The sequence below is a fragment of the Nonomuraea sp. NPDC049486 genome (assembly GCF_040676925.1).
Classification (GTDB): Bacteria; Actinomycetota; Actinomycetes; order Streptosporangiales; family Streptosporangiaceae; genus Nonomuraea; species Nonomuraea ferruginea.
On the sequence record NZ_JBFAPV010000026.1, the window covers coordinates 1 to 56,482 of the forward strand.

A 56,482-nucleotide genomic window follows, 5' to 3' on the forward strand; every position below is an offset into this window, starting at 1 on the left:
CAAGAAACGGACGCGTACACCCCGGCAAGACCCGACCAGCGGCCCCCGCCGAAGAGGCGTTCATTTCGTCTTTGTGTTACCAATCTTCGCAGCCCTCCAAGTTCGTGTCAAATTGACGCGAACCCCATCGAGCTTCAAAAGTCGGCAACCACCCCGTTTCCGAGGCAACCCCTCTACCCTACCGGCCGATCCGGACAGATGCGAACCATCCGGACGATCAGTGTGGAGTGGGACTCGCCGGGCTTCTCCGGGACTCTGGTGAGTCCCTGGCCGCCCGTGCCTGAGCAACTGTAGCAGCCTCCAAGACCATCTCGGGCCCACAGAGGTAATCCTCAGGTCCTTCCCTTCCCAGGGGACACCCAAACCTCACTGGTCCGGGAGGGCCCAGGGCAAGCGAACAGCAAGTGGTCCGCAATGCCCCGGCGGTACGAATTGCCACGAGCAGTCCCGCGCTCTCGGAGGTGTCCGGCATGACCCGCTCGGAATACGACGACATCCGTGCTTTCCTCGCCGACCCGGCGACCCAGGCGGGTGACCTGCTGGACGTGGCGAGGACCCTGGTGGAGGACCTGGAGCAGGCCCGCATGCGCGAGGCGATGCTGCGGACGCACTACCTGCGGCTGCTGACCGCCGCTCGCGCGACCGTGGCCGCCGAGCACGCCGGCGCGCCGGACCCGATGACGTTCGTCAGGCACGAGCTCGACGAGCGGGGGCAGCTTCCGCAGCCCGGAGAGGCCGTGCAGCGCATCCTGTCGGACGCCCAGGCGGCGGCCGCCCTGCTCGCCTGCCTGGCGGAGCAGCAGACCAAGCCGCGCCCCCGTGACAGCATGCGGCTGCGCCGCTGCGTCGGCCCGGTCCGCAGCCTGCGTCGCTGACTTCCGCCGTGATCCGCGCGGCTCGCTCTCAACAGACGAGCTGCTTCCGCCCGTGCCCCCGCGCGGCCCGCACTCGACAGGCGGGCTGGAACGGCAAACAACGCGGCGGTGACCCAACGCATACCCGGGCTTGGGGTGGTGACTGTAAGACTGCGCATATGTGGCAGAGAGGGATGAATTGGGCGGCCATCGCGCTGGTAGCCATATTCAACCTGATGTGGCTGGGCGTGGTCGTCTACGCGGACGTGACCTCCACTTTCTGGTCGCGCGCCACCCAGGTGGTGGTCGCCCTGTCCCTGCTCGGCTGGGCCGCCAGGAAGACGGTCGAGATGATCGGCAAGGCGTGAGTTCGATGAGTGAGCAACCGTACGAGATCGGCAAGGATCTGGGGGACGACCCGCAGCAGTCGTGGGCCGCGATGTACGAGGACGTGTTCCCCCAGCAGCACCAGATCGTGGAGATCGACGACGAGATCCCGCGTGGCATCTCCAGATGGGTGGACGAGGAGGACCCCCGCGAGTCCGACACCTTCATCGACCCCATGGAGGTCGAGGACCCGCCGCAGCTGGAGTTCTAAGGCTGGTACGGAGGAGCGACGCCCCAGCCCCACCGCGGCACCGGCGCCTGTCGCGGCGGCGTGGCGCCGGGCTGCGAGTTGGTGCGGGCGATCCTGGTGCCCCATTCGATGTAGCCGGCGAACGCGGCCCTGAACTCGGGATCGTCCGGCAGCCCCACCTCGTCGGCGGCATCCATGAGCAGGCTCACCCATCGGCGCCGCTGGTCCTCGGTGATGCCCCGGTTGAGGTGGTGGGCCAGCATGTGCGAGTATCCCCCGCGTTCGCCGGTGTAGCGGGCGGGCCCGCCGAACACCTCGCCCAGCCACATGGCCACGTACCGGGGATGGCCGGGATCCATGTGCGCGAACAGCGGCCCTATCAGGTCGTCCTTCACGACCTGGCGGTAGAAGACCTCGGTCAGCCGCTCCAGCGCATCCGTGCCGCCGACCCATTCGTAAAGCGTCGGTATGCCGTCTTCGGTCATGTAATCATGTAATCATCATGATGTCGGCCCGGCAACACCCTCAATACTCGGATCCATGACCTTCGATCACAACGACCACTACCACCCTTTGCTGCTCCGCCATCTCCCGGCGGGCGCGGCCACCGCGCTCGACGTGGGCTGCGGAACCGCGCTGTTCGCGCGCCGGCTGGCCGCCCGTGGTGTGGTCGTGGACGCGATCGATCCGTCGCCGGAGGTCATCGAGGCAGCGCCGCGCGCGGCGGGTGTCCGATACGCGCGCGCCGACGTCACCGCCATGGACCTGCCCGAGGCCCACTACGACTTCATCTCGTGCCTGGCCAGCCTGCACCACGTGCCGTTCGAGACGGTGGTCAGGTTGCGTGCGGCGCTCGTGCCCGGTGGGGTGCTCGCGGTGCTCGGCTGCTACCGGGAGAGCACCGCGGCCGACTACCTGACCAGCCTGGCGGCCGTCCCGGTGAACGCCGCCGCGCGGCTGGCGCTGAGCCGCCGGAGCTCCGCACCGGTGAAGGCGCCGGTCACGCCGCCGGTGATGACCCTCGGCGAGGTCAGGGAGCACACCGCCCGCCTCCTGCCCGGCGCCCGGGTCAGGCGCCTCCTCTTCTGGCGCTATCTGCTGGTCAGCCGCAGGCCCTAGAAGTCCTCGCACGTCGCGTACCAGCTGTCGGAGAGCCGGTCGACGGACGAGAACCGGTAGGTTCTCAGCCGCTCCCCGTGCACGTACGTGAGACCGCAGAACTCCAGCCAGCCTCCCGACCCGATGACGCCCAGGTCGGCCCGGTCGACGTGGCGCACGGCCCGCCCGACCGGGAAGAGCCCGACCCATTCGACGCCGAGCCCGCTCTCGGCGTCGCCCACCGTGACGCTGTCGGGATGCAGCGGCAGCGACCGTACGTAGGCGGTCAGCGCGGGCTCCGACACCGCGAACGCCGCGCGCATCGGCAGGTCGGCCGCGACGGTCGCGCAGGTGAGCGCGGCGACGAGCGGCGCGACCGCGATGCCGGGGCTGCGGCGGTAGCGGGGGACGCAGAGCAGGACGATCCACAGGGCCGTCGTCAGGATCCAGAACAGGACCGCGTAAGACAGGACATAAAGGCTGCCGCCGGGAAAGACCATCGCGATGAGGGTGAGAAGGGCCGCGAGTGTGGCCGGCGCCACGAGCCAGAGCCACCGCACCCTCCCGGTGGAACCCGTCACGGGGACACGCACACACGGGACCCTAGCAAGAGCAGGCCGGTTGACCGGCGCGATCGCCGTCAGTCGTAATCCCGCTTGAAAGTTTCAGCCGCTCATCGGCCTCCCGCCTGTGCCTTTGCCTTCCGGCGGCCGATCGCGCTTCTGGCGGGAGGCGGGGGCTCCCTACCATGCGTGGGAGCGCTCCCATATCAGGACGGAGTTTCCATGTCTCGTAGAAGGCCCGTGCTGGCCGCCCTCCTCACCGCGGTCGCGACCGCCGTGGCGGGGGCGGCCGTCTTCACCTCTTCCGCCGTCCAGGCCGCCGACTCGGCGTTCTACGTGGACCCGGAGACGAACGCCGCCAAGTGGGTGGCCGCCAACCCCGGGGACAGCCGCGCCCCGGTGATCAGGGACCGGATCGCCGCGGTCCCGCAGGGCCGCTGGTTCGCCACGTACAACCCGTCCACCGTCCGGGCGCAGGTCGACGCGTACGTGGGCGCGGCGTCGAGGGCGGGCAAGATCCCGATCATGTCCGTGTACGCGATGCCGAACCGCGACTGCGGCGGCCCGAGCGCGGGCGGGGCGCCGGACCACACGGCGTACCGGGCCTGGATCGACCAGATCGCGGCCGGTCTCGGCGGCCGCCCGGCCACGATCGTGCTGGAGCCTGACGCCCTGGCCATCATGTCGAACTGCATGAACTCCACCGAGCAGGCCCAGGTGCAGGCGTCGATGTCGTACGCGGGCCAGCGGTTCAAGGCGACGTCGTCGCAGGTGAAGGTGTACTACGACATCGGGCACGACGCCTGGCTGTCGGCCGGGGAGGCGGCGAACCGGCTGCGCGGCGCCAACGTGTCCAGCAGCGCCGACGGCATCGCGGTCAACACCTCCAACTACCGCTCGTCGCCCGGTCTGGTGTCGTACGCGAAGAGCGTCATAGCGGCGACCGGCGACTCCAGACTGCGCGCCGTGATCGACACCAGCCGCAACGGCAACGGCCCGGCCGGGAGCGAGTGGTGCGACCCCGCGGGCCGCGCCACGGGCACGTGGAGCACCACGGCGACGGGCGACTCGATGATCGACGCGTTCCTGTGGGTGAAGCCGCCGGGTGAGGCCGACGGCTGCATCGCCGCGGCGGGCCAGTTCGTGCCGCAGCGCGCCTACGACCTGGCCATCGCGGCGGGCGAGCCGACCCAGACGCCCACCGTCACCCCGACGGTCACCCCGACCGTGACGCCGACCGGCCAGGGCTGCGCCGCGGCGTTCACGATCGTCAACAGCTGGCAGGGCGGCTTCCAGGCCGAGGTCACCGTGCGCAACACCGGCGCGTCGGCCATCTCCGGCTGGCAGGTCGGCTGGTCCTTCGCCGGCGGCCAGTCGATCTCCCAGCTCTGGAACGGCGACCTGAGCTCCTCCGGTTCGTCCGTGACGGTCGGCAACCTCGGCTGGAACGGCGCGGTCGCCGCGGGCGGCACCACCACGTTCGGCTTCCTGGCCAACGGCTCGGCCGCCACCCCGGCGCCGATCGCCTGCACAGCCCGCTAGCGGACCTCCATGGCATGGGTGACGAGCATGGTCAGGACCTCTTTGACCGAGGACCGGTTACGCGCGTCGCACATGATGACCGGAGTCGTCTCGTCCAGTCCGACGGCCCGCCGCACCTTCCCAGGATCGTGCCGGCGGGCCCCGTCGAAGCAGTTCACCGCGACCACGAAGGGGAGCTTGAGCTGTTCGAAGTAGTCGACGGCCGGGAAGCAGTCGGCCAGCCTGCGGGTGTCGGCGAGCACGACGGCGCCCAGCGCGCCGAGCGCGAGTTCGTCCCACATGAACCAGAAACGGTCCTGCCCGGGGGTGCCGAACAGGTACAGCCACAGATCCTGGCGGATGGTGATGCGGCCGAAGTCGAGCGCCACCGTGGTGGCGACCTTCCGCTCGACGCCGGACACGTCGTCCACGCCCACGCCGCGGTCGCTGAGGAGTTCCTCGGTGTGCAGAGGGCGGATCTCACTGATCGTGCCGACCATGGTGGTCTTGCCCACGCCGAAGCCGCCGGCCACCAGGATCTTCAGGGCGGTCGCGGTGAGCGTCCCTCCGGAGGGCCGGGGGCGATCAAAGCCTGCGAATTCCATGCAGTACATCCCTGTAGGTACGTTCATCGATCGACTGGTTGGCGGGCTTCGGCGGGGTGATGCTCACGAGCCCCTCGCGCCGCAGGTCACCGAGCAGCACGCGGGTGACGTTGAGCGGCAGGCCGAGCCCGGCCGCGACATCGGCCACGGGGGTCGGCCTGCGGCAGATGCGCAGGATGGTGTGATGCTCCGGGTTCAGCACGGACGGCTCCTGCGGCAGGTGGACCGTGGCGACGATGGCCACCAGGTCGAACGCCTCGCCCTGGGGCCGCGCCCGGCCGCCCGTGAGACCGTACAACCGGATCAGAGGCCCCGGATCGTCGTCTGTCACGGTGTCATCCCGTTCCACACCGGCGCGGGCGCCGCGCCTCTCGGCAGCGCGGTCAGGTGCTCGCCCACCCGACGGACGAGCAGGGCCATCTCGTACGTGATCAGGCCCAGCTCGGAGTCACCCGCGGCCAGGACCGCCAGCCGGGCGCCCTGACCTGCCGCGGTGACGAACAGGAAGCCGCCTTCCAGCTCGATGATCGTCTGGCGGACGCCGCCCATGCCGAAGTGCCGGCCCGCGCCCATCGCGAGGCTGTGGCTGCCTGCCGCGATCGCCGCGAGGTGTTCGGTGTCCTCCCTGGTCAGCCCCTGGGACCCGCCCATGGTGAGGCCGTCGGCGGACAGCAGGATCGCGTGCCGCACTCCCGCGACCCGGTTGGCCAGGTCGTCGAGCAGCCAGCTCAGCTCAGATCTCGCGTCAGCCATGGGAGTCCCTTTCGTCGCGCACGTCGCGGTCGCCGTTCGTCTCCCTGCGCGCCTGCCGCCAGCCCTCCTGCATGGAGGTCATGAGGCTGAACAGTTCCTCGGGGGCGCGGGCGGAGACCTCGGGCTCCTGCTCCGGACGTGTTTTCCTTAGTTGTGGTGCCAAATGTGCCTGGCGTACCCGGACCGGCAGGCCGTCCAGGTCGTCGTCCGGGTCCGTCTGCCGCGGGATCGGCCCGGTGGGCGGGTCGAGCGTCCGCACGGGGCCGGACGCGCGCACCTCCCTGGGCGGCGGGGGCGGGACCTGCCGGACGGGTTCGAACAGCGACTGGCTGAGCTGCGACGAGACCGGCGCGCGCTCCGCGAGCATGCACGTCGGCAGCATCACGATCGCGGTCGTGCCGTCGTACGGGGACGGGCGGAGCGTGACCTTGATGCCGTGCCGCGCGGCCAGCCGGGAGACCACGAAGACGCCCATCCGGTCGCTGCGCGCCAGGTCGAACTCCGGCGGGGTGACGAGCTGGGCGTTCAGCTCCTCCAGGGTGCCGGGGTTCACGCCCAGGCCGCGGTCCTCGATCTCCAGGGCGAACCCGTTGGCCGCCGTGAGACCGCGTACCTGCACGCTGGTGTTGGGCGGCGAGAAGGCGGTGGCGTTCTCCAGCAGCTCGGCGACCAGGTGGATGACGTCGGTCACCGCGCCGCCGGTGAGCAGCGGGCTGTCCGGCATCGGCTGGATGGTGACGCGCGTGTAGTCCTCCACCTCCAGCGCGGCGCTGCGTACCACGTCGAAGATCGGCACCGGGTCCCGCCAGCGCCGGCCGGGGGCGGCGTCGGACAGGATGATGAGGTTCTCCGCGTGGCGGCGCATGCGGGTGGTGAAGTGGTCGAGCTTGAACAGGCCCTCAAGGGTGTCCGGGTCCTCGGCCTTGCGCTCCATCGCGTCCAGCAGCGAGAGCTGGCGGTGCAGCAACGCCTGGTTGCGGCGGGCCAGGTTCAGGAAGACCTGGCCGACGCCCTTGCGCAGGGTGGCCTGGCCGACGGCGGCCTCGACGGCGGTGCGCTGCACGGCCGAGAACGCCTGCACCACCCGCTCCACCTCGGCGGTGCGGGCGCTCTCCAGCTCCGGTGTCTCGGCCGGGTCCACGTCCTCGCCCTTGCGCAGCCGCTCCACCAGCCGGGGCAGCCGCACCTCGGCCAGTTCGACGGCCGAGCCCTGCAGCTTCTTCAGCTCGTTGACCAGCGACCGGCCGAACCGGTACGAGAGCGCGATCGACAGCACCACGGCCAGCAGGCCCAGGCCGACGACCAGGACGATGCGCATCAAGCCGGCGAAGACCAGGTCCTCGCCCTTGGCGGAGGCGCGGGCCAGCTCCTTGGCGTAGTTGTCGCTCAGGATGGTGTGGACGGCGCCGGCGTCCCGCCGCCAGGATTCGGCCAGGATCGGCGGCTTGCCGCTCTTGTTCCAGTGGAAGACGGCGTCCTCGGCGGTGGTGAACCGCTGGTAGGCGGGCTCGGCCAGCAGTTGCTCGTGCCAGACCCGCAGCTCGGGGCCCATGTCCCGCTCGGCGTTCACGAGCTGGACGCGGCGGCCGGCCATCGCCGCGACGAACGCCCCGTGCTCGGCCCTGGTCATCTCGCCGCGCTGCAGCGCCGGCGTGAGGATGGCGTTCTCCCTGGCCACGTACTCGTCGACGGCGCCGTAGTAGCCGAGGCCGCGCAGCACCCGGTACGAGGAGACCGCGGTGATCATCTCGGTGCCGGCGAACTGGCGGTTGGCGACGCTGATGACGTTGTTGAACTTCTCGGTGGTGGCGAGCACCGGCACCTGGTCCAGGTCGGCGCCGGCCCGGATGCTGGGCAGCCCGTCGAGCTCGCCGAGCAGGTCGCGCACCGCGTCGGGCGGGGTGCTGACGTCGCCCATCAACGTGGCGGCCACGTCCCTGATGCGGGCCACGGCCTGGTCGGTGTGCTGGCGCTGGGTGCCGAGCTGGGCGTTGCCCGAGGTGTTCCCGGCGGCCTCGGCGGTCAGCTGCCGTTCACGTTGCAGCTGGGTGATCAGGTCGCGGGAGGGGACGCCGACGGCGTCCCACTCGCTGCGGCTGCCCGCGAATCCGGAGGTCTCGCCCACCATGGTGTACGCGATGTAGATCCATAAGCCGATCAGCGAGACCAGCGGGACGATGAGGATGCGGACCAGCTTGGAGCGGATCGGTGGGGCGGCTCTCATACGCTTCATCCAATCCGCGCGTGCCTGCGCATAGTCGATGCCGTGGAGGCGGCGAGTGCCTGCAGAGCACTCCCGCGACGGATGCGCGCTGTGATTTGCCCCACTATGCCGCTGAGGGTCACGGGCTACAACCCGGCGTCACAAAAGTTGAGAGTTTGATATCCAACTCGCCACATACTCGCGTTTACAACCGTTTGTCATGATGTATCGCGTCGTGGTCCGCGCTCCTGGCCGGGGCTACCGCTCGCGGCTCCGCCGATGTTTGATCGAGGCAACCGACATCTGGAGGCGTCATGGCGTACCAGCTCCTCGCGCTCTACCACCACCCGGAGAGCACGGCCGCGTTCGACAAGCACTATGACGAGGTGCACGCGCCCCTCGCCGCCCGGCTGCCCGGCCTGCGCTCCTACACGGCCACCCGGCCCGGGGGCGCGGAGCCGGCCTACTACCTGGTGGCGGTGCTGACGTTCGACGACGAGGCCGCGTTCAACACCGCCATGGGCAGCGACGTCGGCCAGCAGGCGGTGACGGACCTGGCGAACTTCGCGGGCGCCGGCGTCACGATGCTCACGGGCCCGGCGGAGACTGTGGTCTGACGGCGCGCACAGCAAGGATCAACGGCACGGGATGATGGTCACGGCGCCGTCCTCGCGCTTCTCGATGTGCGGGCCGTTGAAGCAGGGATGCACCCCGTAGAACAGCAGGAGGCCGCCCGGGCGCAGCACCCGGGCGGCCTCCTTCGTCAGCGCGGCGAAGTCGGGGATGTCGGTGGACACCCAGAGGGCGGCGACGGTCCCGAACGCGCCGTCGCGGAACGGCAGCGCGTGGCCGTCACCCTGGAACAGCGGCGCCGGATCCCTGCGGCGCGCGAGCCGCAACTGGTCGGCTGACCGATCGAGCCCGACGACGATCCTGCCGGTGGCGCGGATCGCGTCGAGATACTGGCCGGTGCCGCAGCCCAGGTCCAGGCATAGGCCGTCGCCCGGGCCGAGCAGCTCGGCCAGCTCGGGCGCGTTCCCTGCGGCGCCTTCGGCGTTGAACTCGTCGTACCACTCGGCCAGGCCGTCGTAGCGAGCGCTCATGATCCAGTCATACGCCGACGCGCTCGTGGCCGCGCGGGGCGACATCGCTTCCGGCACCTCCACCTCCGTCAACCGTAGTTGACCGCCTTCCAAGGGGTCAACTACGGTTGACGCGACACCTTGGAGGATTCCCATGACGAAGAACGACAGCGTGCGCACGGCCCTCGCCCTGGCGGTGCGGGCGGATCTGCCCGTCCTGCTGTGGGGAGCGCCGGGCACCGGCAAGACGTCCGCCGTCGTCGCGCTCGGGCGGCAGCTGGACCTGCCGGTGGAGGTGGTCGTCGGATCGGTCCGCGAGCCCGGCGACTTCGCCGGTCTCCCGGTCGTCCGCCAGGAGGGGACCTGGTTCGCGCCGCCGCGCTGGGCGGAACGGCTGGCGTCCGCCGGGTCGGGGCTGCTCTTCCTGGACGAGCTGACCACGGCGCCGCCGGCGGTGCAGGCCGCGATGCTGCGGGTGGTGCTGGAACGTGCCGTGGGCGACCTCGTACTCCCCGAAGGGGTGCGGATCGTGGCCGCCGCGAACCCGCCGGACCTGGCCGCGGACGGCTGGGAGCTGTCGGCGCCGCTCGCGAACCGGCTCGTCCACCTGGACTGGGAGGTCTCGCCCGTGGAGGTGGCCGACGGCCTGGCCCACGGGTTCCCCGCGCCGGACGCCGTCCGGGTCGTCCCTCCGTCGCGGGCGGGGATGGCCGCCGCGAAGGCGCGGGTCGGCGCCTTCCTGCGGGTCAGGCCCGAGCTGGTGCTCGCCGTGCCCGGTACGCCGGAGCGCGCGGGCAGGAGCTGGCCGAGCCCGCGCAGCTGGGAGATGGCCGCGATCGCGCTGGCCGCCGGAGAGGCCGACGCGGCGGGGACCGGTGTGGACGCGGCGGTGGCGGCGCTGGTGATCGGGGCGGTGGGCGAGGCGGCCGGGTTCGAGCTGCTGTCCTGGCTGCGCACGCTGGACCTGCCCGACCCGGAGACCCTGCTGGACGACCCCGATGCGCCGCTGCCGGACCGGGCGGACCGGTTGCACGCGCTGCTGGGCGGGCTGGTCGCGCACGTGGTGGCCGACGGCGGCGCAGTAACCTGGGAACGCGCCTGGACGGTGATCGGCCGGGTCTCCAAGACGACGCCCGACGTGGCCGCGGCCTCGGCTCGGACGCTGGCCGCGAACCGGCCGGCCGGGGCGGGCCTGCCCTCCGCGCTCCTCGACCTCGCGCCGATCCTGCGATCCGCGGGCCTCATGCCATGAACCCCGTGGACCGTACCCCCGACGTGCTGCGGCGTTTCGCCGAGGCGCGGGTGTGGGCCGCCGCCCGCGCGCCCTACCTGGCGAGCGCGCTGTTCGCGCTGAGGCCGGTCGTCCTCGAACCGTATCTGGACGACGTGACCGGGGAGCCCGTCGCCGACGCCGAGTTCCGCGCCTTCCCCACCGACACCCGGTGGCACGTCCACCTCGACCCCGGCACGACCCTGGCCACGCCCGCCGGAGAGATCGGATGGTGGCTGCTGCACCACATCGGCCACCTCGTCCGCCACCACGCCGCCCGCTCCCCCGGGCCGTCACCGCACTGGATCCAGGCCGCCGACGCCGAGGTCAACGACGACCTCGAAGCCGGCGCACCCGCGGGGGTGATCTCCCCGCGCGCCCTCGGCCTGCCGGAAGGGCGGATGGCGGAGGAGTACCTGTCGCTGATCGAGGTTCTCGACGCCGCGCACCGCCGGGGCGGCCGCCCGCTCGCCGAGCTGATCGACTGCGGCAGCGCGGCGGACGGGGTGGAGCGCCCGTACGAGATCTCCGGCGGAGGGCTGGACGGCGTCGAGCGCGACATCCTCGAACTCGCGATCGCCCGCGAGATCGAGACCAGGGCCGCCGCCCGGTCTCCGATGGCCGGCGGGTGGCGGCGCTGGGCCGGGGAACGCCTGCGTCCCGCCGTCGACTGGCGGGCCGAGCTCGGCGCGCGCGTCCGGCGCGGCGTAAGGCAGGCCTCGGGACGGGTGGACTTCTCCTACCGCCGGCCCGCGCGGCGCCCGCCCGTGAACGGCGTGGTGCTGCCCGCGATGGTCGCCCCGGCGCCCGAGATCGTGCTGGTCGCGGACACCTCAGGCAGCATCCCGCAGCCCATGCTGACCCGGTTCCTCGCCGAGATCACCGCTCTCGCCCGGGGTCCAGGGCGGCGGCTGCGGGTGATCTGCTGCGACCTGCACGCGCACCCCGTCCAGACCGTACGCAGGACGGAGGACATCGAGCTGACCGGCGGAGGCGGAACGGACCTGCGCGAGGGCATCACCGCCGCCCTGGCCCTGCGCCCGCGCCCCGACCTGGTCGTCGTCCTCACCGACGGGCAGACCCCGTGGCCGGAGCACCGGCCGCCCGTCCCCGTATTGGTCGGCCTCGTCGGCACCGGACGACCGCCCGCCTGGGCCCACACCGTCACGATCCGAGACGAAGACCTCGACCGGGAGAGATCATGAGCATCGCCTACGCCGACCGCCCCGAGCCCGAGGATCTGCACGAGTGGACCGCCCGCGGGTTCACCGTCGCCGAGGCCCGGCGCTGGATCGGCGGCGGGTTCCCGCTGGACACCGCCGAACGATGGCGGGCCGCCGGTGTCCACACCCCCGATCAGGCCCTCGCCTGGCGCACCGCGGGCCTCTCCCCGTACACGGTGCAGCCTCTCCTGCGGGCGGGCATGACGCCCCGCGACGCCGTGCGCTGGCACGAACTCGGCTACCCGCACGCGGAAGCGGCCGAGCGGCACCTCGCCGGGGAGCGTCCCGGCCCGCGCGGGTGGCTGCGCACCCTGCTCCGTTCCCGCTCGCCCCGGCCCAGCGCGCTCGACGGCGAGCAGCGCGAGACCATGCGGGCGCTCCTGGGAGGCGGTGTGCCCGCCGCGACGGCGCGTGCCTATCTCGACGCGGGATGGACCGGCGCCGCGGCCGTGTCCTGGGCGGAAACCGGCATCGACCCGGCCGGCGCGGCCGTCTACCGCGCCATCGGCTTCACTCCTGCCGAGGCCGCCGGCCTGGCCGGACGCGGCGTCGACGCGCTCGGCCTGATGCGGGACTGGTGGGACGCGGCGATACCGCGTACCGAGGTCGCCGCCTGGGTGGTCGCGGGGTTCTCGGCCGCGGACGCCGCCCGCGCCCGCGAGGCGGGCACGACAGCCGAGCAGGCGGCCGTGCTCCGCGCCCTCCGAGGCGATTGAGCGATGCCAGGGGTGAACTCGACCGCCCGCTCCTCCGTACCTCTCCATGACCGTGGCTTCCCGAGAGACAGAGCCCTGGACAGCCGCAGGAGGTGCTGATGGCGTAAGGACCCCCATGCCCCGACCGGCGCCCTCCGAGGGAGACCCCGGAGGGCGCCGGCTTGTGGACACGGGTCCGGTCTCGCCGCGACCATGCTGCGTATGGCCCGTTTACAGGCAGCAGCCGTCGTCGAGGCGATCCCCCGCGACTGGTTCGAGGAGTACGTACGCGCCCTGCTCGACCGCGCGGAGGACCTGCGCACGGACGAGGAAGGCCGGATCCAGGGCGACGAGGAGCTCGCCGACGTCGCGCTCGTCGAGGGCGACCACCTGACCGCCGGCGCGCGCTACCAGCGCCACACCGACCCGCCGGAGGGCGAGGACGGGAACGGCACCACCAGCGAGCTGCTGATCACCTCGTGGGAGCGTACGAGAGAGGTGAGCGCGGCCGTCACCACCTGGCACCCCGACGACCAGAAGACCACGTGGACGGTGAAGCTGTCCGATCCCGGCGCGCCGGGGTCGCTCGTGGCCGGGGGCGAGCACCACGCCGCCAAGCGCCTCCACCGGCTGTCGTGGGCCGCTCGGCTCGACATCCGGCAGTGGTGGCGCCAGGTGGAGGGCGGAGGCGGGCAGGCGCCGGTGACCGTGCTGCTCCGTCATCACTACGGGCAGGCGCGCCTGCTGGTCAGGGCGGCTGCCGAGGGCGGCGGGAAGTGGCGGCTCGGCCTCACGCTGGTCGTGCGGGGACGCGGCTGGGTCCGGCCGCTCGCGGCGGTCGGCCTGCTGTTCGTGCGGAGCAAGCTGGAGGCCGAACTCCGTGAGGCGGTCGCCGAGATCGCCGAAAACTGGAACGCGGACATCCCCGAGCTGCTCAAGCACGACCCTCGCGACGCCGGGATCTGGGTTTCGGACCTGCGGCGGGACCGGGAGGAGCTGGACCGCTGGCTGGCGGAGAACGGCTAGCGGCGCGGGCCAGTCAGCGCTGCTCCCGGCTGGTGTCGGCGATCAGCGGCTCCAGGGTCAGGCCGGGCTGGTCGCGGGCGATCGTGCGCATCCGCCACTGGTCGGTGAACACCGCCAGCATCGCCTGGTCTCCGGAGCGGGTCAGCACCTCACAGCCGCGCTCGCGGTCGAGGGCCGGCGCGGAGGCGGCGTCGGTGCGGCGGGCCAGCGTGTAGTCGAGCCGGTCGAGGCTGATCTCGGCGCCGAACTCGGCGGCCATGCGGTGCTGCACCACCTCGAACTGCATCGGCCCGACCGCCGCCAGCACCGGCGCCTGGTCGCCGCGCAGGTCGGAGCGGAGCACCTGGATGACGCCCTCGGCATCGAGCTGATCGATGCCGCGCCTGAACTGCTTGGACTTGCCGGAGTCGCGTCCCCGGGCGACCGCGAAGTGTTCGGGGGCGAAGCTGGGGATCGGCGGGTAGGTTACCGGCGGCCCGTCGAACAGGGTGTCGCCGGGCCGCAACGCACCGGCGTTGACCAGGCCGACCACGTCACCCGGGTAGGCCTCGTCGAGCGTGGTGCGATCCTGGCCGAACACGCTCTGGGCGTACTTGGTGGCGAACGGCCGCCCGGTGGCGGCGTGGGTGAGCACCATCCCGCGCTCGAACCGCCCGGAGCACACGCGGACGAACGCGATCCGGTCGCGGTGCGCGCGGTCCATGTTGGCCTGCACCTTGAACACCAGCCCGGAGAACGGCGCGTCCAGCGCCCTGGGCGTGTCGTGCACGTCCGGACGCGGCGCCGGCGGCGGGGCCAGCTCGACCATCGTGTCCAGCAGCCGCGCCACCCCGAAGTTGGGCAGCGCCGCGCCGAACAGCACCGGGGTGGACTCGTGGGCCTCGAAGGCCTTCTGGTCGTGGTCGGCGCCGATGGCCGACAGCAGCGCGGTCTCCTCACCGGCGCGCCGCCAGTCTTCGCCCAGCTCGGCCAGGGCCTGCTCGTCGGTCAGCTCGCGGGTCAGCGCCTTGGTGGCGCCGCCGGGAGTCCGCTCGTAGCGGACCGCGCGCCCGGCCGGCCGGTCGATCACGCCGTGGAAGTGGCCGGCGGCGCCGATCGGCCAGGTGACCGGCGTGGGGCGCAGGCGCGTGCGGTCCTCGATCTCGTCGAGCAGTTCGAGGGCGTCGCGGCCGGGACGGTCCCACTTGTTGACGAACGTGATGACCGGGATGCGGCGGTGGCGGCACACCTCGAACAGCTTCATGGTCTGCGGCTCCATGCCCTTGGCCGCGTCGATGAGCATGACCGCGCAGTCGACGGCGGCCAGCACCCGGTAGGTGTCTTCGGAGAAGTCGGCGTGGCCGGGGGTGTCGACGAGGTTGAACACGTGGCCCCGGTAGTCGAAGCGCAGCGCGGCGGAGGTGATCGAGATGCCGCGCGAGCGTTCGATCTCCATCCAGTCGGAGGTGACGCCGCGGCGCCCGGCCTTGCCGTGGACCGCCCCCGCCTGGGTGATCGCCGAGGCGTGCAGGGCGAGCGCCTCGGTCATGGTGGACTTGCCCGCGTCGGGGTGGCTGATGACGGCGAACGTCCGGCGCCGGCCGCCTTCGCCCATGATGTCGATCATCGTCCTACCCCTGCCGTGCTCACCCCGCGGACCGCATCACTCTACCCGCGTGACCGCCCGGCGACCGCCTGACACCTGCCGGGCCGACTCGGTACCCCTGGCTGTACCGCGGGTTGGGGCGTACGCGGGAGCGACCGGCGGGGCCGCGGCTGGTGTGCTGATCAGCGTCAGCCAAGCCACTCCCCCAAGGAGCGATGTCATGTCAGTCGACAGCCCGCCAGGTGTCGATCAGCGGCCGAGCCGGACCGGGATCCGGGGGTTCATCCGCCGCCGTCCGCTGATCAGCTTCTTCGTCCTGGCCAACCTGATGAGCTGGGCCGCCTGGACGCCCTACATCCTTTCGGCGACCGGTCTCGGGGTCCTGGACTTCACCTTCCCCTCGGCGCTCGGCGGCACCCAGATCCTGGGCGTCCTCCCCGGCGCGTATCTCGGCCCCATCCTCGCCGCGTTCATCGTCACGGCGGTCGCGGACGGCAGGGAAGGCGTCCGCCGGTGGATCGGCCGCATGACCAAGTGGCGGGTCAGCTGGGTCTGGTACGTCGCGACGGCCGTCGGCGTGCCCGCCGCCATCATCGTCAGCGGCCTCGCGTTGTCCGGCGGAGACATCCGCCTGCCGTCCGCCGTCATGCTGGTGGCCTACCTGCCGGGCCTGCTCATCCAGATGGTCACGACCGGCCTGGCGGAGGAGCCCGGCTGGCGTGACTTCGCCCTGCCCCGCATGCAGCGCAGGTTCGGCCCGCTGGGCGCGACCCTCGTCCTCGGGCCGCTCTGGGGCATCTGGCACCTGCCGCTGTTCCTGAGCGAGTGGGGCGGGTGGCCGGACGTCACCTGGATGAGGGTCGGCGAGTTCGTCGCCTTCGCCTGCGTCTTCAGCGTGGTCGTCACCTGGGTGTTCAACCGGACCGGTCAGAGCCTGCCGCTGGTCATGCTGCTGCACGTCAGCGTCAACAACTTCATGTCGATCATGTACGCGGACGTGTTCCCTTCGCTCGCCACCGCCGAGCAGGCGTCCCACGTCACTCTGCTCGCCGGCACCACGGCGGCGCTCGTGGTGCTCGTCGCGACGCGCGGCCGGCTCGGGTACCGGCCGGAGCCCGCGCCGGAGGCTGTCCATCGGAGCTGAACGCTCCAGCCGGGACTGGGCGTGCGCGGGCCCTGCGGGAACGGGCGGCTCCGCTGCCCGGACATGCGAAACGCCCTCCGGGATGATCCCGGAGGGCGTTTCTTCTCGTAGCGGGGGCAGGATTTGAACCCACGACCTCTGGGTTATGAGCCCAGCGAGCTACCGAACTGCTCCACCCCGCGTCGGTGTGTCTTGACACTATCCCTGAAACGGGAGATCGCGCAAATCGACGGGTGCCCGCGGGAAGATCGACTGCCACCGACCGGATCGCCCGGGACGTTCCTCTGCCTGAAGATGGCTGTACATGCGAAATGCCCTCCAGGATGATCCTGGAGGGCATTTCCTCTTGGTAGCGGGGGCAGGATTTGAACCTGCGGCCTCTGGGTTATGAGCCCAGCGAGCTACCGAACTGCTCCACCCCGCGTCGGTGTGTGTCTAAAGACTATCCCCGACGCGGGACTCACGCAAATCGAGAGAGCTAGGACCCTTGCTCCGGTGATTCGGTCGGCGCCGGGGTCGCCGACCCGGTCGGGGACGGCGACGGTGACGGCGAACCGGTCGGCGAGGGGGTCGGGGTGACCGGCGCCTGGACCCCGGCGGTGCGGAGCTTCTCCAGGGCGTCGTCCAGGCGCTGCTGCGCCTTGCCGAACTCCTCCCAGTTGGGCGGGTCGCTCTGCAGGGCCTTCGTGGCGTCGTCATACGCCTTCTGGGCGTCGCCGATCGCGGTCTGCAGGGCGGACTGCTGCTGTTGCTGGTTTTCCTGCTGCTGGTTCTCCTGAGACTGCTGTTGCTGCTGGTCTCCGGTGGTCTGCTCCTTGCCGAAGACCTGGGCCAGCGCCTCGTCGAGGTTGCGGGCGACGCCGATCTCGCTGCCGAACGACACCAGGACGCGCTGCAGGATCGGGTACGGCTCCTGGCCGCCTCCCGCCGCGACCTGGATGTAGACGGGTTCGATGTAGACGAGCCCGCCCGCGTACGGCAGCGTCAGCAGGTTGCCGTAGCGGACCGAGGAGGCGCCGACGCCCAGCAGGTTGAGCTCACCCGCGAACCGGCTCTGGAAGGCGTTCTGCGCCTGGCCGGGGCCCGGGATCGGGGTGTTGGACGGCATGCGCAGGATGCGCAGCTTGCCGTAGCCGTCGCCGGCCGTGGAGTCGACGGCCATGAACGCCGCCAGGTTGGGGCCCTGCCGTGGCACGAACGTGGTGGTCAGCGAGAACTTCGGCTGGTCACCCGGCATCGTGGTGGTCAGGTAGTAGGGCGGCTGCTTGACGTTCTGCTCGCCCTGCGACGGGTCGTTGGGGACGTTCCAGAAGTCCTGGCCGCTGTAGAAGGCCGCGGCGTCGGTGATGTGGTAGCGCGACAGGGTGTAGCGCTGCACCTTGAACAGGTCTTCGGGGTAGCGGACGTGCGCGAGCAGGCTCTCGCTCATCTCGGTCTTCGGCTGGATGATGCCGGGGAACGCGCTGCTCCAGGTCTTGAGCACCGGGTCGTCCGGGTCCCAGGCGTAGAGCGTGACGGTGCCGTCGTAGGCGTCGACCGTGGCCTTGACGGAGTTGCGCATGTAGTTGATCTTGTCCTGCGGCTGCTGGGCGATCACCCTGGACCGGTCGGTGGCCGTGTCGCGGGTCATCTCCTGCAGGCTCTCGCTCTGCGAGTAGGGGTAGGAGTTGGACGTGGTGTAGGCGTCGACGATCCAGGTGACCCGGCCGTCGATGATCGCGGGGTACGGGTCGGAGTCGAGCGTCAGGAACGGGGCGACCTTGGCGATGCGGTCACGCGGGCTGCGCTCGTACAGGATCTTGGAGTGGTCGTTGACGTCGCCGGACAGCAGGATGTTGACCTCGCTGTACTTGGCGGCGTAGAAGAGCCGGTTGATGAACGAGCCGACCGGGACTCCGCCCTTGCCCGTGTAGGTGGTGTTCTTCTGGCCGGTGCCGCCGGTCTCCGGGTAGTCGAGCTCCTGCGGACGCTCGGGGTTGCCGCCGGCGATGACGTAGTCGGCGCCGGTGGTCTCGCCGAAGTAGATGCGCGACTCCTTGAGGCCGGTGCGCTCCGCCAAGGGGCCGGTGACCGGCATGTCCTTGGCGTCGTAGGCGGGCAGACCGCTGGAGTCGACCTGGTTGCCGGGGGCGGCCACGAAGCCGTAGCCGTGGGTGTAGACCAGGTGGCGGTTGATCCAGTTGTTCTGGCCCTCGGGCGGGCCGGTCAGCTCGCGCACCGCCACGATGTGGTCGGTGAGCTTGCCGTTGGCGTCGGGGTAGCGGTCGACGTCGAGCTGGTCGGCGAAGCTGTAGAAGCCCCGGATGCGCTGGGTCTGCTCGTAGGTGGCGGACACGAGCGCGGGGTCGAGCAGGCGGACGCCGGTCACGGACGTGTCGCCGGCGGCGTTCTCCCGCACCTGGCTCGGGTCGGCCACGGCGCTGTAGGGCTCGACCTTGGCGTCGTCGACGTTGTAGGCGTCGCGGGTCGCCTCGATGTTGCGGGCGATGTAGGGGGACTCCTTGGCCTGCTGGTTGGGCCTGACCTGGAACTGCTCGACGAGCATCGGGTAGACGCCGCCGATCAGCACCGCCGAGAGCGCGAGCAGGCCGAACGAGACCCCGGGAAGCATTCCGCCCGGCCGGAAGATGCCGGCGAAGAACATCAGGGCGCAGATCAGGGCGATGATCGCGAGGATGTTCTTGGCCGGCAGCACCGCGTTGATGTCGGTGTAGGAGGCGCCGTGGACGAAGCCGCGGTCGGAGAAGACCAGGTCGAACTGGTCGTACCAGTAGGCGATGGCCTTGAGCAGGACGAAGACGCCGAGCAGCACCGACAGGTGGATGCGCGCGGCCTTGGAGGCGTGCACGCCGGGCGACTGCAGCCGGAACCCGCCGTACAGGTAATGGGTGATCGCCGCCAGGATGGCCGAGAGGATCACGGCGGTGAACAGGAAGTTGAGCACCAGCCTGATGAACGGGAGCTCGAACATGAAGAACGAGATGTCGCGCTTGAACTCGGCGTCGGTCGTGCCGAACGGCTGGGCGTTGGCGAACTCGATCCAGGTCTGCCACTGGCCGGCGAGAGAGGAGCCCGCGAAGAGCGCGAGCAGGGCCAGGCCGACGATGAAGATCAGCTTGCGGTGCGGGTCGAGCGCGGCGCGGTAGCGGTCGGCGCCGCTGCCCCCGCCGAAGACCGCCGGGCCGAACGTCGGCCGCGTGCGGTAGGCGAGCAGCATGTTGCCGCCGACGATGCCGACCATGAGCACCGCTCCGATGAGGAACAGCACCACCTGGGTCAGCAGCACGCTGGAGAAGACCCGCGTGTAGTCGACAGCGCTAAACCATAGATAGTCGGTATAAATCCCGGAAAATAGGAAGAAGAGCGCCACAATCGCCACGAGTGCGATCGCGACGGGCAGAAGCAGTCGCGGTCGGCGGGGCAAGCGCATCGCCCTGCCGCCGGCTCCTGGGGTCCGGAAGCTCAAGGCCAACCCCTCGTCGTGATGAAGAAACGGTCCGTGTCTGGCAACCTACACCGCAGTGTCACCACTACGGCTAACGCGCGGCGATTGAGGGAAGTTTCATCCAGAGCAAGACGGGACCTTGCCTTTACCGGAGACCAAGGCTTCGATCGCCAGTTTCGCACTGTTGAGAGTCTCGGCCTTGACCAGCCGAAGCCCGTCAGGCACGGCCTTCAGGGCCTCGGCGCAGTTTCCCGCGGGCGTGAGGAAGATCGTGGCGCCGGCGTCGCGGGCGCCGACCAGCTTCTGGGGGATGCCGCCGATCGGGCCCACCGTGCCGTCGGGCTTGATGGTGCCGGTGCCGGCGATCTGCTTGCCGCCCGTCATCGGCCCCTCGGTGAGCTTGTCCACGATGCCGAGCGAGAACATCAGCCCCGCGCTCGGCCCGCCGACCTCGCCCACGTTGATGTCGACCTCGAAGGGGAACTTGTAGGTCGCCCGCATGCTCACCCCGACGACCGGCTCGCCGTCGGCGGCGACGGTCGGCACGGTGATCTTGAGATCCTCGTCACCCCTGGTGATGCCGAACGTCACCTCCTCGCCCGCCCGGCGCGCCCGCACCGCCTCGCCGACCTCCTCGGTCTTGGTGACCGGCTTGCCGTCGACGGAGGTGATCTCGTCGCCCTTCTCGATCTTGCCCGCGGCGGGCTTGTCCTTGGCGACCGAGACGACCGAGATCACGGTCCTGTACGGGATCTTCAGCTCGTTCAGGGCGGCGGCCGTGGCGTCGTCCTGGGAGTTGGTCATCTCGACCGTGTTCTCCTCCTCGACCTCCTTCTGGCTGCGGTCGGGAGCGAAGATGGTCTCCTGCGGCACGACGGCGACGGTGGGGTCGATCCAGCCTCGCAGCGCGGTGAGCAGGTCGATCTGGGAGGTCGGCCCGCCCTGGTAGGCGACGGTGACGAGCCGGAGCGAACCGCTGGTCGGGTAGGTCTCACGCCCGGTTATCTTGATCACCGGCTGCTTGTCGATCTGCCCGAGGGTGTTCTCCGTGGGCCCTGGGCTGAGCACGACGTACGGAACGTCCACGAGCGCGCCGCCGATGCCGAGCGCGAGCACGAGGAAGCCCGAAACCAGCAGGGTCAAGGCACGTCGTGACATGGATCCGAGCTTATTCGCAGGCGCCGACCCACTCGGTCGATCCGTCGGCGAACTCCTGGTGTTTCCAGATCGGCACCTGGGACTTGAGATCGTCGATCAGCCTGCGCGCCGCCTTGAACGCCTCGTCGCGGTGGGCGCAGGCCACGGCCACGATCACCGCGGTGTCGCCGAGCGCCAGGTCGCCGACCCGGTGGACGGCGGCGAGCGCGGTCACGGGGAAGTCGGAGGCCACCTTCTCGGCCACCGAGCGCAGCTCCTGCTCGGCGGACGGGTGGGCGGAGTAGGACAGCTTCGTCACCGGCTTGCCGTGATCCTGCTCACGCACGGTGCCCACGAACAGGGTCGTGCCGCCCGCCGCGTGGTCGGCCACCGCGGCCGTCACCTCGTCGACGGACAGCGGGGTGTCACGAATGCCGAGCAACCGGATGACGTCCACGCGAAGAGCCTACATATTTCTCACAGGCGGCGCTTCTTGCGCACCTGGCGGACGATCGCGGCGGTGCCGATGACGGCGACGGTGGCGCCGGCCGCGGTGAGGGTGGCCTCCTTGACGGGCAGCCGCCTGCCGACCACGGTGGTGCGGTTCTCGCGCAGCTCAAGGAGCTGGTTGAAGGCCGTCTCGTTCGTCCACGACGGCTTCCAGCCGGCCTCGCGCAGGGCGGCGCAGTCGACCACCCACGGATAGACGACGTAGTGGAGGTCGGTGGCAGGCGCGGGCGTGATGCCCAGCCGGTGGAGGCGCTGGGCGGTGCCGAAGGTCAGCCCGGCCGGCAGCTCGAACCGCCGGATCCCGGACAGCTCCTCGATCTGCTCCTGTTCGAGCCAGCCGTCGCAGCCGACGGCCGCCACCCCGGTGACGGCGCCCTTCGCGGCCAGTTCGAGGGCGGAGACCAGGTCGTCGATGTGGCAGAACTGCCAGCGCTGCGCGCATCCCTTGACCGTCAGCAGCCGCGGCGACTCGAAGTGGCGGGTGATCACGGTGTCGATGCCGGGCCCGACGACCGCGGCCGGGCGCAGCACCGTGACCTCCAGGCCGGGGTGGCTGCGCAGCGACGTGCGCACCAGCGCCTCGATCTCCAGATAGTCGCCGACCACGCCGGTGTCGGGCTCGGCCGCCACCGGGGCGTCCTCGGCGAGGGGCACGTCGTTGTCGGCCGCGGCGCCGTACACCATCGCGCTCGTGACGACCACCACGCGCCGGACGCGCGCGGCCGCGCTGGCGGTGAGGACGGTCTGGGCGGCTCTCAGGTTGTACGCGCGGCGCTCGCCGGGATCGGAGTCGAGGGCGTAGTCGCCGGCCACGTGGACCACGACGTCGATGTCGGAGATCCGGTTCGCCAAGAGCGGATCCCGTACGTCGATCACCCGCCAGGTGGCTTCCTGCACGTCACCGCGCTCCTCGTCGATGGCCACGACTCTGCGGAAATCCGCGGAGGTGACGAGCCTGACGAGCAGCTCGCGGCCCAGGCCGGATGCGGCGCCGGTGACGGCTACGACTGGTCGGCGCGAGCGTTTCGAGGTAGGCACCAGGTCCTCACTTTGCACTGATCCGCCACAGGACGACTAACGTGGCGGATGTGGACTCCTCCATCCTGCACGAGGTAACGCGGTGACTGACCTGCCAGGTCGTGAAAACGACCCCAACGAAAACCCGTTCGCCATGTTCGGTGACCCTGAGCAGATGGCTCAGGCGATGCGCCAGTTCGCCGACATGCTGTCGGCGCCCCAGGGTTCAGGCCCTGTCAACTGGGACATGGCCAAGAACATCGCCCGCCACGCCGTCGTCGCACAAGGCGACCCGAGCGTGATGGAGGGCGAGCGCCGCCAGATCGTCGAGGCGCTCAGCCTGGCCGACCTGTGGCTCAACGAGGCGACCACGCTGCCCAGCGGCGTGTCCAACCCGCAGGCGTGGAGCCGGTCCGAGTGGATCGAGAACACGATCCCGGTGTGGCGCAAGCTGGCCGAGCCGATCGCCGAGCGCATGGTCGAGACCATGGGCGGCGCCATCGGCGGCTCCGGGCTGCCACCCGAGGCCCAGCAGATGGCCGGGCCGCTGATGGGCATGCTCAAGCAGATGGGCGGCATGATGGTCGGCCAGCAGATCGGCCAGGCCATCGGCTCGCTGGCGCGTGAGGTGATCGGCACCACCGACATCGGCCTGCCGCTGTCCGGCACGGCCGCGCTGCTGCCCGGCGGTGTCGCCTCCTTCAGCTCCGGCCTCGAACACCCCGCCGACGAGATCAGGCTCTACCTGGCGCTGCGCGAGGCCGCGCACCACCGGCTGTTCCAGCACGTGCCGTGGCTCCGCGGCCACCTGCTCGGCGCCGTCGAGGAGTACGCCAAGGGCATCACGGTCGACACCTCGGCCCTTGAGGAGCAGATCCGCGGGCTCGACATCAACAACCCGCAGGCTCTCCAGGAGGCGCTGAGCGGCGGCGCGCTGCTCAAGCCCGAGGAGACCGAGCGGCAGAAGGCCGCCCTGGTCCGCCTGGAGACGATGCTGGCCCTGGTCGAGGGCTGGGTCGCGACGGTGGTCGACGACGCCGCCGCCGGCAAGCTGCCCTCCGCGGTCGCCCTGGCGGAGACCGTACGACGGCGCCGCGCGACCGGCGGGCCGGCCGAGCTGACCTTCGGCACGCTCGTCGGGCTGGAGCTGCGCCCGCGCAGGCTGCGCGAGGCCGCCAAGCTGTGGCAGGCCGTCAAGGAGGCGCGCGGCGTCGACGGCCGCGACGCGCTGTGGTCGCACCCCGACCTCATCCCGACGGCCGACGACCTCGACGATCCCGAGGCGTTCGTCCGGGGCGAGACCACGTGGGACATCTCCCAGCTGGAGGAGAAGCCCCGCGACGAGGGCGACCAGAGTTGAGCCTGCACGACGACGCGGTGGCCGTGCTCACCGCGTGGACCGCGCCGACGGCCGGGGAGGAGTCGCTGCGCGCGGAGTTCCTCGACCACCTGGCGGCTCACGAGGACGCCATGCTGCGCGAGTGCGTACCCGGCCATCTCACGGCGACCACGGCCGTGCTGTCGCACGACGGCGCGCGGGTGCTGCTCACCCTGCATCCGAAGGCCGGGATGTGGCTGCCGATGGGCGGCCACTGCGAGCCTTCCGACACCACGCTGGCCGGGGTGGCGCTGCGCGAGGCCGAGGAGGAGTCCGGCATCGCGGACCTGAAGCCGCTGCCCGGCCCGCTCGCGCTGGACCGCCACCGGGTGTGGTGCCATCCGCCGCACAGCTGGCATCTCGACGTCGAGTACGCCGCCGTCGCCCCGGAGGGCGCCGAGGCGGTGATCAGCGAGGAGTCCCTGGACCTGCGCTGGTTCCCGGTGGAGGAGATCCCCGAGCTGTCCGACGAGGCCACCCGCCGCCTCGCGGCCAGGGGACGCGCCGCGCTGGCGGAGAGGGTCGCCGCCGGTCGGGGGACGGCGGGCTGACCGGCGGACCGGCCGTCAGCGGAGACCGCTGAGGTTTCGTAACGTTCCAGAGAGGTTTTGGCAGTGGGCGTGTCCTCGGAGAGTCCCGTCGGCGGGACGATCGTCACGCCCGCGCGCCGGAGGCGCACCGGGCGCGCCGGGGCCGTGCTGACGTGGCTGGCCGTGACGCCGTTCGCGGCGTGGGCGGTGACGAGGCTGGCGGGGCTGGAACGGGGGGCGATCCCCACCCAGATCATGACCGCGACCCCGTACGCGGCCGCCGGTTCGCTGGTCCCCCTGATGATCGCCGCGCTCGGGCGCAGGCGGGCCGCCACCGCGGTCGCGCTGCTGGCCAGCACGGTGCTCGGGTTCAGCGTGCTGCCCAGGACCCTCGGCGTGGCGGAGGCGACGGCGGGCCGGCCGTTCCGGGTGCTGACCGTCAACCTGCTGTTCGGCAGGGCCGACACTCAGACGATCATGAATATGGTGCGGGAGCTGCGGCCCGACGTGCTGAACACGCAGGAGCTGACGCCCGGCGCGGTCGACGGGCTCGACGCGGCCGGTTTGACGGAGGTCATGCCGCACCGCGTGCTGCAGGCGGAGTGGAGCGCGGGCGGCAGCGGCATCTTCTCCCGCTTCCCGCTGGAGCCGCTGGATGACGCGCTGCCTCCGCTGGAGGGCCACAACATGCCGGTGGCCAGGCTGTCGCTGCCCGGCGGGGCGCCGGTCGAGCTCTTCGACGTGCATCCGGTGCCGCCGATCGGGCCGTATGCCGCCGCCTGGCAGAAGGCGCTGGAGTCGCTGCCCGGCCCGTCCGGCGGCGTGGTGCGCATCCTGGCGGGCGACTTCAACGCCTCGCTCGACCACGTGCCGATGCGCCGGCTGCTGGCGCGCGGCTACAAGGACGCCGCCGACCAGGTGGGCGCGGGGCTGATCCCGACGTGGCCGGCCAACAGGCGGATCCCGCCGATCATCACGATCGACCACGTGCTGGTGGACGAGCGGGTGGGGGTGAAGGCGGTCAGCGTGCACGACGTGCCGGGCACCGACCATCGGGCGGTGTTCGCGGAGCTCAGCGTGCCGTGAGCAGGGCGCGGGTGCTCTCCCAGCCTTCGAGGCCGGGGTCGAGACGCTCGGCGTCGCCGGGGGCGCGCAGCCGGTGCCAGCCGGGCGTGGCCGCCACCATGCGGCGTCCGGGCGCCTGCGCGCGCAGCGCCGCCACCGGATCGGGGTCGTCCAGGTCGGGATCCGCCCAGGCGGGCGGCGGCAGGTGGCAGGCGAGCGCGACCGCACCGCCCCCTTCTGCGGGGCTGACGGTGATCAGCGCGCGTCCGAGCTCGCGGAAGAGCTTGCCGATCAGCAGCGGCGGCAGGTCGGGCGCGTCGGCGGCGACGATCGCGGCCTGATCGCCCTTGAGCAGCTGCAGAACGTCCTTGACCGGGTCGTCCTCGCCTATTTCGAGGATCTCGGTGCCGGGCCAGACGAGGTCGTCGAGACCGGGGACGCTCGTCGCCAGGACGGGGGTGACCAGCTCCAGGCCGGCGACCATCTCGTAGGTGTCTTCCGCGATCGCCTCCAGCCAGCGGGCGGGGTCGACCCCTGGCGGCGCGGATCGGGCCATGCGCTCCCGTACGAGAACCGCGACCGTACGCGTCAACACTCCTCCGGGGCGTTCTGGGCGGCGGCGGAGAATCCCTCCAGGAAGCCGCGGGCGCGCTCGGCCTTCGGGTAGCGCTCCACCAGGGTCCAGAACCGGGGGCCGTGGCTGGGCACGAGCAGGTGGACGAGTTCGTGGACGATGACGTAGTTGATGACCCACTCGGGCAGGCCCTTGAGCCGGGTCGAGATGCGGATCGTGCCTGTCTCCGGGGTGCAGGAGCCCCATCGGTGGTGCTGGTTGTCGACCCACCGCACGCTCGCGGGGCGGGCTTTGCCGTCGAGGTATTTCGCGGAAAGGTCCTTCGCCCGCTCCAGCAGCGCCTCGTCCGTCGGCCGTCGCTTGCGCTCCTTGGCCGCGAGCCGATCGAGCATCCGGCTCACCCATTCGTCCTCGTCCTCGCCGCTGAGCCAGGCGGGCAGGAGCACGATCGTCTTGTCGCCGTCGCGGTAAGCGGAGACCGTACGCCGGCGACGAGAACTGCGACGGACCTCGACTGTCTCGGGGGGCACATATGCACGGTAGCCGACACTCGCGGAATTCCCCAGAGGGCGAGTCATGTTTCTGCTGGTCAGATGATTAAGAGCCGGTGAATTTGGGCAAGCGCGGTTTCCCGATCCTGATCACCGTGGCACGCCGGAAGTGTCGTTCTGAGCGTGGATTCAAGAGCTGGGTGACATCCGGTCAAGGGCTCGCGGTGCGATCGTTCTGCGGTTTCGACTTTACCAAGAATTTAATGTCAGTGGTTGTCCACAGGGTTTCGGGGGCTTGGCCGGTTATCCACAGCGGCGGGCGTTCCGGAGCGGGATCTTGAATTCACGTGCAAATCTTCGGGCCATGAGGCCACGTGTGCATCCCGCCCTCCCCCGTGTCGACCGTGACGAGCGGACGCTCCAGCTCGGTGCGCATCCCGGGCGGGCCGTCGTCCTGACCGGGCTCAGCAGGGCCGCCCGGCGGTGGCTCGACAGGCTCGACGGCGTCCGCGACCTGGCCGGGGCGTTGCGCGAGGCGCGGTCGGCCGGGCTGCCGGAGGTTGCCGCCCGTGACCTGCTCGACCAGCTCGGCCGGTCCGGCGTGCTCGACGACGCGGGCGGGCCCGCCCTTCCGCTGCCCCTGGCCGAGCTCGACCGGATGCGGCCCGATCTGGACGCGATGGATCTGGTCGGGGCCGCACCCGGCGGCGGGCGGGAGTCGCTGCTGCGCAGGGCGCGGTCGCGGGTGCGGGTCTACGGCGCGGGCCGGGTGGGGGCGCAGGTGGTCGCGCTGCTGGCGGCGGGCGGCGTGGGCGGGATCCGGGTGTTCGACCCTGAGCCCACACGACCCCGCGACCTGGTGCCCGGCGGGCTGACGTGGGCGGAGGTCGGGATGCCGCGGCAGGACGGCGCGGTCGCGGTGGCCGCGAGACTGGCCCATCCCGGCGAAGGCGGGGAAGTCACGGAGGTGGCTCGTGGCGGCGAGGGCCGGGATGGCCCACGGCCGGCTCGTTCCGGCGGCGGGAAGCGGTCTCGTGCCGGTGATGGAGAGGGACGAGCCGCTGGTGCCGGCGATGGTGGAGGGCGGGCCGCTGGTGCCGGCGCGGGTGGCGCTGCCGCAGGGCAGCGGCGGGCGGTCAGCGGCTTGGGTGAGCGTGCGGTGGTGGAGGTGCGGGCGGGCGGGCCTTATCTGGGTGACGGGACCGAGCGTCCCGATCTCGTGATCCTCACTCCGGTGCGGCCGCTGGACATGGTGCTGGTCAACGAGTTGACAGCGCTGGGCATCCCGCATCTGCTCGGATCCGCCTTTGAAGGGCATGGATCCGCGGGTCCGCTCGTTGTACCTGGACAGACCGCCTGTTTGCACTGCCTAGACTTGACCAGACGGGATCATGATCCGGCCTGGCCGCTCGTCACCGCCGGGCTCGGTGGCTATCCCCCCGGGGAGATCGCCTGCGACGCCTCCCTGGCGGCCTCCGTCGCCGCCGCGGTGGCCGGTCATGCCCTGAACTTCCTCGATGGTCACGCCTCGGCTGTGACGAACGGCACAACCGACATATCGCCTGATCGACATTGGAAGCACCGATCGTGGACAATCCACCCGCAATGTCGTTGTATACGAACCTATCCATATCCGCTAACAATGGTCATGTCAGCTACCTGCGATTCACAAGCCCAGGTAACGACCGACGAAGGGGGGAAGCGGCATCTCGGCTGAGATTCCGCACATCAGGATGAGCGATCTTCCTCGCCGCGCCGTCACGCGCTCCGCCAAGCTGGCCACCCTGCCCCTCAGTTTCGCCGGACGCACCGCCCTCGGGCTGGGCAAGCGCATCGGCGGCAAGTCCGCCGAAATGGTCGCCGAGGAGATCCAGCAGCGCACCGCCGAGCAGATCTTCAAGGTGCTGGGCGAGCTCAAGGGCGGCGCGATGAAGCTCGGCCAGGCGCTGTCCATCTTCGAGGCCGCCCTGCCGCCCGAGATCGTCGCCCCCTACCGCGCCACGCTCACCAAGCTCCAGGACGCGGCGCCCCCGCTCCCGGTCGCCACCGTCCACAAGGTGCTGACCGAGCAGCTCGGCGACGACTGGCGCGACCATTTCCAGTCCTTCGACGACGAGCCGACCGCCGCCGCCTCCATCGGCCAGGTCCACCGGGCCGTCTGGCATGACGGCAGGGAGGCCGCGGTCAAGATCCAGTACCCCGGCGCCGGCAAGGCCCTGCTCGGCGACTTCGCCCAGCTCGCCCGGCTCGGCAAGCTGTTCGGGGTGCTCATGCCCGGCCTCGACATCAAGTCCGTCCTCGCCGAGCTGCGCGAGCGGGTCGCCGAGGAGCTCGACTACCTCCGCGAGGCCGAGGCCCAGCACGCCTTCGCGCTCGAGTTCCACGACGACCCCGACTTCCACGTGCCCGACGTCATCGCCGCCAACGAGACCGTGCTGGTCACCGAGTGGATGGACGGCGTCCCGCTGTCGCGTGTCATCACCGAGGGCACGAAGGAGGAGCGCGACCGGGCCGGGCTGCTGTTCGTCCGCTTCCTGTTCTGCTCCCCCGCCAGGGTCGGCATGCTCCACGCCGACCCCCACCCGGGCAACTTCCGCATGCTGCCCAACGGCAAGCTGGGCGTCCTCGACTTCGGCGCCGTCAACCGGGGCGGCTACCCGCTGGCGTTCGGGCAGCTCACCCGCATCTTCAACCAGGGCGACATGGACACCGTGATCGCCGGGCTGCGGGCGGAGGGCTTCATCCGGCCCGACATCGAGATCGACCCCGACGCGCTGCGCGCCTTCCTCTCGCCCTACGTGGAGCCGACGGCGGTGGAGGAGTTCACGTTCAGCCGCGCCTGGCTGCAGACACAGGCCGCCTCGGCGACCGACCTGCGGCCCGGCAACGTGGTCCGCCAGCTCAACCTGCCGGCCTCGTACGTGCTCATCCACCGGGTTCACATGGCGGGGATCGGGGTCCTGTGCCAGCTGGGCACCACGGCACGCTTTCGCGACGAGGTGATCCGCTGGGTTCCGGGCTTCTCCGACGACACCATCGACCCCGACGACATGGCCCTTGTCGCCACCTGATCTCCGCACCCGCGCCTTCATGACCAGGTTCGAACGGGCGTATCACCGCGGATTGGTGGAACACGCGTAAGTCGGGGTATGAATGCCCGCTCCTCCTCCGTGGGGGAACGGGCTCCCTTCCCGCCGACATACCGGGGTTGAGATCCGAGCATGAGTACGCGCCGCAACCATCCGCACACTCCAGGACCGGACACACCCGGCCATCAGGCCGATGACGACGGTCATGGCATCCATGGCGCTCACGAAGGCCACGGCGGCCGTGGTGATCAGGGCGACCGTGGTGATCAAGGGGGTCACGGCGGTCAGAACGGTCGCGGCGCTCACGAAGGCCAGGATGGCCATGCCGGTCAGGACGGCCATGCCGGTCAGGACGGGCACGGCGGGCACGGCAGGCAGGGCAGGCAGGGCAGGCAGGGCGGGCATAACGCTCACGGCGGGCATGGCGGGCATGGTGATCATGTCGGGCAGTTTCGGCGGCTGTTCTGGATCATGCTGGTCCTGGCGGTCCCCGTGGTGGGGTTCAACGAGATGTTCGCCCACATCATCGGCTACCGCCTGCCTGATTCCGCGTGGGTGCCGTGGGTCTCACCGGTGCTGGGCACCGTCGTCTATTTCTGGGGCGGACGGCCGTTCCTGACCGGGGCGGTCTCGGAGATCCGCTCCCGCCGACCCGGCATGATGCTGCTCGTCGGCCTCGCTATCACGGTGGCGTTCGTCGCCTCCTGGGGTGCCAGCCTGCACGTGCTCGACGAGGAGCTGAACTTCTGGTGGGAGCTGGCCCTGCTGGTCGTCATCATGCTCCTGGGCCACTGGATCGAGATGCGCTCCCTGGCGCAGACCACCTCGGCCCTGGACTCCCTGGCGGCCCTGCTGCCCGACGAGGCCGAGAAGGTCGACGGCGACGACGTGGTCAAGGTCGCCCCGGCCGACCTGGTGGTCGGTGACGTCGTCATCGTCCGTCCCGGCGCCTCGGTCCCCGCCGACGGGAAGATCATCGACGGTTCCGCGAGCATGGACGAGTCCATGGTCACCGGAGAGTCCAAGCCGGTGCGCCGTGAGGCCGGCGAACAGGTGGTCGCCGGCACCGTCGCCACCGACTCCGGCCTCCGCGTCGAGGTCACCGCCATCGGCGACGACACCGCCCTGGCGGGCATCCAGCGACTCGTCGCCGACGCCCAGGCCTCGTCCTCGCGTGCCCAGCGCGTCGCCGACACCGCGGCGGCGTGGCTGTTCTGGTTCGCCCTGGGTGCCGCCGCGATCGCCGCCGTCGTCTGGGCCCTCGTCGGGCTGCCCGACAGCGGGATCGTGCGGACCATCACCGTGCTCGTCATCGCCTGCCCGCACGCTCTGGGCCTGGCGATCCCGCTGGTGGTGTCCATCGCCACCGAGCGCGCCGCCCGGGGAGGCGTGCTGGTCAAGGACCGTCTCGCGCTGGAGTCGATGCGCACCGTCGATGCCGTCCTGTTCGACAAGACCGGCACCCTGACCAAGGGCGAACCCACCGTGACCGGGATCGAGCCGGTCGGCGGTCGCGGCGCGGACGAGGTGCTGGCCCTGGCCGCGGCGGCGGAGAGCGACAGCGAGCATCCGCTGGCCAAGGCCATCGTCGGCGCGGCCCGTACGCGTGGGCTGGACGTGCCCCAGGCCAGCGAGTTCTCCTCCTCCCCCGCGGTCGGCGTGAAGGCGACCGCAGACGGCACCGTGATCGAGGTCGGCGGCCCGTACCTCCTCGACGAGCACGGCCTGGACGAGCTTCCCGTCGCCGGTGAGTGGCGGACGGAGGGGGCGATCATCCTGCACGTCCTCGCCGGCGGCCAGGTGATCGGCGCGCTCCGGCTGGCCGACGAGATCCGGCCCGAGTCCCGCGACGCCGTCGACGCCCTGCACGCCGCGGGCGTCCAGGTCGTGATGATCACCGGTGACGCCCGGGCCGTCGCCGACACCGTGGCCGCCGAGCTCGGCATCGACCGGGTGTTCGCCGGGGTGCGGCCGGAGGACAAGGCGGCCAAGGTCGCGGAGCTGCAGTCGGAGGGCAGGAAGGTCGCCATGGTCGGCGACGGCGTCAACGACGCCCCCGCGCTGGCCCAGGCCGACGTCGGCATCGCGATCGGGGCCGGCACCGATGTGGCGATCGGCTCGGCCGGGGTGATCCTCGTCTCCTCGGATCCGCGTTCGGTGCTCTCCGTCATCGATCTGTCGCGGGCGAGCTTCCGGAAGATGAAGCAGAACCTGTGGTGGGCCGCCGGCTACAACCTGATCTCGGTGCCCCTGGCAGCCGGGGTGCTCGCGCCGATCGGGTTCGTGCTGCCGATGAGCGTCGGGGCGATCCTCATGTCGGCCTCGACCGTCGTGGTCGCGCTGAACGCCCAGCTGCTGCGCCGGCTCGACCTCACGCCGGCACACAGCACGAAAACGTTCCTCGACCACGCGACACCCGCCCGGACACCCTGATCGCCCGGCAACGGATGCGGCCGGGCACGCAGAGGGCCGACACCTGAACGACCGGCGACGAATGCGGCCAGGCGTATGGGCCGGCACTTGGACGACCGGCGGAGGATGCCGCCGGGCGCGCACGGCCGGTACCTGGACGACCGGCGGCGGGTGCGGCCGGCGGCTGTTCGCGAAGCGAGATGGTTAAGGCGTCGGCGACCAGCGCGTTTCGCGGGTGGCCGCAGCTGGCTCGGACGCCCCGCGCCGTCTTTCGGGGTTCTTACGGATGGCGGCGGGCCATCGGCCCGGCCGGAAAGCGCGCCTGATGATGGCGGCAACCATCGTCGAGTGAAAGGCGGGATCCGGGATGGGTCTCTTCCGCATGGCCGGGTCAGCCGGCTATGTCTGCGCCGTGCTGCTCGTCTTCAACGTGTTCCGGCGGGCCGGGGTGGTCGCCGAGACGCCGGTCATGCACGCGGTGGCGCCGTTCGCGGCGCTGTCCGGGCTGTTCGCGATCACCGGGCTCTATCTGCTCATCCGGAGCGGGACCGGCGGGCTCGGGCTGGCCGGGTACGTGCTCAACGGCGCCGGGCTGGCCGGGGCGTTCGCCGTCGAGTACACGCTGCACTTCGTCTTCCCGTCGCTCCCCGGCGCGACGGTGAGCGGGCTGCTGGCCGGAGGGACGGGGACGGCGTTCCTGGTGACCTCGGCGGTGCTGCTGTCGGGGGTGCTGCTGTTCGGCGTGGCGGCGATCCGGTCGGGGACGCTGCCGGTCGCCGCCGTGCTGCTCTACGCGGCGGGGATGGTGCCCGGGTCGCTGCGCGGGGTCGTGCCGGAGTGGGCCTACCTCGGCGGGCTGGTCGTCGCGGCGGCGGGCATCGCGTGGATGTCCGCCCGCCTCTTCGCCGCCGCCGGGACGGCCGATCCCGTGAGGAGACCGGCCGGCCAGCACGCGTAGAACCGAACGCGGAAGACCCGCGCGGAACCGTCGTTCCGCGCGGGCCTGATTCTCGGCGGGGAGGTCCTGCGCCGGCGGCAGGACCTCCCCTGTCATAGCACCAGTCGCAACGCCCGGTTCAGGCGCTCGTTGGCGCGCTGGACACCACGCTGCGCCCTGCGGACGCGGCTGATGCGGGAGGCCAAGCGCTGCTCCTCCGCCTCGCGGTGGAGGGTCCGTATTCGGTCGTTGACGAGTTCATGGTAGAGATACGGGGCCGAGAACTCGCCGCTCGTCGGGATGAGGCTCATCAGATCGTCTTCTTTCTGCTGGTGTTGGTGGATCGGTGGGTCAGGCCGCGACCGGGTGCTTGCGCGGACGGCCACGCGGACGCTTGCGGGGCACGATGGTCCCGCGGAGGATGAGCTCGCCGCCCCAGACGCCCCACGGCTCCTCGCGCTCGAGCGCGCGCTCGAGGCAGGCCTTCTGGATCGGGCACCCGGTGCAGAGCGCCTTGGCGAACTCGACGTCCTCCGGCGACTCGGCGAACCACAGGTCAGGGTCGGTACGACAGGGGATCTCGGCTTCGTCGATCAGGTCCATGATCGTCTTCGCCCCCATCAGGATTCTCCTTTGATCGAACACGTTGTTCTTGGTCGGGACACACCTCGTGGGTGATCGGGATCACGGACAAACAAAGAGGCCGCGGATCCTGTCTGCGGATCCGCGGCCTGGGGGCTGCTGTGTGCCGGTCAGGTTATGACCGGAGCATCCCTCCAGGGTTGCGGACCCACTCCACGCTTGGCGATCGGCTGGGTCGGCACTTCGGCGCCTGCGGTGCCCGCAGGGACGCCCAGAGCGACGGCTGCGGCGAAGACGGGAGCACCGGAGGTGGCGGCGCCGGCGTGGGCGCGCGCGTACATCAGGGACTCCTGGCGACGGGCAGACTCGTCCTGCCGCAGCTTGGCCGGCCCACTGACGAGCCTCACCGAGTCACGGCACGCGGAAAGCAGCCACTGCGTGGCCGGCGTGTTGTTGATGCTGATCACTGTGACTCACCTCCGCTCTGGGATCGTCGGGCAGGGACGCCCGACTCGCTTGACCATGACCCTAAACCCGGATCTCGGGGTTGGGCAACGTATTTTCTACCTGCGATTTCGTGACAAATTCGTGCGGATCATGGCCTCCTGGACCACGGACACCACGAGTTCGCCCGAGGCGTTGAACATCTCCCCCCGCGCGAGCCCTCTGGCGCCTCCGGCGGAGGGCGACTGCTGCGCGTAGAGCAGCCACTCGTCGGCCCTGAACGGCCGGTGGAACCAGATGGCGTGATCAAGCGAGGCGCCCATGATGTCGGAGGCGCCCCAGGCCAGGCCGTGCGCGAGCAGGATCGTGTCGACCAGGGTGTAGTCGGAGGCGTAGGCGGCCAGCACGACGTGCAGCAGCGGGTCGTCGGGCAGGTCGGCGTCGAAGCGGAACCACACGTTGGTCTCGGTGCTGCGCAGGTCGGGGTCGAGATGCGCCTCCCAGACCAGCGGGGAGACGTAGCGGGCGTCGACCGGGCGCGGCCGGGCCAGCCACTCGCGCTGCTCGTGGTCCTCGCCGACCAGCGCGGTCATCTGCTCCTGGAAGGTCGGCAGCGTCTCGGGGGTGGGCACCACCGGCATCGCCGAGGCCTGGTGCTCGATGCCCGGCTCCTCGACGTGGAACGAGGCCGACATCGTGAAGATCGCCTTGCCGTGCTGGATCGCCACCACCCGCCGGGTGGAGAACGACCGGCCGTCGCGGACCCGCTCGACGTCGTAGACGATCGGGATGGCCGGATCGCCGGGACGGATGAAGTAGGCGTGCAGGGAGTGGACGTTCTTGCCGGCCGGGACGGTGCGCCCGGCGGCGACGAGGGCCTGCGCGGCGACCTGCCCGCCGAAGACGCGCTGGACGCGCTCCTCCGGGCTCCGGCCGCGGAACATGTCCTGCTCGATCTGCTCCAGGTCGAGCAGGTCGAGCACTTCCTTCAGGGCCTCGTTCACTCATCCCCCTTCACGCGGCACGCGCGAGCAACCCCCCGGGCTCGCCCCCTTATGGTGGCATCCCGTGGTTTCGCGGTGGTTACGACGGTGTCGTCCTGAGCCGGAGACGACAGGACAGGATACGCGGGGTCAGGGTCAGGAGCCGCGGCACAGGCCGAGCACCGCCTCCCCGTAGCGGTCGAGCTTGACCCGGCCGACGCCCGCGATCGACAGCAGCTCCTGCTCGGTCGTCGGCGCCCGCTCGGCGATGGCCTGCAGCGTCACGTCCGTGAACACGACGTACGGCGGGATCTTGGCCTCCTTGGCCGTGGCCGTGCGCCAGGCCTTCAGGCTCTCCAGCAGCGCCTCGTCGTAGTCGGCCGGGCAGGTCGCGCACCGTCCGAGCTTCTGCTCGGCCGCGGCCACCAGGGTCTTGGCGCAGACCCGGCAGCTGACCGGGGCCGCCACCTCCCTGCGGTCGCGGGCGGGCGCGGCGGGCCGCGACGGCGCGGACGGGCGGCCCGTCAGCCCGTCGAGGAACCGCGACGGGCGGCGGCTCCTGCGCCCGCCCGGCGCGCGGGCCAGCGCCCACGACAGCGAGAGGTGCAGCCGGGCACGGGTGACGCCGACGTACAGCAGCCGGCGCTCCTCCTCGATCTGCTCCGGCGTCTCCGCGTAGATGATCGGCACCATGCCGTCGGTGAGGCCGACGAGGAAGACGGCGTCCCATTCCAGGCCCTTGGCGGCGTGCAGGGAGGCGAGCGTGACGCCCTCGACGGGCGGTGCGTGCTGCTCGGCGGCGCGGCGCTCCAGCTCGGCCACGAACGCCGGCAGGTCGGCGCCCTCGGCCGCCAGGTCCTCCGCCAGGTCGGCCAGGGCCTTGAGCGACTCCCACTTCTCACGCGCCTTGCCGCCGCCGGGCGGCGAGGGGGTCAGCCCGACGCCGGTCAGGATGTCGTGGACCTCGGAGGCCAGCGGCTCGCCGCTGTGGGAGCGGGCCGCGCCGCGCAGCAGCACGACGGCCTGCCGCACCTCGGGCCGCTCGAAGAAGCGCTCCGCGCCGCGCACCACGTACGGGATCTCCGCCTTCGACAGCGCCTCCTCGTAAGACTCGGACTGCGAGTTGGTACGGAAGAGGATCGCGATCTCGCGGGACGGGACGCCCTGGTCGATCAGCTTGCGGATGCCGCGCGCGACGCCGGCGGCCTCGGCGGGCTCGTCGTCGTAGTCGGCGAACACGGGCCTGGGGCCGTCGGGGCGCTGCGCGACGAGCTCCAGACGGTGAGGCGACTTGCTCTTGGCGATGACGAGGTTGGCCAAGTTGACCACCTGGGGGGTGGAGCGGTAGTCGCGCACCAGCTTGATGACCGCGGCGTTCGGGAACTCGACCGCGAAGCCGGTCAGGTAGCGCGGGGTGGCGCCGGTGAAGCTGTAGATCGTCTGGTTGGGGTCGCCGACCACGCACAGGTCGTCGCGGCCGCCGAGCCAGGTGTCGAGCAGCAGCTTCTGCAGCGGGTTGACGTCCTGGTACTCGTCGACGACGAAGTAGCGGTACTGCTGGCGGATCTGGGCGGCGACCTCGGCGTGCTCGGTCATCACCGCCGCGGTCAGCTCCAGGATCGTCTCGAAGTCGACGAGGTGGCGCTCGCGCCGGATCCGCTCGTACGCCTCGTACAGGCGCACCACCTCCTCGGCGGGAACCGGAGGGGTGCGGTGGTGCTTGGCTGCGGCGGCGACGTAGTCGTCGGGGCCGATCTGGGTGACCTTGGCCCACTCGACCTCGGCGGCGATGTCTCGCAGCTCGGACCGTTCGGGATTTTTCCGGATCTGGCGGCAGGCTTCGACCAGCACCGGAAGCTTGGACTCGATCACCGACGGCGCCTCGCCGCCGATCACCCGCGGCCAGAAGTAGGTGAGCTGCCGCAGCGCGGCGGCGTGGAACGTACGCGCCTGCACCGCCGGCGCGCCCAGCTCGCGCAGCCGCTGGCGCAGCTCGCCCGCGGCACGTGTGGTGAACGTCACTGCGAGCACGCTCCGCGCGTCGACCGCCCCGCTGCGCACGGCATGCGCGATCCTGTGGGTGATGGCCCTGGTCTTGCCCGTGCCGGCTCCGGCCAGCACGCACACCGGGCCGCGCACGGTCTCGGCCACCTCGCGCTGCTCGGGGTCGAGCCCGGACAACACGTCGTCCACGCTGCTCACCTGTCCATCCTCCCAGCCGGTGGCGGTCCGAGAGCCATTCTGGCAACAGGTGGCCTCACCCGTTTCACAGGCAACGAGATGCAAACAACCGGTCTCTTCCACCACAATGGGGCCCGACCATCTGGCGGGGAGGAAGGAAAGCCGTGCGTACAGCGGTTTCCCTGAGCGCGATCGCGCTCGCTTGTGTCGCGCTCACCCCGGTGGGCGCGCAGGCGGCGCAGGATCCGACGCCGGGTCCCGCGGTGACCATGCCGACCGACCCTGACGGCATCGGCGGGCATGCCACGGAGACCATCTCCTACGGCAAGCACCGCCGCCAGCAGATGGACGTGTGGTGGACTCCCGACGGCATGCAACGGCCCGGAGTCTTCATCGTCCACGGCGGCTGGTGGTCCAGCGGCGACAAGCGGGGCATGACCCAGATCGCCCGCTCGTACGCCGACATGGGCTACACGGTCTTCAACATCAACTACCGGCTGTCGACCCAGGCCGCCTGGCCCGCGCAGCGCACCGACGCGCTGGCCGCGATCGCCGCCGCCCGCCGCCACGCCGACCGGTGGGCGTTCGACGCGAACAACTACGTGGTGGTCGGCTTCTCCGCCGGCGGCCACATCGCCGCCGCCGTCGGCACCTTCGGCAACGGCACGCAGGGGCTGAAGGGCGTGGTCGGGCTGTCGCCGATCATCTCCCCGCTGCGCGCCTACACCGACGGGGCCGCGGCCACCCAGCCCAACAAGGTACGGCTGCGCAAGGCGGCGGTCCGGCTGGCCGGCGGCTGCCACCCCAAGGGCAAGTGCTCGCGGGTGTGGGCCAGCATGGAGGTCGCCTGGCACGCCAGCCGCAAGGACGCGCCGATGCTCACCGTGCACGCCCAGGACGAGTTCGTGCCGCCGCAGCAGAGCGAGCTGGTCAAGGACGCTCTCGGCAAGCTCGGCGTGCCCGTGAAGATCATCACCGTCCCGGGCCAGTCCCACAGCACCACCCTCTACCGCGAGATGGGCGTGGCCGAGCGCGTCCAGGCATGGATCGCCAGCCGCATCGGGTGAGGGATTAACCAGGCCACCCGCGTTGTTGCACCGAACGCCTTCGTTTCCCCTGACCTTGGAGGGATTCCCCAGCGATGACGCTCACGGTCTACAGCACCACGTGGTGCGGCCCCTGCAAGCGCCTCAAGTCCCAGCTGACCCGGGAGGGCATCAGCTTCACCGAGGTCGACATCGAGCGTGACCCGGACGCGGCCACCTTCGTCATGAGCGTCAACGGCGGCAACCAGGTGGTGCCCACGGTGGTCATCGAAACCCCGAACGGGCGCATCGTCCGCACGAACCCGTCCGCCCGCGAGGTCAAGGCCCTCCTCGAACCGGCCTGAGACGGACTCCTCCGAAGACCTGGGTGCGTGGATCACCCAGGTCTTCTACCAGTCGCCCGTCAGAGCGCTGCCGTACCACGTCTCTATGAGCCGGCGGGCGATCGAGACCGGGGGCGGGAGGCGGACCTCGCCGGTTTCGAGCGCGCGGGCCAGGTCCTCGCGGGAGAACCAGCGGGCCTCGGCGATCTCCTCGGCGTCCGGGGTGAGGTCGGTGGAGAGCGCCTGGGCGAAGAAGCCGAGCATGAGACTGCGCGGGAAGGGCCACGGCTGGCTGCCGAGGTAGCGCGGGTTGGTGACGAGGATGCCGACCTCTTCCGCCACCTCGCGGACGACGGCGGCCTCCAGCGACTCGCCGGGCTCGACGAACCCGGCCAGGATCGACAGGCGTCCCTCCGGCCACTGAGGACCGCGGGCCAGGAGGCAGCGGTCGTCGGGGTCGCGGATCAGCATGATGACCGCCGGGTCGACCCGGGGGAAGTGCTGGCTGCCGTCGTGAGGGCAGACCCGGATGTGGCCGCCCGCCTCGACGGCCGTGCGCGCGCCGCAGCGCGGGCAGAACTGGTGGGTGCTGTGCCAGGCCTCCAGCGCCACGGCGTAGACCAGGAGGCCGGCGTCGCGGTCGCCGAGCAGACCGCCCGCCTGACGCAGCCCCGCCGGCACCGGGTGACCCTCGGGGGCGTCGTGCGGGCTCATCGGTACGGTGACGCGCCCGTTGACGTCGCCCGGCGGGGAACCGGGCAGCGGGGCGGCCACGGCGAAGTAGGCGACGCCGTCGGCCACGCCGAGCAGGAAGCGCTCGCCGGCCGGGGCGTCGGCCGTGGTGTAGAGCACCGCCCGCACCTCGTCGCCGGCGCGTTCGACGAGGGTGCGGCCGTTGTCGATGACGAGCACCCGGGTGGAGGGGGCGTTCCAGGCACGTTCCAGCCACGCGCTGTCGGATCTCAGGGCGGCCGATCTGTCGATGGTGCCCCGGGCCAGGAGCAGCGGTCCGATGAGTTGCTCTTCCGCTTGCGTTTCCACAGGGTCCACCCTTCCAAACTCTCTGTCATCCTATGGCGGCTTCGAGAAGATCTTCGAAGGGGTTAGGATCTTGGGTAGTTAGGCAGACCTTACTTGCAGGGCCCGGGGGTGCCGCGTGCGGGAGTCTCACCTGGCCGCCCGGGTGCTGGACGCGCTGCTGCGCGAGGACTACGGCGGCCTGTCGTCCCAGGTCGTCAGGGGTCGGGGCGGCGTCGGGCTGACACTGGCCGACGGGAGGCTGGTGCGGCTGGCGCCGGGTGCGCCCTTCCAGGACTTCGTGGTGGCGGCCGGGGAGTTGCTGGGCCTGGAGCAGGTGCTGGACACGCTGGCGGAGATCGCTCCCGAGGAGGACGCCGACGGGGTCAAGGCGTTCTTCGACGAGTGCGTGGCGGCGCTGGCCGCGCTGGAGCTGCACGACGCGCGACCTCCCGGGGTGCGGTCGTACGAGACGCTGGCGGCCCTCGCCGACCATCCCTGCTATCCGACCGCGCGGGCGCGGCCCGGGGTGCCGGACGGGGAGCTGGCCGCGTACGCGCCGGAGTTCGGGCCCGTGTTCGAGCTGCGCTGGGCGGCTGTGCCGCGTCGCATGCTGGAGCCGGGCTCGGCGCCACGGCTGCCGCCGGACGTCCTGGCGTCCCAGGGTGCCGGTGCGTTCTCCCGGGAGCTGCTCGGGCCGGACGAGGTGCTGTTCCCCGTGCATCCGCTGACGGTCGACGAGGCGCGGCGGGCCGGGGCGCGGGTGCTCGACGTACGGCGCGGCACCGTACGGCCTACCGCGTCGATGCGCGCCGTCGAGGCCGGGCCGCGCACGCACCTGGTGCTGCCGCTGCCGATCAGCGTCCTCGGCACGCGCGACCGCCTCGGCATCGAACCGGGCAGCCTGAGTGCGGCGGCCCGCGCGGAGCCGCTCCTGCGCGCGCTGGCCGGCCCTGACGTGCTGGTGGCGGGCGAACAGGAGTACGCGCGTGCCGGGCACGAACACCTCGCCTGGCTGGTGCGCCGACTGCCGCAGGGCCGTCGCGTCCCGGTAGCGGCGCTGACCCTGCCTGACACCCCGGACAAGCCCGGCACACAGGACCAGCCTGACACTCAGCATCGACGGGGTCCGCGCGCCCGGACCAGCTTGAGTGCTGAGGTCGAGCTGCAAGGCGAGGTGCCTGACGGGGCGCCTGAGGGAGTGCCGGACGGGATGCCTGGCCTGGTGCGGGGCGAGCTGCAAGGCGGGGTGCGGGGCGGACCTGGCGGGGTGCGGGGCGAGCTCCAAGCTGAGCTGCAAGGCGGGGTGCCTGGCGAGGTGGTGGATGTGCCGGTCGCCTATGTGCGTGCGCTGTTGCGGTGGAGCGTGCGGCTGCTGGTGGAGTACGGGGTGGTGCCGGAGGTCCGGTGGCACGACGCGGCGCTGGTGCTGGTGGATGGCGCGGTGAAAGTGCTCGTGCAGGGGCATGACGGGGTGTTGGTCTCGCCCGCGAGGCTGGCCGCGGCGGGGATCGTGGCGCCGGGGCTGCCCAAGCGGATGCTGACGGACGACCCGCACGCGCTGGCGGACGCGTTCGTGACGGGCGCGCTGCACCTGGGCGCGGCGGCGGTCGCGTTCTCGGTGCTGCCTCCGGCCGACGCGGCCGCGCTGCTGCGCCGCTCGCTGGAGGAGGCGTTGCGACCGTACGACGCCCATCCGACGGCCAGGCTGCTACGGGCCAGAACGCTCGACGCGGCCAGGCTCACCGGCAGGCCGTGGCTGACGGCCGGCACGCTGGCGTCAGCGGAGCGGCTGTCCACCAAGCCGCCACGCATGAGCGGCCCGAACTACCTGCGCCTACGCTGACACCCTCAACCCAGACCCGCCACCGCAACCCAGCGGTACGACGCTGACGCCTTCGGTCCCGACGCGCCGCCGCAGCGTAGCGGCGCGGTGCTGACGTCCCCAGAGGGCGGACACACCACCGCGACGCAGCGGTACGACGCTGACGCCCTCGGCCCAAACCCACCGCCGTGGTACGGCGCTCACGTCCTCGGGCCGGGCGCGCCGCTGCGACCCAGCAGTGTGGTGCTGACCTTCCGGAGGGCGGATGCGCGGCGGTGGGGTGTGGGGTCAGGTTGTGGGGACCGATTCGATGAGCGCTACCAGGCCGTCGGCGTCGAGCAGGTTGACGGGGCGGACGGTGAGGTTGGCGCGGACGTAGTGGAAGGCCGCGCCGACGCGGTCCAGGGGCACGCCGGCCAGGTGGGACCAGGCCAGGCGGTACGCGGCGAGCTGCACGGACGCGGCGCGGGCCGCCTTGCCCTTGGGCGGGCGCCCGGTCTTCCAGTCGACGACCTCGTAGCGGCCGTCGGACAGCTCGAAGACGGCGTCCATGCGGCCGCGCACCAGCCGGTCGGCGATCATGGTCTCGAACGGCACCTCCATGTCGACCGGCCGCCGATCCGCCCACTCGCTCTGCTCGAACCGCTCCTGCAGCTCAGCCAGCCGCACGTCCGCCTCCTCCGGCTCGACGTCCAGGCCGAGCTCGAAGTCGTCGATGAGCCGCTGCTGGTCCCAGCGGGTCTCCAGCCACCTGTGGAAGGAGGTGCCGCGCCGAGCCAGCGGCGCGGGCTTGATCGGGACCGGGCGGCGGATCCTGCGGGCCAGCTCGCGCGGATCGTCCGCCAGGGTGACGAGGGACGAGACGGTCAGCCTGGCGGGCAGCTCGACGGTGGTGGAGTCGGGCCGCCGGTGCAGCTCGCGCTCGCGCAGCAGCAGGTCGGTGTCGCGCTCCCAGGCCTGGACGCGTTCCTCCTCGAAGGCGCGCAACGCCTCGTCCTCGTCGCCGTCCAGGCCGCCCGCGAGCGCGTCCTCCACCAGCCGGGCGCCGTCGAGGACGGACTCGTACCGCAGACCGGCAGGCTCGACCGGCCAGATGGCCTGGGGAGGCTCGGCCAGCAGCGGGTTGGTGGCGCCGGGTTCGAGGTCCGGGGCCCAGACCGCGACCCGGTCGGCGGTGTCGCGGATCTCCAGCAGGAACTCCGACGGCGCGAGCGGCTTGGAGGCGGTGCCCCACCGGTAGCCGGAGGCGATCAGGTGGTAGTGGGCGCGGGTGACGGCCACGTACGCCAGCCGCCGCTCCTCCATGAGGTCCCTGGCGCGGCAGTGCTCGTCGAAGGCGGCCAGCTCCTCCTTGCCGAGGCCGGTGAGCCTGGGCAGGTCGGCGGCGTCGCCGCGGAGCGGGTAGGGCAGCTTGCGCGGGTTCTCCGTCCAGCGGCCGTTCACGACGGGGGTGGCGGGGAACACGCTGCCCGTGGTGATCGTGCCCATGGAGCTGAGGAGCTGCGACAGTCCGGGCACGACCACGACGGGCCACTCAAGGCCCTTGGAGGCGTGCACGGTCATCAGCTTGACGCTGTTGCTCTCGCCGACCCGGCCGCCCTCCAGCCCGAACTCCTCGCTCTCGGCCGCCTCCAGGTAGGCGAGGAACGCGCCCAGCGTCGGGTCCTCGGCGTCGCCCGCGAACCGGGAGGCCGCGTCCAGGAACGCGTCCAGGTCGGCCCTGGCGGCGAACGCGCTCGCCGTGCCGCTGCGGGCGGCCACCTCGATGTCCAGGCCGAGCCGCCGCTCCACCTCGCTGATCAGGTCGGGCAGCGGCTGCGCGGTGTGCGCGCGGAGCTGGCGCAGCTCGTGCGCGAGCGCGACCAGCCGGGTGGCGGCCAGCGGCGAGAACGACGCCAGCCACTCCTCCCTGTCGGGCAGCTCGTCCAGCGCGTCGACCAGGCTGCCCTGCTCGTCGGCCAGGTCGGCGACGGCCTGCTCCAGCGGGTCGTCCTCGTGGCGGCTCTCGCGGGACTGGCGGACCAGCTCGCGGGCGTGGTCGCCGAGGACCCGCAGGTCGGCGGGGCCGATCCGCCAGCGCGGCCCGGCCAGCAGCCGGGCCAGCGCGTCGCCGGCGGTCGCGTCGTAGAGCACGCGCAGCGTGGCCACGATGTCGCTCACCTCGGGCACGGTGAGCAGGCCGCCGAGACCGACCACCTCGACCGGGATGTCGCGGTCCTCCAGCGCCCTGCGCAGGGCGGGGAACTGCGAGCGCTTGCGGGCCAGGATGGCGACGTCCTGCGGCTGGATGGCGAGGGTCTTCTTGCGCTCCTTGTCGCCCCAGGGCAGCCCGTCGGGCGCGACCTCCTGGCCGATCAGCTTGGCGACCATGCCGGCGATCCACGCGGCCTCGTCCTCGGCGGTCTCGTGGAAGGCGCAGGTGACCCGGCCCCGGTCGACCCGGTTGGCGCCGGGGACCAGCACAGGCACCTCGCGGGCCTCCATGCGCAGCGGGAGCTGGACCCGGGCGGCGACGTCGAGCACCCGGTCGCCGTTGCGGAAGCTGACGCTGAGCTGCCGCACCGGCGCCGGGTCTCCTGAGGCGGCGCGGAAGTCGGCCGGGAAGCGGCGCAGGTTGCCGGCCGAGGCGCCGCGCCAGCCGTAGATGGACTGGCAGGGGTCGCCGACGGCGGTGACGGGGTGCCCGCCGCCGAACAGCGAGCGCAACAGCACGAGCTGGGCGTGGCTGGTGTCCTGGTACTCGTCGAGCAGCACCACCGCGAAGCGGGAGCGCTCGATCTCGCCGACCTCCTTGTGTCCGGCGGCGATCCGCGCCGCCAGCGCCATCTGGTCGCCGTAGTCGATGACCTCCCGCCTGCGCTTGAGTCTCTCGTACGCTTCCACGAGCGGCAGCAGCTGCTCCCTGGCCTCGTGCACGACGACCGGCCGGCCCTGCGCCTTGGTGACGCGGCCGGGCAGCTCGGCGTGCCGATCGCGGAGCCATTCGCCGATCCTGCGCACGTCGCCGGGGCCGCGCAGGTGCTCCGACAGCTCACCGGCGAGCTCCAGGACGGCGGCGGTGACCGAGGCGGGGCCCAGCTCGATCCTGTCCATCGGCCCGTCGTACATGGCGACCACGCGCGAGGCGAGCTGCCAGGAGACGGCCGGGGTGACCAGCCGCATGGTGGGCTCCAGCGCCTCGCGCAGCGCGTGGTCGGTGACCAGGCGCGAGGCGTAGGCGTGGTAGGTGGAGACGGTCGGCTCGTCGTGCAGCAGCTCGGGCTCGACCAGGCCGGCCTCGGCGAGCCCGGCGAGCCGTTCCCTGACGCGGGTGGCCAGCTCGGCGGCGGCCTTGCGGGTGAACGTCAGGCCGAGCACGTTCGCGGGCTTGACCAGGCCGTTGGCGACCAGCCAGACCACGCGGCCGGCCATGGTCTCGCTCTTGCCCGAGCCCGCGCCGGCCATGACGACCATCGGCTCCAGCGGGGCCTCGATGACGGTGGCCTGTTCGGCGGTGGGCGGCAGGATGCCGAGCTTGTCGGCCAGTTCGACCGGGTTCAGCACACCTGTCCCCCGCTGTCGTTCACGGGGCAGCTCGCCCTGGCCGCGCAGGTGCGGCAGCCGTCGTTCGTCCTGGCCTGGAAGAGGGGGCCGGACATGCCTATCGCCACGGTGTCGACCAGGTCCTTGGCCCAGCCGGGGTTCTGGTCGTCGGCGAGCGCGTCCTGCTTCTGCTCGATCGCGTCGTGCTTGCCCGCGGCCTTGCCGAGCTGGACGAGCGCGGCGCCGCCCGGCTCGTCCATGCCGTGCCTGGCGAACGCGCCCAGCAGCGCGGCGAGCTGGTAGACGCCGAGCTGGGGGTGGCGGTCGAGGTCGCCGGGCCTGGGTTTGGAGCCGCCGGTCTTGAGGTCGATGATCACCGCGCGGCCGTCCTCGTCGCGCTCCAGCCGGTCGACCCGGCCCTTGATCTGGACGCCTTCGGCGATGGTGGCCACGAACGACTCCTCCAGGGCGATCAGGTCGCGGCCGTTGTCCTCCTGCCAGCGCAGGAACTTGCCGATCATCTGCTCGGCCACCTGCCGCTGCTTGCGGTTGAACCAGACGCCGCCGAAGTCGAGCTCCTTCCAGACGTCGTCGAGGCGTTTGCCGAGCATGTCCTCGTCGGGCAGGCCGGTGGCGGCGATCACGGCGAGCGCGTGGATGACGTTGCCGAGGCCCTGCGCGGTGCTGGTGCCGGCGGCGCCGACGGCCGTCTCCAGCAGCCAGCGCAGGCCGCACTTGGTGAAGCTCTCCACGGCGGACGGGGAGATGGTGACCACGTTGTCGGGCCAGCTCAGCGGCCGGTCGTCGGAGATCGGCGTGAGCGCGTACCAGTCGTTGGGGTGGGCGCCGGGCACGCCGGCGGCGGCGAGCCTGGCGAGCTGTCTGGCCGCGTTCCTGCGCATCTTCGCCGGTTTGGTGGGGTCGGTGACGGCGCTGCGCAGGTCGGCCACGAGCGCCGGCATGCTGAGCCAGCGCGACCGGTCGCCGACGCCGGCCTCCTCGACCGCGCCCGGCATCAGCTCGGACAGGAACCTGGACGGCCGCTCGTCGGTGTCCTCGCCGCCGACCGCGGTGACGACGAGCCGATGACGGGCGCGGGTGGCGGCCACGTAGAACAGCCGCCGCTCCTCGGCCAGCAGCTTGGAGGCGAGCGAGGCCGCGTTCGGGCGGCCTCCCTCGACCACCTCGACGAGGTCCTCCACGCCGAGCATGGTGCCGCGCAGCCGCAGGTCGGGCCAGACCGCCTCCTGCACGCCCGTCACCACCACGATGTCCCACTCCAGGCCCTTGGCCCGGTGGGCGGTCAGCACGCGCACCGCGTCGCCGTCGGGGGCCCGCTCGGCCAGCGTGTCGCCGGGGATCTCCTGGGACGCCAGGTCGTCCAGGAACACCTCGGGCCCGGCCTTGGGCATCCGGTCGACGAACCGGGCGGCCTGGTCGAACAGCGCCACCACCGCGTCGAGGTCGCGGTCGGCCTGGGCGCCCCTGGTGCCGCCGGACAGGCTGGTGTCGGTCCACTTCCCGGCCAGTCCGGCGGCCTGCCAGACGGCCCACAGCACCTCTTCGGCGCTGCCCTGCTCCTCCACCGCCGTGCGGGCGGTGGCCAGCAGCTTGGCGACGCGCTCGGCGGGCACCGCGACGTGCGGCTCGATCCGTACGAGCTCGCGGGGGTCCCTGATCGCGGCGACCAGCAGCTCGCCGGACGAGCGCGGCACGTACGGGAGCTCCGGGGGGTCGGCGGCGAGCTCGTTCTCGGCGATCTTGAGCGCGCGGCGGAGGCGGCGCACGCCGATCATGTCGGTGCCGCCCAGCGGGCCGGTCAGCAACTCCTCGGCGACGTTCTCGTCCAGCTCGGCCGGGTCGACCGCGACCTTGAGCATCGTCAGCAGGGGGCGGACGCCGGGCTCCTGGGCGATCGGCACCTCGTCGCCGGCGATCATCGTGGGCACGCCGGCGTTGACCAGCGCCCGGCGCAGCAGGGGCACCTGGCGCTTGGCCGAGCGCACCAGCACCGCCATCCGGTGCCAGGGCACGCCCTCGATCAGGTGGGCGCGGCGCAGCGTGTCGGCCACCACCGCGGCCTCCTGGCTCGTGCTGTCGGCCAGCAGCACCCGCACCTCACCCGGCGGCGCGTCGGGCGACGGCACCAGGTCACGATGCCCGCGCCCGCCGAAGGCCCGCCCGGCGGGCTCCGGTGCGGCGGGGTTCGGCGCGGGGTCCGTGGTCGGCAGGGGGGCTGCGGGGAGGCGGGCGGCCACGCGCCGGGTCGCGGCCAGCAGGTCGGCGCCGCTGCGGCGGCACACGCGCAGCGCCACGATCGGCGCGTCGCGGCCGTCGAGGGTACGGAAGCGCTGCGGGAAGCCCAGGATGCCGTGCACGTCCGCGCCGCGGAACCCGTAGATCGACTGGTCGGGGTCGCCCACCGCGACCAGGTCGCGCCCGTCGCCGGCCAGCTGCTGGAGCAGGAACTCCTGGGCCGGGTCGGTGTCCTGGTACTCGTCCACGAACACGGCGTCGAGCGCGGCCCGCTCGCGCGCCCGCACGCCGGGGTCCGCCAGCAGCCTGCCCGCCTCGGCGATCAGCTCGGCGTAGTCGAGCGTCCGTTCAGGATCGAGGTCGAAGCGGGTCTCGTAGCGGTCGGCGAAGCGGCCCACGGCCACCCAGTCGCCACGACCGTGCCGCCTGCCGAGCTCCCTGAGCCGCTCGCCGTCCAGCCCGCGCTCGGCCGCGCGGGACAGGAAGTCGCGCAGCTCCTCGGCGAACCCGCGGGTCCGGAGCGGCTCGCGCAGGTCTTCCGGCCAGTCGAGCGCGCCGTCCTCCAGCTCGCCGTGGAGCAGCCGCCGCACCTCCAGCAGTTGCTCGGGCCCGGTCAGCAGCCGGGGCGGCGGCTCGCCCGCCTGCACCGCCGCGCGGCGCAGCAGCGCGTAGGCGTAGGAGTGGAACGTCATGGCCACCGGCGTGCGGGTGGTGCGGCGCAGCCGCCCGGTGACGCGGCGGCGCAGCTCCTCGGCCGCCTTGCGGCTGAAGGTGAGGATCAGCACGCGCTCGGGGTCGGCGCCCCGGCGCTCGATCCGGTCGACCACGCTCTCGACGATCGTGGTGGTCTTGCCGGTGCCGGGCCCGGCCAGCACGAGCAGCGGGCCGCCGGGATGGCCGACCACCGCGCGCTGATGTTCGTCCAGCACAGGAGGCTCAGCAGGCCCCCCACTGCCACGGCGCACCAGCCGCCAGGTCTGACCACTCACAACCCTAGATTCCACCAGACCACAGGGGTAGATCGTGCCGGATTGACCGGTCTCCCGAGCGATCGTCCAGGGTAGCGGGGCAAATCTGAGTTTTCCCGCCCGACACGCCGGGCGGGAACACGGGCGTCAGGAGAAGATGTGGTCCACGACGCGGGCGGTGGCCTTGCCGTCGTCGCGGGGCGCGAACGTGGCGCGGAAGGCGTCGTAGCGGTCGGCGTGGGCCGCCGCCACCTCGTCGATCGACCGCAGCGCGTCGATCACCTCGGCCGACGTCGGCAGCACCGGGCCCGGCGCGATCTCCGGCAGGTCCAGGTAGAGGCCGCGCTTGGCCGAGTACTTGGGCAGGTCGTAGCCGTACAGGACGATCGGCCTGCCGGTCACGACGAAGTCGGCCAGGACGGACGAGTAGTCGGTCACCAGGACGTCCGTCACGAGCAGCAGATCCGCCATATCCGGATAAGTCGTGACGTCATGAGCGATGTCGGGAACGGCGGGCGCGGCCTGCATCGGGTGCGCGCGCACCAGCAGCTCGTGGTCCGCCCCCAGCGCCTCCCTGGCCTTCGCCAGGTCGAGCTTGACCATGGCGTTCTTGCGGTCGTAGTCACGCCACGTGGGCGCGTACAGGACGACCCGCTTGCCCTCGGCCAGCCCGAGGCGCGCGCGCACCTTCGCCGCGAGCTGCTCGCGGTCGGGCGAGGTCAGCACGTCGTTGCGGGGCAGCCCGCTCTCCAGCACCTCGCCCTGGTAGCCGAACGCCTTGCGCAGCACGGGCGTGGCCCACGGCGACTGCGACAGCAGCACGTCCCAGCCGCGCACGTCGGCGGCCTGCCGGTGCCAGACCGGCGGTCTGGGGTCGCGGCGCATGTGCGGCTGGTCATTGCCGATGTGCTTGACCGGGGTGCCGTGCCAGGTCTGCAGCACCACCTGGCCCTCGCGGGAGCGGAACCAGACGGGCAGGAACGAGTTCGTCACGATGTAGCGGGACCTGGCCAGCGCCGCCTTGTGCTCGCGGCTGCCGGCCCGCACGACGGTGGCGGGGCCGGGAGGGGTGAACGCGCCGTCCTTGACGATCCAGATGTGCTCGCGGTCGTCGCCGCGGCGCAGCCGCTCCTCGTAGATGGCGCGGACGCTGTCGGCGTACAGGCGGCCCTCGTTGACCACGTAGACGGTGGCGTCGTCCAGCGGCTCGGTGCGCTGCTGCGGGTAGAAGACCTTGCGCAGCACGTGGGTGCCGGCCAGGCCCTTCTCGTTCGCGGGCCGGTCCTCCTCCGACAGCACCACCGGCACGTCGAAGCGGGTCGACACGATGCGGAAGCAGTGGCCGCCGGCCGTGCGCGGGCTCTCGTCGAGTCCTTCCAGCGCGGCGTGGTCCATGCGTACCGGGACGATCTCGCCGGACGGGTGCCGCATGGACATGTTCCAGGTGCCGGAGGCCAGCGGCACGGGCTCGCCGAAGCGGTCCATCGCGCCGGGCTCGAACCGCACCTCGAAGTCCTCGCCGGTACGCGTCATCGGCAGCTGGTAGGACAGCCCGGAGCGGTGGCGCAGCGAGACGGCGCGCGGGCCCGCGGCGTCGGGGTAGCGGCCGCGCAGCACGAGCGTGGTGCCCTCCCACACGGCCGAGACGATGACGGGCCGGATGCGGTGGGCGGAGATGATCACGCGGTCACGCCGGTCGCCCAGCACGGTGATCTCGCGGTCTCCGCTGGTGAACCTGGTCTCCCCCAGGTCGCCGAGCATGACGGTCGCGGCCGGGTCGCCCTTGGGCTCGACCCACAGGCGGCGGCCGTCCTTCTCCTGCAGCAGCGCGGGCACGGCGAGGTCGAGCGTCACCTCGGTGGCGGCGCCCTTGGGGGTGAAGTCCGCGGCCATGCGGTGGCCGCCGACCCGGGCGTGGCCCTTGGTCACGACCCGGCCGGCCAGGGTGATCTTCAACTGCAGGTGCTCGTCGTCCACGCGGACGCCGGTGAGCTCGGCCCGGTTGGGCTGGAAGGCCACCTGGAGCGCGCGGTCGGAGGTCCACACCGGCCTGACCCACCAGCCGGGGCTGAGCTGGCGGCCGGCGGGCCGCTCGCTGCGCCCGACGCCGTAGCCGCGCAGCAGGCCGGTGGCCCGGGCGCCGCGGCTCCAGAACACGATCTCGGCCCGCCACGTCGTGGTGTCGGCCACGGCCGGGCGGCGGCGCAGCCGGCGGCGCACCGCGGAGACCATGCCCCTGGCCGCGCCGCGCCAGCGCAGCGCCCACGGGTTCAGCTCGGCGGTGAAGCCGGACCAGTCGTAGTTGCAGCCGACCTCGCGGGCGCCGTGGGTGGCCTCGGGGGCCAGCACGCGCCTGGTGCGCAGGCGCACCGGCGGCAGCCAGCGCGGGCCGCGCAGGACCACCGTCGCCCAGTTGGCCCGGCGGCTGCGGACCGACAGCCCGGCCAGGTAGGCGTAGCCGGAGATGCGCAGCTTGCGGCCGTCCCACACGATGTCGTCGATGTGCGTGACGGGCACGAGGTCGGCCTTGCGCAGCCGGTACAGGTCGGCCGGCAGTTCGTCCTTGAGAGGCAGGTCGGCGTACCAGCGCAGGCCCTTGCGGATGCGCTTGGACGGCTCGGCCGCGGCCGCCACGACCTGGGCGAGCGTCTCTCCCTCGACCAGCTCCTCGTCGGCGCGGGTCTCGATGAGGTGGCACATGAGGCGGCGCGCGACCGGCAGCTCGCGCTTGACCTTCGGGTCCACCCCGGAGAGGTACGGGCGCACGAGGGTGAGGAGCTCGCGCCGCGTGTCAGGGCCGCGCTTGACCGCCAGGTCCATCCGCGCGCCCAGCGGCCCGCTGAGCACCTCGGTGTCGAACTCCGCGCTGCGCCCGCCGGTCCCGACCAGGGCCATGATCTCGTCGAGCGGCTCGCCGCGGTCGCAAAGGTCCTGGACAGCCTTCAGGCGGTCGGGGATCGCTTCGCCGCCGGGGCTCTGGGCTGTCAGGCCGTTAGCCATCGCGGTAGGCACCGCCTTTCAGGCCGCCGTTATGTTCAGCCCATGGTAATAGGAGTCACAAGATGTGAATTCGCACAGTTCGCGAAGAGGCAGGTCAACGGGCTTCCTGTGAATCCGCTGAACGCCCGTCCCAGCGCGCCCGGCGCATGTCGACCCGTTCGCCGCGCAGCGGGGTGCCCTCCTCGCGCCAGTGGGACAGGCATCGCGCCTGGTGTCCGGGGGCGCCCGTGCCGTCGGCGTGTACCACGCGCCACCAGGGCACGCCGCCTCCCCAGGTGGACATGACCCGCCCGACCTGACGCGGGCCGCCCTCGCCGAGATACTCGGCGACGTCGCCGTAGGACATGACCTTGCCGGGAGGGATGCGGTCGACGACGTCGAGCACCCGCTCGGCGTACGGGTTCAGGGGGTCCACGCCGCCGGGCCCGCTCGGAGCATCTCGTCGAGCCTGCCGAGCTCCGTCGCCAGACCTTCGGCCAGCACCTCGACCGCGCCGTCGCGCAGCGCGTAGACCTCGCCGTCCTCGCCCACGAGCCGGGCGCCGAGCGCCGCCGAGAGCCTCACGAGCTGCGCCACCTGCCAGTCGGAGCCGGGTTCGCCGACCACCTGGCCGCGCCACGCCCCCACCGCGTGGGCGCCGTCGCCGTGCCTGGCGACGATCTCTTCGGAACCGCGCAGCTCGAACCCCGCCGGCTCGATCGCCTTCGCGAGGTCCGCGAGGGCGATCGGCGACTCACGAACCACGCGCAGTTCGTATCCCATGGGGCGCGACCTTAGCGGATCTTCACTCCCTGCGTTGGTTGAGAACCACGATTCCACCGCAGAACATGACAAGGGCCACTAGAACCCCAATCCCGTACAGCCAGAGCCGCCACGCGTCCGGCCCCGGCGCCGTCGGCGGCGGGGAGTCCTCCCCCTGCCCGAAGTGCTGATCGTCGGGTACGGGGACGCTGCGGCGCTGCCCGCCGAGCGTGGCCGCGGCGTCCAGCGCGGCGCCCGCGTCGACCACGCCGAAGCCGACCTCCTCGTCATAGCCGTCGGCCGGCCTGCCCTTCGCGCCCGCGGCCAGCGCCTGCGCCACCTGGTCGGGCCGCAGGCCGGGGTAACGCGCCTTGATCAGGGCGGCGACCCCCGACACCAGAGCCGCCGCCGAGCTGGTGCCCTCCGACAGCTCGTAGCCGCTGCCGCGCCTGACCACGGGGACCCCCGAGCCCGGCGCCGCGACCAGCACCGACAGGTTGTCACTGCTGTACGAAGCCACCCTGCGCTGTTTGTCGACGGCCGCGACGCCGATGACGCCCGGGTATCCGGCCGGGAAGCTCCAGTAGGAGGTGCCGTTCTCCCTGGCGTACTCCGTCTTCCCGTCGTTGCCGACGGCCGCGACCAGCACCACGCCCTTGCCGAGCGCGTACGAGACCGCCTCGCGCTCGGACCTGTGGGCCCCGTACGTGCCGATGGACATGCTGACGACCTGCGCGCCCTGGTTGACCGCGTACCGCAGGGCCCGCGCGAGCGGGCTCTCGATCACCGCGCGGTCGTCGGCCAGCGGCGGGTCCACCCGGTCCGGGTCCTCCGCCACCGCCAGCGGCAGGGACAGCACGCGGACCTCGGGCGCGACGCCGACGTAGCCGTCGTCGGCGCCGGAGGCGGCGATGAGCCCCGCCATCGCGGTGCCGTGGCGGCCCGGGGTCACCTCGCGGCGCACCGCGCCCGAGCTCATGTCGGGGCCGACGGTGACCCGGCCGCGCAGCTCCTTGACGTCGGGGTCGACCGCGCTGTCGATGACGGCCACGGTGACGCCGGCGCCCTTGGTGGTCCGCCACGCCTGCTCGACGTTGAGCGCGTCGAGCACCCACTGCTGCCGGTCGCGGATGGGCGCGGCGTGCGCCGGGGTCTGCAGCAGGAGAAGGGCGGCGACCAGGGCGCGCACGACGGTCAGCACACGTTCCCCTGGGTGCACGGCGGGACCTTGGGCGGATCCGCCAGGAAGTAGGCGATCTGGTTGCCGATCGACCGGGCGGCCGGCCAGAGCTCGCTGTGCAGCTCCTCCTCCGGCGGGATCGCGGCCCTGGTGCGGCCGTCGGCGTAGCCGCCGGTGGTGAAGACGAGGTAGGGCCCGGCGCCGGCCCAGCCGGTGCGCTGGCGCTGCTCGGCGCCGAACCGCTCGGCCACGGTGCCGGGGAAGGCGACGGGCAGCACGCCCACCCGGTCGTCCTGGGTGAGGTCCCCACCGGCCGAGACCCTGGCCTCCTGGTCCTTGAGCACGGCCACGCCGATGGTGAAGACGAAGGTGGAGCTCTGGTCGACGTACGTGGCGCGCAGCAGGCTCACGCAGCCGTGCTCGGCCAGGATCGCGCCGACCGCGGGGTCCACGGCGTCGCGGCACCTGGCCTCGGGGGCGATGCCGACCCGCCTGGCGTACTGCTGGGTGCGGTCGAGGCCGAGGTACTTCAGCTCCTCGGGGAAGATGCCGGTGGTGGGCCACGACTGCCAGCGCCGGGCGATCTCCTCCTGCTTGTAGCGGTTCTGCTCCTCGGCGGTCAGCGGGCGCGAGCGCGTCTCCTTGAACAGGCCCACGGTGCCGAGCAGCACGACGACGGCCGAGAGTGCCACGATGACGCCCACCAGCGCCACGAACGCCCGCCGGTAGCGGACGCCCTGCTGCAACTGGTCGGTCTCGGCCCGTTGCCTGGCACGCTGCCTGGACATGGACCGGCCGGTCGCCGGCGACCAGTCGCGCACCCGCGACCTGCGGCCGGTACCGGCGCCGAGCGGGTTCTTCCGTCCCGGCGTGGCGTCCCCCGCGGCGCGCGGCAGCCCTGTGGTGGACCTACGTGCCTTCACCACCGCCTCGTTCCCAAGCTCGGCTTTCTGTGTCATTCGTCCCCGTAACAGGGCGGATCATGCGTCTTGGTCATTGTGCGCTCGTCGCACCCTCCTCACCAAGGCGAGGATGACCGCCACCGAGCCGACCGCGCCTCCGGCCGACGCCACCGCGATCGCCGCGTGCAGCACGACGCGCCGCTCGTCCCTGTGGACGACCTTGACCGGGCCCGCGGCACCGCCGCCGAGCGGCCGGTCGGGGTCGTGCGCCAGCGCGGCGGGCGCGGCCTCGGTGTGCCCGGCGAGCTTGGCCGCCTCGGCCAGCGCCCTGGCGGCGTTGACGACGCCGAAGCCGGTGCCGGTGTCGTAGCCGGTGGGCGGGCTGTCGACGGCCCCGGCGGCGAGGGCGCGGGCCACGAGCGGCGGCGACATCTTCGGGTATTTCGCCCTGACGAGAGCCGCGACGCCGGAGACCAGGGCGGTCGCCTGCGAGGTGCCCCGGCCCGTCCAGTACTCGTCGCCGGGACCCGCGCCCATGATGTCGACGCCGGGCGCGGCCACCAGCACCGAGGCGTTCCCGTTGGAGAAGGCCGCCCGCCGCAGGCCCGCGTCGGCCGCGCCGACCGCCACCACACCGGGGAAGGCCGCCGGGTAGGAGTACGGTGCCGCCCCCGCCACCTTGCGGGTGCCCTCGTTGCCGGCCGCGGCGACCAGCACGACGCCCTTGCCGATGGCGTAGCGGACCGCGGCCCGGTCGGCCTTGCTGGCCAGTTCCTTCGAGATGGACAGGTTGATGACGTCGGCGCCTTGGTCGACCGCGTAGCGGATGCCCCTGGCCACCACGTCCTCGAACCTCGGGTCGACGTTGAACGTCCGGAACCCCGGCTCCTCGTCCTCCAGGATCACCCGTACCGACAGCACCTCGGACTCCGGGGCCACGCCGATGATCCCGTCGGCGCCGCCGGGGCCGTGACCGTGGCCGGCGATCAGTGACGCCATGTACGTGCCGTGCAGGCGACGCGGCGCCACCCCCGGCGCGTTGGCGCCCTCGGTGAAGTCCTCGCCCACGGTCACGGAGCCGGCCAGGTCGCGGTGGCCGGGGTCGACGCCAGAGTCGAGCACGGCCACGGTGACGCCCGCGCCCCGGCTGACCTCCCAGGCGGCGGGCAGGTCGAGTGTCTTGATGACCCGCTCCTGACTGGCCCGCACCTCGTCGGCCACCGCGGGCGCCGCGTCGAGCAACAGCACCCCGGCCACCGCCAGCGTCCCGGTCAGCGCGGCCTGCCCGCGCCCGCCTCTGCCGGGGCGCGAGGTACGCGGGCGGCGGGTCAGCACTGCCAGTCCTCGGAGGCGCAGTCGGGCATCCGCGGCATGGTCAGTTCGGCGAGGACGCGCTCGGAGATCTCGGTGGCGAAGGCGAAGACGGCCGGCCGCTGCTCGGCCGCGCCACCGGGCCGTCCGTCCACCTGACCGGCCGTGGTCAGCACCAGGTACGGCCCGGACTGGCGTACCGAGCCCCGCTGGCGCACCGCCGGCGCGAACCGGTCGGCCACCGTGCCGCGGAAGGCCAGCGGGAGCAGGCCGGGAACCGGCTCGCCGCCGGCGGGGAACGCGGACTTGGCCCGGGCGGCGCGCGCCGCGTCGGGCAGGGCGACGACGCCGATGGTGACGAGCACGCCGCGCAGGGCGTCGATGTACGTGGCGCGCAGCACGGCGCGGCACCCCGACTCCGTCAGCGCGGGGACGGCCACGGCGTCGACCGCGCCGGCGCAGCCGGTCGTCGGTGAGATGCCCAGCCTGCGGGCCCGCTCCTTGCCGCCCTGCTCGGCGGAGTAGGACAGCGTGGCGGGGAAGACGCGGCCCGCGTCCCAGGTGCGCCAGCGCTCGGCGACCTCGCGCTGGGAGGCCGCCCTGAGCTCGGCGGCCGTCGGGCCGCGGGTGAGCTCCGAGCTCACCGAGCTCGCCGCGACCCCGGCGGCCACCGCGCAGACCGAGGTCAGCGCGGAGGCCACCACCAGGATGGGCCAGAGGCGAGCGTTGTCCACAGGATCGACCTTAATGCGGCCGACCCTCCGCCATCCGCAGAAACCGGACCGCCGGTCTAGTACTCCGGCAGGCTCGGGTCGACGGTCTTGATCCAGCTCAGCACGCCGCCGCCGACGTGGACGGCGTCGGAGAACCCGGCGTCCTTGACGACCGCCAGGGCCTCGGCGGAGCGGGCGCCCGACTTGCAGTGGAGCACGATGCGCTTGTCCTGCGGCAGCTTCTCCAGGGCGGAGCCGTTGAGGAACTCACCCTTGGGGATCAGCGTGGCGCCGGGGATGCTCACGATCTCGTACTCGTTGGGCTCGCGGACGTCGACGAGGAAGATCCCGTCGCCGTTGTCCTGCATGGCCTTGAGCTCGCGGGCGGTGATGGTGGAGCCGGAGACCGCCTCGGCGGCCTCGTCGGACAGCGCGCCGCAGAACGCCTCGTAGTCTTCGAGCAGCTCGGTGACCGTCGGGTTCTTGCCGCACAGGACGCACTCGGGGTCCTTGCGGACCTTGACGTCGCGGTACTTCATCTCCAGGGCGTCGTAGATCATCAGCCGGCCCACCAGCGGCTCGCCGATGCCGGTGATCAGCTTGATGGCCTCGTTGACCTGGATGGAGCCGACCGACGCGCACAGCACGCCGAGCACGCCGCCCTCGGCGCAGGACGGGACCATGCCGGGAGGCGGGGGCTCCGG

General features: G+C 71.9%; 52 protein-coding genes and 2 tRNA genes (1 of these 54 cut by a window edge). 21 read left to right on the plus strand and 33 right to left on the minus strand.

What is annotated here, in order from left to right:
* Positions 1–470: 470 nt before the first annotated feature.
* The 3 genes from AB0K05_RS41890 to AB0K05_RS41900 all read left to right on the plus strand — a co-directional run bounded on the left by AB0K05_RS41890 (position 471) and on the right by AB0K05_RS41900 (position 1,452).
* Entirely contained in the window at positions 471–875 is a 405-nt protein-coding gene (locus tag AB0K05_RS41890; protein WP_271280197.1) for a hypothetical protein, read from the plus strand.
* Between the two features lie 173 nt (positions 876–1,048).
* Complete coding sequence (locus AB0K05_RS41895) at positions 1,049–1,222, plus strand: hypothetical protein (protein WP_246639496.1); 174 nt, start codon at positions 1,049–1,051, stop codon at positions 1,220–1,222.
* A 5-nt stretch (positions 1,223–1,227) separates the two neighbouring features.
* Positions 1,228–1,452: a hypothetical protein gene (locus AB0K05_RS41900; RefSeq protein WP_148029319.1), complete on the plus strand. Its 225-nt coding sequence runs from the start codon at positions 1,228–1,230 to the stop codon at positions 1,450–1,452.
* Here the strand turns inward: AB0K05_RS41900 and AB0K05_RS41905 are convergent.
* Complete coding sequence (locus AB0K05_RS41905; protein WP_364237067.1) at positions 1,449–1,916, minus strand: group II truncated hemoglobin; 468 nt, start codon at positions 1,914–1,916, stop codon at positions 1,449–1,451. The genes AB0K05_RS41900 and AB0K05_RS41905 overlap by 4 nt on opposite strands.
* A gap of 55 nt (positions 1,917–1,971) precedes the next feature.
* On the opposite strand from AB0K05_RS41905, the gene AB0K05_RS41910 reads away from it, so the two are divergent.
* Positions 1,972–2,550: a class I SAM-dependent methyltransferase gene (locus AB0K05_RS41910; RefSeq protein WP_364237069.1), complete on the plus strand. Its 579-nt coding sequence runs from the start codon at positions 1,972–1,974 to the stop codon at positions 2,548–2,550.
* On the opposite strand, the gene AB0K05_RS41915 is transcribed toward AB0K05_RS41910, so the two are convergent.
* Complete coding sequence (locus AB0K05_RS41915; RefSeq protein ID WP_148029316.1) at positions 2,547–3,122, minus strand: hypothetical protein; 576 nt, start codon at positions 3,120–3,122, stop codon at positions 2,547–2,549. The genes AB0K05_RS41910 and AB0K05_RS41915 overlap by 4 nt on opposite strands.
* A gap of 192 nt (positions 3,123–3,314) precedes the next feature.
* Here AB0K05_RS41915 and AB0K05_RS41920 point away from each other — a divergent pair, with 192 nt between their 5' ends.
* On the plus strand, positions 3,315–4,634 hold the full coding sequence (locus AB0K05_RS41920) for a glycoside hydrolase family 6 protein (protein ID WP_364237072.1): 1,320 nt from the start codon (positions 3,315–3,317) through the stop codon (positions 4,632–4,634).
* Here the strand turns inward: AB0K05_RS41920 and AB0K05_RS41925 are convergent.
* Genes AB0K05_RS41925 through AB0K05_RS41940 form a run of 4 tightly spaced genes read right to left on the minus strand, consistent with a single transcriptional unit; the run spans position 4,631 to position 8,195 of the window.
* Positions 4,631–5,218, minus strand: coding sequence for an ATP/GTP-binding protein (locus AB0K05_RS41925; protein ID WP_148029314.1), 588 nt, complete (start codon positions 5,216–5,218; stop codon positions 4,631–4,633). The genes AB0K05_RS41920 and AB0K05_RS41925 overlap by 4 nt on opposite strands.
* Positions 5,199–5,549: a DUF742 domain-containing protein gene (locus AB0K05_RS41930; RefSeq protein WP_219543950.1), complete on the minus strand. Its 351-nt coding sequence runs from the start codon at positions 5,547–5,549 to the stop codon at positions 5,199–5,201. Before AB0K05_RS41930 ends, AB0K05_RS41925 begins: the two co-directional genes overlap by 20 nt.
* Entirely contained in the window at positions 5,546–5,971 is a 426-nt protein-coding gene (locus AB0K05_RS41935; protein WP_148029312.1) for a roadblock/LC7 domain-containing protein, read from the minus strand. The genes AB0K05_RS41930 and AB0K05_RS41935 overlap by 4 nt, the downstream gene beginning before the upstream one ends.
* Entirely contained in the window at positions 5,964–8,195 is a 2,232-nt protein-coding gene (locus AB0K05_RS41940; protein ID WP_364237075.1) for a nitrate- and nitrite sensing domain-containing protein, read from the minus strand. The genes AB0K05_RS41935 and AB0K05_RS41940 overlap by 8 nt, the downstream gene beginning before the upstream one ends.
* A 293-nt stretch (positions 8,196–8,488) precedes the next feature.
* On the opposite strand from AB0K05_RS41940, the gene AB0K05_RS41945 reads away from it, so the two are divergent.
* Positions 8,489–8,791, plus strand: a complete 303-nt coding sequence (locus AB0K05_RS41945; RefSeq protein WP_219543952.1) for an EthD family reductase — start codon at positions 8,489–8,491, stop codon at positions 8,789–8,791.
* An 18-nt stretch (positions 8,792–8,809) separates the two neighbouring features.
* Here the strand turns inward: AB0K05_RS41945 and AB0K05_RS41950 are convergent, their stop codons facing one another.
* Complete coding sequence (locus tag AB0K05_RS41950; RefSeq protein WP_364237078.1) at positions 8,810–9,277, minus strand: class I SAM-dependent methyltransferase; 468 nt, start codon at positions 9,275–9,277, stop codon at positions 8,810–8,812.
* Positions 9,278–9,410: 133 nt separating this feature from the next.
* Here AB0K05_RS41950 and AB0K05_RS41955 point away from each other — a divergent pair, with 133 nt between their 5' ends.
* The 4 genes from AB0K05_RS41955 (at position 9,411) to AB0K05_RS41970 (ending at position 13,470) form a co-directional block, all read left to right on the plus strand.
* Positions 9,411–10,508, plus strand: a complete 1,098-nt coding sequence (locus AB0K05_RS41955) for an ATP-binding protein (RefSeq protein WP_364237081.1) — start codon at positions 9,411–9,413, stop codon at positions 10,506–10,508.
* Between the two features lie 5 nt (positions 10,509–10,513).
* Complete coding sequence (locus AB0K05_RS41960; RefSeq protein WP_364237083.1) at positions 10,514–11,731, plus strand: VWA-like domain-containing protein; 1,218 nt, start codon at positions 10,514–10,516, stop codon at positions 11,729–11,731.
* A complete protein-coding gene (locus AB0K05_RS41965) occupies positions 11,728–12,465 on the plus strand; it encodes a hypothetical protein (protein ID WP_364237086.1) in 738 nt (245 codons plus the stop codon). Before AB0K05_RS41960 ends, AB0K05_RS41965 begins: the two co-directional genes overlap by 4 nt.
* A 201-nt stretch (positions 12,466–12,666) precedes the next feature.
* Positions 12,667–13,470 carry a hypothetical protein gene (locus AB0K05_RS41970; protein ID WP_364237088.1) on the plus strand — a complete coding sequence of 268 codons (804 nt, stop codon included), beginning with the start codon at positions 12,667–12,669 and terminating at the stop codon, positions 13,468–13,470.
* 13 nt (positions 13,471–13,483) lie between these two features.
* Here AB0K05_RS41970 and AB0K05_RS41975 read toward each other — a convergent pair whose 3' ends face one another.
* Entirely contained in the window at positions 13,484–15,076 is a 1,593-nt protein-coding gene (locus AB0K05_RS41975; protein WP_364237090.1) for a peptide chain release factor 3, read from the minus strand.
* A gap of 199 nt (positions 15,077–15,275) precedes the next feature.
* On the opposite strand from AB0K05_RS41975, the gene AB0K05_RS41980 reads away from it, so the two are divergent.
* Entirely contained in the window at positions 15,276–16,199 is a 924-nt protein-coding gene (locus AB0K05_RS41980) for a type II CAAX endopeptidase family protein (protein WP_364237092.1), read from the plus strand.
* 108 nt (positions 16,200–16,307) lie between these two features.
* Here AB0K05_RS41980 and AB0K05_RS41985 read toward each other — a convergent pair.
* From AB0K05_RS41985 to AB0K05_RS42010, 6 genes are all read right to left on the minus strand, one after another.
* Positions 16,308–16,381: transfer RNA gene (locus tag AB0K05_RS41985), tRNA-Met, on the minus strand.
* Positions 16,382–16,546: 165 nt separating this feature from the next.
* Positions 16,547–16,623: transfer RNA gene (locus AB0K05_RS41990), tRNA-Met, on the minus strand.
* 54 nt (positions 16,624–16,677) lie between these two features.
* Complete coding sequence (locus AB0K05_RS41995) at positions 16,678–19,629, minus strand: UPF0182 family protein (protein WP_364237094.1); 2,952 nt, start codon at positions 19,627–19,629, stop codon at positions 16,678–16,680.
* 132 nt (positions 19,630–19,761) lie between these two features.
* Positions 19,762–20,802, minus strand: coding sequence for a PDZ domain-containing protein (locus AB0K05_RS42000; RefSeq protein WP_364237096.1), 1,041 nt, complete (start codon positions 20,800–20,802; stop codon positions 19,762–19,764).
* A 10-nt stretch (positions 20,803–20,812) separates the two neighbouring features.
* Positions 20,813–21,238 (minus strand): molybdenum cofactor biosynthesis protein MoaE, encoded by a 426-nt coding sequence (locus AB0K05_RS42005; protein WP_148029300.1) that lies wholly within the window; start codon positions 21,236–21,238, stop codon positions 20,813–20,815.
* Positions 21,239–21,258: 20 nt separating this feature from the next.
* Positions 21,259–22,332 carry an NAD-dependent epimerase/dehydratase family protein gene (locus tag AB0K05_RS42010; RefSeq protein ID WP_187281383.1) on the minus strand — a complete coding sequence of 358 codons (1,074 nt, stop codon included), beginning with the start codon at positions 22,330–22,332 and terminating at the stop codon, positions 21,259–21,261.
* Between the two features lie 130 nt (positions 22,333–22,462).
* Here AB0K05_RS42010 and AB0K05_RS42015 point away from each other — a divergent pair, with 130 nt between their 5' ends.
* From AB0K05_RS42015 to AB0K05_RS42025, 3 genes are all read left to right on the plus strand, one after another.
* Positions 22,463–23,668: a zinc-dependent metalloprotease gene (locus AB0K05_RS42015; protein ID WP_271278967.1), complete on the plus strand. Its 1,206-nt coding sequence runs from the start codon at positions 22,463–22,465 to the stop codon at positions 23,666–23,668.
* Positions 23,665–24,237, plus strand: coding sequence for an NUDIX domain-containing protein (locus AB0K05_RS42020; protein ID WP_364237099.1), 573 nt, complete (start codon positions 23,665–23,667; stop codon positions 24,235–24,237). Before AB0K05_RS42015 ends, AB0K05_RS42020 begins: the two co-directional genes overlap by 4 nt.
* A gap of 63 nt (positions 24,238–24,300) precedes the next feature.
* On the plus strand, positions 24,301–25,302 hold the full coding sequence (locus AB0K05_RS42025; RefSeq protein WP_364237101.1) for an endonuclease/exonuclease/phosphatase family protein: 1,002 nt from the start codon (positions 24,301–24,303) through the stop codon (positions 25,300–25,302).
* Here AB0K05_RS42025 and AB0K05_RS42030 read toward each other — a convergent pair.
* The gene (locus AB0K05_RS42030; protein ID WP_364237104.1) at positions 25,289–25,873 is read right to left on the minus strand and encodes a hypothetical protein; all 585 of its coding nucleotides are present in this window, start codon (positions 25,871–25,873) and stop codon (positions 25,289–25,291) included. The two genes, AB0K05_RS42025 and AB0K05_RS42030, sit on opposite strands and share 14 nt — an antisense overlap.
* Complete coding sequence (locus AB0K05_RS42035) at positions 25,870–26,385, minus strand: M48 family metallopeptidase (protein WP_261808313.1); 516 nt, start codon at positions 26,383–26,385, stop codon at positions 25,870–25,872. Before AB0K05_RS42035 ends, AB0K05_RS42030 begins: the two co-directional genes overlap by 4 nt.
* A gap of 325 nt (positions 26,386–26,710) precedes the next feature.
* On the opposite strand from AB0K05_RS42035, the gene AB0K05_RS42040 reads away from it, so the two are divergent.
* On the plus strand, positions 26,711–28,063 hold the full coding sequence (locus AB0K05_RS42040; protein WP_364237107.1) for a thiamine biosynthesis protein ThiF: 1,353 nt from the start codon (positions 26,711–26,713) through the stop codon (positions 28,061–28,063).
* A gap of 16 nt (positions 28,064–28,079) precedes the next feature.
* A complete protein-coding gene (locus AB0K05_RS42045; protein WP_364237110.1) occupies positions 28,080–29,417 on the plus strand; it encodes an AarF/ABC1/UbiB kinase family protein in 1,338 nt (445 codons plus the stop codon).
* A gap of 42 nt (positions 29,418–29,459) precedes the next feature.
* Here the strand turns inward: AB0K05_RS42045 and AB0K05_RS42050 are convergent, their stop codons facing one another.
* Positions 29,460–29,876 (minus strand): hypothetical protein, encoded by a 417-nt coding sequence (locus tag AB0K05_RS42050; RefSeq protein WP_364237112.1) that lies wholly within the window; start codon positions 29,874–29,876, stop codon positions 29,460–29,462.
* Positions 29,877–29,906: 30 nt separating this feature from the next.
* Here AB0K05_RS42050 and AB0K05_RS42055 point away from each other — a divergent pair, with 30 nt between their 5' ends.
* Both AB0K05_RS42055 and AB0K05_RS42060 read left to right on the plus strand, forming a co-directional pair.
* Entirely contained in the window at positions 29,907–31,868 is a 1,962-nt protein-coding gene (locus AB0K05_RS42055) for a heavy metal translocating P-type ATPase (protein WP_364237114.1), read from the plus strand.
* 346 nt (positions 31,869–32,214) lie between these two features.
* A complete protein-coding gene (locus tag AB0K05_RS42060) occupies positions 32,215–32,805 on the plus strand; it encodes a hypothetical protein (protein WP_364237117.1) in 591 nt (196 codons plus the stop codon).
* 92 nt (positions 32,806–32,897) lie between these two features.
* Here AB0K05_RS42060 and AB0K05_RS42065 read toward each other — a convergent pair whose 3' ends face one another.
* The 5 genes from AB0K05_RS42065 to AB0K05_RS42085 form a co-directional block, all read right to left on the minus strand.
* Entirely contained in the window at positions 32,898–33,095 is a 198-nt protein-coding gene (locus tag AB0K05_RS42065; protein WP_148029291.1) for a hypothetical protein, read from the minus strand.
* Positions 33,096–33,135: 40 nt separating this feature from the next.
* Positions 33,136–33,405 (minus strand): WhiB family transcriptional regulator, encoded by a 270-nt coding sequence (locus AB0K05_RS42070; RefSeq protein ID WP_148029290.1) that lies wholly within the window; start codon positions 33,403–33,405, stop codon positions 33,136–33,138.
* A gap of 131 nt (positions 33,406–33,536) precedes the next feature.
* Positions 33,537–33,833 carry a hypothetical protein gene (locus AB0K05_RS42075; protein ID WP_219543968.1) on the minus strand — a complete coding sequence of 99 codons (297 nt, stop codon included), beginning with the start codon at positions 33,831–33,833 and terminating at the stop codon, positions 33,537–33,539.
* 96 nt (positions 33,834–33,929) lie between these two features.
* Complete coding sequence (tesB, locus tag AB0K05_RS42080; protein WP_271279780.1) at positions 33,930–34,814, minus strand: acyl-CoA thioesterase II; 885 nt, start codon at positions 34,812–34,814, stop codon at positions 33,930–33,932.
* Between the two features lie 135 nt (positions 34,815–34,949).
* Positions 34,950–36,986, minus strand: coding sequence for an ATP-dependent DNA helicase UvrD2 (locus AB0K05_RS42085; RefSeq protein WP_271279781.1), 2,037 nt, complete (start codon positions 36,984–36,986; stop codon positions 34,950–34,952).
* A 152-nt stretch (positions 36,987–37,138) separates the two neighbouring features.
* Here AB0K05_RS42085 and AB0K05_RS42090 point away from each other — a divergent pair, with 152 nt between their 5' ends.
* Both AB0K05_RS42090 and AB0K05_RS42095 read left to right on the plus strand, forming a co-directional pair.
* Entirely contained in the window at positions 37,139–38,041 is a 903-nt protein-coding gene (locus AB0K05_RS42090; protein WP_271279779.1) for an alpha/beta hydrolase, read from the plus strand.
* Between the two features lie 74 nt (positions 38,042–38,115).
* Entirely contained in the window at positions 38,116–38,364 is a 249-nt protein-coding gene (locus AB0K05_RS42095) for a glutaredoxin domain-containing protein (protein ID WP_148029287.1), read from the plus strand.
* 45 nt (positions 38,365–38,409) lie between these two features.
* On the opposite strand, the gene nudC is transcribed toward AB0K05_RS42095, so the two are convergent.
* Positions 38,410–39,384 (minus strand): NAD(+) diphosphatase, encoded by a 975-nt coding sequence (nudC, locus tag AB0K05_RS42100; protein ID WP_271279778.1) that lies wholly within the window; start codon positions 39,382–39,384, stop codon positions 38,410–38,412.
* Between the two features lie 115 nt (positions 39,385–39,499).
* Between nudC and AB0K05_RS42105 the strand changes: the two genes are divergently transcribed.
* Positions 39,500–41,206, plus strand: a complete 1,707-nt coding sequence (locus AB0K05_RS42105) for an IucA/IucC family protein (protein ID WP_364237121.1) — start codon at positions 39,500–39,502, stop codon at positions 41,204–41,206.
* Positions 41,207–41,473: 267 nt separating this feature from the next.
* On the opposite strand, the gene AB0K05_RS42110 is transcribed toward AB0K05_RS42105, so the two are convergent.
* The 10 genes from AB0K05_RS42110 to moeZ all read right to left on the minus strand — a co-directional run.
* Positions 41,474–44,728 (minus strand): ATP-dependent DNA helicase, encoded by a 3,255-nt coding sequence (locus AB0K05_RS42110; RefSeq protein WP_364237123.1) that lies wholly within the window; start codon positions 44,726–44,728, stop codon positions 41,474–41,476.
* The gene (locus AB0K05_RS42115; RefSeq protein WP_364237125.1) at positions 44,722–47,892 is read right to left on the minus strand and encodes an ATP-dependent DNA helicase; all 3,171 of its coding nucleotides are present in this window, start codon (positions 47,890–47,892) and stop codon (positions 44,722–44,724) included. The genes AB0K05_RS42110 and AB0K05_RS42115 overlap by 7 nt, the downstream gene beginning before the upstream one ends.
* 186 nt (positions 47,893–48,078) lie before the next feature.
* Positions 48,079–50,931 (minus strand): CDP-glycerol glycerophosphotransferase family protein, encoded by a 2,853-nt coding sequence (locus AB0K05_RS42120; RefSeq protein ID WP_364237127.1) that lies wholly within the window; start codon positions 50,929–50,931, stop codon positions 48,079–48,081.
* A gap of 94 nt (positions 50,932–51,025) precedes the next feature.
* Positions 51,026–51,346, minus strand: coding sequence for an MGMT family protein (locus AB0K05_RS42125; RefSeq protein ID WP_148029282.1), 321 nt, complete (start codon positions 51,344–51,346; stop codon positions 51,026–51,028).
* Positions 51,334–51,693 carry a hypothetical protein gene (locus AB0K05_RS42130; RefSeq protein ID WP_148029281.1) on the minus strand — a complete coding sequence of 120 codons (360 nt, stop codon included), beginning with the start codon at positions 51,691–51,693 and terminating at the stop codon, positions 51,334–51,336. The genes AB0K05_RS42125 and AB0K05_RS42130 overlap by 13 nt, the downstream gene beginning before the upstream one ends.
* A 22-nt stretch (positions 51,694–51,715) precedes the next feature.
* Positions 51,716–52,873 carry a S8 family serine peptidase gene (locus AB0K05_RS42135; protein WP_148029280.1) on the minus strand — a complete coding sequence of 386 codons (1,158 nt, stop codon included), beginning with the start codon at positions 52,871–52,873 and terminating at the stop codon, positions 51,716–51,718.
* Positions 52,867–53,775: a hypothetical protein gene (locus tag AB0K05_RS42140; RefSeq protein WP_261808309.1), complete on the minus strand. Its 909-nt coding sequence runs from the start codon at positions 53,773–53,775 to the stop codon at positions 52,867–52,869. Before AB0K05_RS42140 ends, AB0K05_RS42135 begins: the two co-directional genes overlap by 7 nt.
* Before the next feature lie 57 nt (positions 53,776–53,832).
* The gene (locus AB0K05_RS42145; RefSeq protein WP_364237131.1) at positions 53,833–55,089 is read right to left on the minus strand and encodes a S8 family serine peptidase; all 1,257 of its coding nucleotides are present in this window, start codon (positions 55,087–55,089) and stop codon (positions 53,833–53,835) included.
* Positions 55,083–55,799, minus strand: a complete 717-nt coding sequence (locus AB0K05_RS42150; protein WP_364237133.1) for a hypothetical protein — start codon at positions 55,797–55,799, stop codon at positions 55,083–55,085. The genes AB0K05_RS42145 and AB0K05_RS42150 overlap by 7 nt, the downstream gene beginning before the upstream one ends.
* Before the next feature lie 56 nt (positions 55,800–55,855).
* Positions 55,856–56,482, minus strand: partial view of an adenylyltransferase/sulfurtransferase MoeZ gene (moeZ, locus tag AB0K05_RS42155; protein WP_148029279.1) — the 3' portion only. Its footprint extends 555 nt past the window's final position; only the last 627 of its 1,182 coding nucleotides appear in the window; its start codon lies beyond the right edge, outside the window — the gene reads right to left on this strand; the stop codon is at positions 55,856–55,858.

Bases quoted from the DNA above. Each gene is read 5' to 3' on its own strand.
- AB0K05_RS41890 (WP_271280197.1), top strand. From the start codon at position 471: ATGACCCGCTCGGAATACGACGACATCCGTGCTTTCCTCGCCGACCCG.
- AB0K05_RS41895 (WP_246639496.1), top strand. From the start codon at position 1,049: ATGAATTGGGCGGCCATCGCGCTGGTAGCCATATTCAACCTGATGTGG.
- AB0K05_RS41900 (WP_148029319.1), top strand. From the start codon at position 1,228: ATGAGTGAGCAACCGTACGAGATCGGCAAGGATCTGGGGGACGACCCG.
- AB0K05_RS41905 (WP_364237067.1), bottom strand. From the start codon at position 1,916: ATGACCGAAGACGGCATACCGACGCTTTACGAATGGGTCGGCGGCACG.
- AB0K05_RS41910 (WP_364237069.1), top strand. From the start codon at position 1,972: ATGACCTTCGATCACAACGACCACTACCACCCTTTGCTGCTCCGCCAT.
- AB0K05_RS41920 (WP_364237072.1), top strand. From the start codon at position 3,315: ATGTCTCGTAGAAGGCCCGTGCTGGCCGCCCTCCTCACCGCGGTCGCG.
- AB0K05_RS41925 (WP_148029314.1), bottom strand. From the start codon at position 5,218: ATGGAATTCGCAGGCTTTGATCGCCCCCGGCCCTCCGGAGGGACGCTC.
- AB0K05_RS41935 (WP_148029312.1), bottom strand. From the start codon at position 5,971: ATGGCTGACGCGAGATCTGAGCTGAGCTGGCTGCTCGACGACCTGGCC.
- AB0K05_RS41940 (WP_364237075.1), bottom strand. From the start codon at position 8,195: ATGAGAGCCGCCCCACCGATCCGCTCCAAGCTGGTCCGCATCCTCATC.
- AB0K05_RS41945 (WP_219543952.1), top strand. From the start codon at position 8,489: ATGGCGTACCAGCTCCTCGCGCTCTACCACCACCCGGAGAGCACGGCC.
- AB0K05_RS41950 (WP_364237078.1), bottom strand. From the start codon at position 9,277: ATGAGCGCTCGCTACGACGGCCTGGCCGAGTGGTACGACGAGTTCAAC.
- AB0K05_RS41955 (WP_364237081.1), top strand. From the start codon at position 9,411: ATGACGAAGAACGACAGCGTGCGCACGGCCCTCGCCCTGGCGGTGCGG.
- AB0K05_RS41965 (WP_364237086.1), top strand. From the start codon at position 11,728: ATGAGCATCGCCTACGCCGACCGCCCCGAGCCCGAGGATCTGCACGAG.
- AB0K05_RS41970 (WP_364237088.1), top strand. From the start codon at position 12,667: ATGGCCCGTTTACAGGCAGCAGCCGTCGTCGAGGCGATCCCCCGCGAC.
- AB0K05_RS41975 (WP_364237090.1), bottom strand. From the start codon at position 15,076: ATGATCGACATCATGGGCGAAGGCGGCCGGCGCCGGACGTTCGCCGTC.
- AB0K05_RS41980 (WP_364237092.1), top strand. From the start codon at position 15,276: ATGTCAGTCGACAGCCCGCCAGGTGTCGATCAGCGGCCGAGCCGGACC.
- AB0K05_RS41995 (WP_364237094.1), bottom strand. From the start codon at position 19,629: ATGCGCTTGCCCCGCCGACCGCGACTGCTTCTGCCCGTCGCGATCGCA.
- AB0K05_RS42000 (WP_364237096.1), bottom strand. From the start codon at position 20,802: ATGTCACGACGTGCCTTGACCCTGCTGGTTTCGGGCTTCCTCGTGCTC.
- AB0K05_RS42015 (WP_271278967.1), top strand. From the start codon at position 22,463: ATGTTCGGTGACCCTGAGCAGATGGCTCAGGCGATGCGCCAGTTCGCC.
- AB0K05_RS42040 (WP_364237107.1), top strand. From the start codon at position 26,711: ATGAGGCCACGTGTGCATCCCGCCCTCCCCCGTGTCGACCGTGACGAG.
- AB0K05_RS42045 (WP_364237110.1), top strand. From the start codon at position 28,080: ATGAGCGATCTTCCTCGCCGCGCCGTCACGCGCTCCGCCAAGCTGGCC.
- AB0K05_RS42050 (WP_364237112.1), bottom strand. From the start codon at position 29,876: ATGATCACCATGCCCGCCATGCCCGCCGTGAGCGTTATGCCCGCCCTG.
- AB0K05_RS42055 (WP_364237114.1), top strand. From the start codon at position 29,907: ATGCTGGTCCTGGCGGTCCCCGTGGTGGGGTTCAACGAGATGTTCGCC.
- AB0K05_RS42060 (WP_364237117.1), top strand. From the start codon at position 32,215: ATGGGTCTCTTCCGCATGGCCGGGTCAGCCGGCTATGTCTGCGCCGTG.
- AB0K05_RS42065 (WP_148029291.1), bottom strand. From the start codon at position 33,095: ATGAGCCTCATCCCGACGAGCGGCGAGTTCTCGGCCCCGTATCTCTAC.
- AB0K05_RS42070 (WP_148029290.1), bottom strand. From the start codon at position 33,405: ATGGGGGCGAAGACGATCATGGACCTGATCGACGAAGCCGAGATCCCC.
- AB0K05_RS42095 (WP_148029287.1), top strand. From the start codon at position 38,116: ATGACGCTCACGGTCTACAGCACCACGTGGTGCGGCCCCTGCAAGCGC.
- AB0K05_RS42120 (WP_364237127.1), bottom strand. From the start codon at position 50,931: ATGGCTAACGGCCTGACAGCCCAGAGCCCCGGCGGCGAAGCGATCCCC.
- AB0K05_RS42130 (WP_148029281.1), bottom strand. From the start codon at position 51,693: ATGGGATACGAACTGCGCGTGGTTCGTGAGTCGCCGATCGCCCTCGCG.